Here is a 54,773-nt window from a genome sequence, read left to right on the forward strand (position 1 = left end):
CGGCCCCTCAATGTAAGAAAAGGAGTACTACCTCATGGCGAACATGAATGTGACTTATGGCGAGATGACGGATGCCGCCAACCGTTTGACGACGGGTAAGGATGACATCACCTCGAAGCTGCACGAGCTGCAGTCGTTGGTGAATGGTCTGGTTCAGGGTGGCTTTGTGACGGATGCGGCGTCGGGTGCTTTTCACGGCTCGTACGAGCAGTTCACGAAGGGCACAACGGAGGCCGTGAATGGTCTTGATGGGATGTCGCAGTTCCTGACGAAGGCTGCGGATGCTCTGCAGAACGTGGACAGCGAGCTGGCCAAGGGCATCGGCGGCTAATCACCGCACCACACGCACACCGGAAGGGGGCGTGGTCGGGTTCCGTTTTGGGGCTCGGCCACGCCCCCTCTGGCTCAGGGCACCGATCGATGTGAAAGGAACGAAAGATGTACGGGAACACGGCCGTGCTGCTTGAGAAGGCGCAGTCGGCGCGAGTTTCACGGGCGATCTCGAAGCGATCTTCGACTACACGCTTGCACAGGCGTGGTCGGTCACCACGAAGAAGCCGACCACGAGCGTCTACATCGCCTTCTCCCGTGCCCGAACTGCCCGCCTCTCTCGCTCAGACGACCAAATAGGGCTTGCGGCTAGGTCCGCCTACTCGTCCTGCCGGTACCATTGAAGGGTTGCGGCGGCCCGTTCGACCCCCAGCGGCAGCAGAGGGAGCTTGCGCATGGCGGCACGGATCCGTTCCTCTTGGACGATCGTCGTGCCGATCCTCGCCGCCATAGCCCTCATCGCGACTTGGCAACGCAGCCTGACCCTTGTCATCGTGATTCTGGTCGGCGCCGTTCTCATCGCGGCCGTGCTCGCCGCCGTGCACCACGCCGAGGTTGTGGCACACCGGGTGGGTGAGCCGTTCGGATCCCTGGTGCTGGCTGTCGCGGTCACGATCATCGAGGTCGCTCTCATCGTCACGCTGATGGCATCCGGTAAGCCGGGAACAGACACTCTCGCCCGTGACACCGTCTTCGCCGCCGTGATCATCACGTGCAACGGCATCGTGGGAATCTCCTTGCTGCTCGGCTCGATACGGCACAACCTGCCGCGGTTCAATCCGGAGGGAACGGGGGCGGCCCTCGGTATCGTTGCCACGCTGACCACCATCACCCTGGTGTTGCCGACCTTCACCGTCAGCGAGCCCGGCCCGCAGTTCACGCCGTCCCAGCTCGGTTTCGTCGCCGTTGCCGCGCTCGCCCTCTACGCCGCGTTCGTGCTCACGCAGACCAGACGGCACCGGGAATTCTTCCTCCCTGTCTCCACGTCGGGGGAGGCGATCGACGGCAACGAGCATGCGCCGACGCCGACGCTGAAGGCCACCATGCTCAGCCTCGGCCTGCTGCTGGTATCGCTCATCGCGGTCGTGGGGCTCGCGAAGGCCGTGTCGCCGGCACTGGAGGCGGGCGTCGAGGCTGCGGGCATCCCGAACTCGTTCGTCGGCGTCGTGATTGCACTGCTCGTGCTGCTGCCTGAAGGCATCGCGGCATCCAGGGCGGCGCTGCAGAATCGCATCCAGACCAGCCTGAATCTTGCTTTTGGATCTGCCATGGCCAGCATCGGGCTGACCATCCCCGTGCTCGCCGTGCTCAGCATTTGGCTACCCGGGCCCCTCACCCTCGGGCTCGGCCCGCTGCAGATCGTTCTGCTCGTGCTCACCGTCGCCGTCGCGACGCTCACGGTCATTCCGGGGCGGGCAACCAGGCTGCAGGGGCTCGTGCATCTCATCATCTTCGCGTCGTTCGTTTTTCTGGCGATCAGTCCCTGAGAGCGGATGCCGCGGCGGATGCCGGGCGCAGCATCCGTCATTTGACCGGCGGCCCGCAGAAGACTAGTATTCTTCGGGTGTGCGCTTTGCCGTGCGCTCGTGTTGTGCCTGAAAGTACAACGGAGTTCACGTCCACGCCACTGATCCATGTAGGGCCGTTCAATACGACCCCCACGGCATATCTGCCAGCGAATCAGAATCCATTTCCTGTGTGTTCTGTGCCGCCGTCAGGTCCAGTAAAAGCTACACAGCAACATCTGTCACCGTGCAGTACATATAAGGAGTAACTCAGTGCCAACCATTCAGCAGTTGGTTCGGAAGGGCCGCAGCCCCAAGGTCACCAAGACCAAGGCGCCCGCCCTGAAGTCCAACCCCCAGCAGCGCGGCGTGTGCACCCGCGTTTACACGACCACCCCCAAGAAGCCGAACTCGGCTCTGCGCAAGGTGGCCCGTGTCAAGCTCTCCAACGGCACAGAGGTCACCGCCTACATTCCTGGCGAGGGTCACAACCTGCAGGAGCACTCGATGGTGCTCGTCCGCGGCGGTCGCGTGAAGGACCTCCCCGGTGTTCGTTACAAGATCGTTCGCGGCGCACTGGACACCCAGGCCGTGAAGAACCGCAAGCAGGCTCGCAGCCGTTACGGCGCGAAGATGGAGAAGAAGTAATGCCTCGCAAGGGTCCAGCCCCCAAGCGCCCCGTTGTCGCCGATCCCGTATACGGCGCCCCCATCGTCAGCCAGCTCGTCAACAAGATTCTGCTTGACGGCAAGAAGGGCCTCGCCGAGCGCATCGTCTACGACGCACTCGAGGGCGTTGCCGCCAAGAATGGACAGGATGCCGTTGTCACGCTGAAGAAGGCGCTCGACAATGTGCGCCCCACCATCGAGGTCAAGAGCCGCCGCGTCGGTGGCTCCACCTACCAGGTTCCGATCGAGGTCAAGCCGCACCGTGCCAACACGCTCGCGCTGCGCTGGCTCACCAGCTACGCCAAGGGTCGTCGCGAGAAGACCATGACGGAGCGCCTCACGAACGAGATTCTGGATGCATCCAACGGTCTCGGCGCCGCCGTCAAGCGTCGCGAAGACACGCACAAGATGGCCGAGTCGAACAAGGCCTTCGCGCACTACCGCTGGTAACAGTTCTTTTTTATCCGTTGGTTGAGGAGGTCGCGAAGCGACCGTCTCGAAACCGCGCCCTGTGGTTTCGAGACCCTCGTTCCTCGCTCCTCAACCGGCGGAGATACCCAATACAACCCCTTTCGGAGGAACCCCGTGGCACTTGACGTGCTCACCGACCTGAACAAGGTCCGCAATATCGGCATCATGGCTCACATCGATGCCGGCAAGACAACGACGACCGAGCGCATCCTGTTTTACACGGGCATCACGCACAAGATCGGTGAGACGCACGACGGCGCCTCGCAGATGGACTGGATGGCGCAGGAGCAGGAGCGTGGCATCACCATCACGTCCGCCGCGACGACGTGTTTCTGGGACAAGAACCAGATCAACATCATCGACACCCCGGGCCACGTCGACTTCACCGTGGAGGTGGAGCGCTCGCTTCGCGTGCTCGATGGCGCCGTTGCCGTCTTCGATGGCAAGGAGGGCGTTGAGCCCCAGAGTGAGACCGTGTGGCGCCAGGCCGACAAGTACGACGTTCCGCGCATCTGCTTTGTCAACAAGATGGACAAGCTCGGCGCAGACTTCTACTACACGGTCGACACCATCGTGAGCCGTCTCGGCGCCAAGCCGCTGGTTCTGCAGCTTCCGATCGGCAGCGAGTCCAACTTCGAGGGTGTCGTCGATCTGGTCGAGATGCGTGCGCTCACGTGGCGTGGTGACTCCAAGGGTGACGTCGAGATGGGCGCGCACTACGCGATCGAAGAGATTCCGGCCGACCTCGTCGACAAGGCCAAGGAGTACCGCACCGCGCTGCTCGAGACCGTCGCCGAGACCGACGACGCGCTGCTCGAGAAGTTCTTCGGTGGCGAGGAGCTCACGGTCAAGGAGATCAAGGGCGCCATCCGCAAGCTCACCGTCAACAGCGAGATCTACCCCGTGCTGTGCGGTTCGGCGTTCAAGAACCGCGGCGTTCAGCCCATGCTCGACGCCGTTGTGGATTACCTGCCGTCGCCGCTCGACGTTCCCGCCATCGAGGCGCACGACGTTCGCGATGAAGAGAAGATCATCCTTCGCCACGCGGATGCCACGGAGCCGTTCGCCGCTCTCGCGTTCAAGGTTGCTGTGCACCCGTTCTTCGGTCGCCTCACCTACGTTCGCGTGTATTCGGGCCGTCTCGACAGCGGTGCCCAGGTCATCAACTCGACCAAGGGCAAGAAGGAGCGCATCGGCAAGATCTTCCAGATGCACGCCAACAAGGAGAACCCGGTGGACTTCGTGACCGCCGGTCACATCTACGCGGTCATCGGCCTCAAGGACACGACCACAGGTGACACGCTGTGTGACCCGAACAGCCAGGTCGTGCTCGAGTCGATGACGTTCCCGGCGCCGGTGATCGAGGTCGCCATCGAGCCGAAGACGAAGGCCGACCAGGAGAAGCTGGGTGTCGCCATCCAGAAGCTCGCCGAGGAAGACCCCACGTTCCGCACGGAGCAGAACCAGGAGACCGGTCAGACGGTCATCAAGGGAATGGGTGAGCTTCACCTCGACATCCTCGTCGACCGCATGAAGCGGGAATTCAACGTCGAGGCGAACGTCGGCAAGCCGCAGGTCGCGTACCGCGAGACCATCAAGCGCGCCGTCGAGAAGCACGACTACACGCACAAGAAGCAGACCGGTGGATCCGGCCAGTTCGCGAAGATTCAGATCGCGATCGAGCCGATGGAGATCACGCCGGACAAGAGCTACGAATTCCAGAACAAGGTCACCGGAGGTCGCGTGCCCAGGGAGTACATTCCCTCGGTCGACGCGGGCATCCAGGATGCCCTGCAGGTCGGTGTACTTGCGGGCTACCCAATGGTCGGCGTCAGGGCAAGCTTGCTTGATGGCGCCGCACACGACGTCGACTCCTCGGAGATGGCGTTCAAGATCGCCGGCTCGATGGGCTTCAAGGAAGCCGCTCGGAAGGCGAATCCGGTTCTGCTCGAGCCGTTGATGGCCGTGGAGGTGCGCACCCCTGAGGAATACATGGGTGATGTCATCGGCGACCTCAACTCGCGTCGTGGTCAGATCCAGTCCATGGAGGACGCCAGCGGAGTCAAGGTGATTCGCGCGCACGTCCCGCTGTCGGAGATGTTCGGTTACATTGGCGACCTGAGGTCGAAAACCTCGGGACGTGCGGTGTACTCGATGACCTTTGAGAGCTATGCGGAGGTTCCGAAGGCTGTGGCCGACGAGATCATCCAGAAGAACAAGGGCGAATAACGCCCGCAACTATGCGATCCAGCCGGTTCGCGTAACATAGGTACACACTCCAAACCCGCAGTGCACTCGGAAGATGAATCCGCGTGCCTGCACCAGAGTCCCGAGGAGGACCCACAGTGGCCAAGGCCAAGTTCGAGCGGACCAAGCCGCACGTAAACATCGGAACGATCGGTCACGTCGACCACGGCAAGACCACGCTCACGGCAGCGATCTCGAAGGTACTTGCTGACAAGTACCCGTCGGCGGTCAACGTGCAGCGCGACTTCGCATCGATCGACTCCGCTCCCGAGGAGCGCCAGCGCGGCATCACGATCAACATCTCGCACGTCGAGTACGAGACCCCGAAGCGTCACTACGCGCACGTCGACGCTCCCGGTCACGCTGACTACATCAAGAACATGATCACCGGCGCCGCTCAGATGGACGGTGCGATCCTCGTGGTCGCCGCCACCGACGGCCCGATGGCTCAGACCCGTGAGCACGTTCTGCTCGCCAAGCAGGTCGGCGTGCCGTACCTGCTGGTCGCGCTGAACAAGGCCGACATGGTCGATGACGAAGAGATCATGGAGCTCGTCGAGCTTGAGGTCCGTGAGCTGCTTTCGAGCCAGGGCTTCGATGGCGACAACGCCCCCGTCGTTCCCGTATCGGCGCTCAAGGCGCTTGAGGGCGACGAGAAGTGGACCGCGTCCATCGTCACTCTCATGGATGCTGTTGACGAGTCGATCCCCGACCCGATCCGCGACAAGGACAAGCCGTTCCTGATGCCGATCGAGGACGTCTTCACGATCACCGGTCGTGGAACCGTCGTCACGGGTCGCGCCGAGCGTGGAACCCTCGCCATCAACTCCGAGGTCGAGATCGTCGGCATCCGCCCGACGCAGAAGACCACGGTCACCGGTATCGAGATGTTCCACAAGCAGCTCGACGAGGCATGGGCCGGCGAGAACTGTGGTCTTCTTCTTCGTGGCACCAAGCGCGAAGACGTTGAGCGCGGCCAGGTCGTCGTCAAGCCGGGTTCGGTCACGCCGCACACGAACTTCGAGGGCACCGCGTACATCCTGTCCAAGGATGAGGGCGGGCGTCACAACCCGTTCTACGCGAACTACCGCCCGCAGTTCTACTTCCGCACCACCGACGTCACCGGCGTCATCACGCTGCCCGAGGGCACCGAGATGGTCATGCCCGGCGACACCACCGACATGACGGTTGAGCTGATCCAGCCCATCGCCATGGAGGAGGGCCTCGGCTTCGCTATTCGTGAGGGTGGCCGCACGGTCGGCGCCGGAACGGTCACGAAGGTTCTCAAGTAGTACAGTTTTCGGTTCGCTTCGGAAGGGTCGGGTTATCCCGGCCCTTCCGTCGTTTAACCCCAGAGGAGCGGATGTGACTACTCATGTGGCGTGTCCCTCGCGGCTCGGAGGCAATGCACATAGAATGAGAAATTCTCATTAGCATGAGACACGGGCGACAAAGTGTGGCTAAACTGAGGAAGCCTCACTAACCCGAAGAGGCATGACGTCGCGCCTGCCAAGGAGTCCCGACCAACATGCGAAGTCTTTACAGCACATTCATGTCCATCATCACCAGGAGTCTCGCCCGCGGGCGAGCACGCATTCCACACAGCACGTACTTCACTCGGCGTCAGGCCTGGGTCGTCAGAATTCTTGCCCCGTCGCTGCTCGTTGGCCTCGCCCTCACCGGTTTCGCCGCACCGGCCAACGCCGCGGATGCGACGGGTGAGGTAACCACGCCGGCTGCAGCGGCTGGGGCCTCAGATCCCGCCACGAGCGATCCACCGGCATCGACCGCATCGGTCGAATCGCCCGCGACTGTGTCAGGCGGCACGCAGGCCGAACCGTCGACGGCTCCAGAGCCCCCGACTTCAACTCCGGCAAAGGCTCCCGTTCCGACGACGGCGCCAGTTGCGCCCGCGGCTCCTCCCGTTGCGTCCAGCGCCGCGCCGTCCATCACGCCGAGCACTCCTCTGCCGACGACCAAGCCAACGGCCTCGCCAGTCACGCCGTCGGCATCGAATGGCTCGAGCAGCACCCCGCCGAAGGCGCCGGGCAAGAGCCTCAAGACTCTTTCGTCGCCCTCGTACGGTGGTGGCGGTTATCAAGGCGGCACCGGTACCGTCACAATCATCAAGAACGTTGTTGACGCCGACGGCGTAAGTCAGCCATCCGATATTGCTGGATGGAACTTCAGCGCTTCGGGGGATTTGTTTCCCTACGGCCCGGCATCCAAGGCGACGGATTCGTCAGGCACTGTGACCTTCTCTGTTCCGGTTCCTGCTGGTCCTGCGCATGTGGTGACCCTGACGGAGACGACGCAGAAGGACGGTTACGTTCTCTTGCCGAGTAACGGCAGCAACGCGGTATGCGGCAATGGGGTTGCGGCCACGAACGTCGGCAGCGCGGGCTTCTCGCTTCTGCTTGCTCCTGGGCAAGACATCACCTGCACGGTCACCAACCAGTACAGCCCTGCAACATGGTCGGTCTCCAAGACCAGCGATCCTGTATCCGGTACCACCGTTCAGCCGGGCGACTTCATTACGTACACGCTCAAGCTCAAGCACACCGGTGGGAGCACTCCTGCCCAGCTCGTCGTGACTGACGACCTGAGCAATGTCTTCTCCAACGCGCACTATACCGGCGGCGTGTTATCACCCACGAGCGGCTTTGCATCGTTCACGGGCAGCCTCCTGAAGTGGACAATTACGGACTTCACAGATCCGATCGAACTCAGCTACACAGTGCAGGTGAATCCGAACGCCTACAACGTGCATATTCGTAACGTGCTCACCGTTCCGCCGGGCGGCACCTGCGTCGGCAGCTGCACGACGGACAACCCGACGCCGCACTGGAATCTGACCAAGTCATCCGACCCCGCCACGGGCTCGCTCGTGCAGCCGGGCCAGGACGTCACGTACACCCTGACGGCAAGCAACGACTCGGCCGGCACGGTCGGTGGGGCGACGGCGACCGACAATCTCGCCGATGTGCTCGACAACGCGACACTGAAGACGCCGCTTCCTCATGGACTGGCGCTCGATGCGACGGGCAAGAAGCTGGTCTGGGCTATAGGAACCCTCAAGCCTGGCGCACCGCCGACATCCATCAGTTACACCGTGACCGTGAATCAGGATGCCTCGGGAGTGAGCTTGAACAACGTGGTCACCCCGAGCCTCGGCGGTTCCTGCCCCAGCTATTCGAACGGGCTGCCCGATGACTCGATGCAACCTCGCTGCGACACCGTGCACCGCGTGCCAAAGGTCAATCTCCGCATCGTGAAGACACACGCCGCGATCTCCGGGGTCGATGCTGGAGACAGCATCGACTACAGTCTGCTCATCACCAACAACGGCGACGGTGCGGCCACAGGCGTCACCGTGTCCGACCCCCTGCCGACCGGCCTCAGCCTCGTAAAAGGTTCGGTCACGGCACCGAGCGGGTGGACGGTGACCGAAGCCAATGGAACCCTGACGGCGTACTTTGCCGGCTCCTTCGCGGCGGCGGCAACCGCCTCAATCCAGTACTCGGCATTGGTCGGAGCCTCCGCGGCGTCGCCCAGCATCGAGAACACGGCGTGCGTGAGCAGTAACGAGCACGACGCCGACGGCAGTGACAACTGCTCGACCGACACCACGCCGCGTACCCCGAAGGTCAACCTGGCCATCGTGAAGACGCATGGCGCGATAGCCGGTGGTGCGGTCGACTCCGATGAGGGCAGCACGCTCGACTACATTCTGGCCGTGACGAACAAGGGGGACGCACCGGCGACGGGCGTCACCGTGTCCGACCCGCTTCCCGCCGGGCTCACCGTCGTTCCCGGAACTGTCGTCTCGGCTACCGGATGGACCGTGACGGTTGCCAGTGGAACTCTCACGGCGAGTTACGCGGGCTCTTTCGCGGCGGGCGCCACGGCCACCATTACCTACACGGCGCTCGTGGGAACACTCAGCAGGTCGGGAACGAATGTTCCCTTCCCCGACATCGTGAACACCGCGTGTGTGAGCAGCGCTGAGCGCGATGCCGACGGCAGCGACAACTGCTCCACCGATTCCACCAAGGTCTCGTCGGTCGCCATCACGGCACAGGCGCTCTGTCTGGCGGATGCTCCGGTGTTCCAGTACAGCATCACTCCGTACAACCTCAAGACGGCGCCGACCGTGGCGGTCGTCTGGTGGACCACCGATGGATACGCGCACCGCGATCCGAGCATCAGGGCGTCGGACAAGGCGGCATTGCTCGCTAATGGGGCCCAGCAGGTCAACTACGTGCCTGTACCAGCCGGTTGGACGAACGGTCAGACGATCTCGGGCACCCAGCTGTGGCCCGGTGCGGCGGTCGACGCCAACGGAAATCCCACGGCATGGCCCGGATGGCGTCAGCTCGCCAGCGGTCAGTGGGTGATCGATCCGTCAGCGCCGTTCTACAACCTGCGGGGAGCGGCAGTCGTCGAAGTGCGCATCAACCCCACGACGGCGTCGATGCTGAGCTACCCTCCGGCGTCACCGGACTGCAACGCGACACCGCCGACGTTCACGCCGGCCGGCCAGGTCAGCTCTGTCAGCAGCCTCGCCAAGACGGGGTCAGATGACAGCGGGCCGATGATTCTCGGTGGGATGCTGCTCGTCGTCGGCATCCTGATGACGTTGTGGATTCGCCGCCGTCGCGACGACGGTCAGGTCGAGTAGCACGAGGCGCGCAAACAGGCCCCCTTTACGGGGGCCTTTTTGCGTTGCAGAATAAGAATCACCGTCTCGTCTGACACGGGGGTTCAGACAAAGGAGAAGCACATGGGATTCGACGACCTCGCGAATCAGGCCAAGGGACTGTTGCACAGCGACAAGGCCGAGGAGATCAGCGATAACCTGCTCGACTCTGCATCGAATGCAGCCGACAAGGTGACCGGCGGTAAGTTCGGCGACCAGATCGATGGCGCCCGCGACGCTGCAGACGAGCACATCGGCAACGAATAGAACTCTGACGCGAATCCTTCGATTCGCACTGCGCGGGGGTTGAGCCGCCGCGTGGGGAGCTTCCGCCTCCCGCGCACCGGCTCAGCCCCCGCGTACCTATGCGCCCGCCCGCTGTCTCTCGGGGCACCGGCCGGGACATCCGGAGCCGGTCGCCCGATGCGTGCCGGGGTCACGATCTCGCACGCGAGGGGGCGCGACACGCCCGGGTTGCACGTGCCGTGGAATTGTGGCAAACTCGTCTAGTTCAACATTTCGGATCGGCGTGCTCGCGCGCCAGCTTCGAATCACTGCCAGGCAGTGCATAGCCACTCGCACAGCGAGTCCGGGTTAGGCCGCAGGCAGCAGAACAGGTGAATTCCCCGCAGCCTCAGGTCGCGGTGGGATAAAAGCTTAATCGACACTTACGGACATGGGTTTTCTATGTCCTGCGCAGGGCGACACGCCCGAGCGCGGGGGTCGGTCCGGCGGAACGGTACTCAGATCGCAAGATCGGGGGGCCTGAACGGCGGGAATTGATAGAAGAACAGTGGTGCGTCACCAGGAGTACCCAGCGTTTTCGTACGCAACCGCGTCCAATGCGACCATCAGGTCGTAAGACGCCAGAAACAGAGAGTGAGTTCGACATGGCGGGACAGAAGATCCGCATTCGGCTTAAGTCGTATGACCACGAGGTCATCGACACCTCGGCCCGCAAGATCGTCGACACGGTCACCCGCGCGGGTGCGACCGTTGTCGGCCCGGTGCCGCTTCCGACCGAGAAGAACGTGGTGTGTGTCATCCGTTCGCCTCACAAGTACAAGGACAGCCGGGAGCACTTCGAAATGCGCACCCACAAGCGGCTGATCGACATCATTGACCCGACGCCCAAGGCCGTCGACTCGCTCATGCGTCTCGACCTGCCGGCGGACGTCAACATCGAGATCAAGCTCTGAGCCGGATAGGGACACTGAGTAACCATGTCTACTACTGAGACCAAGACCGTCAAGGGTCTGCTCGGCACGAAGCTCGGAATGACGCAGGTCTGGGACGAGAACCACAAGCTCATCCCCGTCACCGTCATCGAGGTTTCGACCAACGTCGTCACGCAGATTCGCACGCCCGAGGTCGACGGCTACAACGCCGTGCAGATCGCTTACGGGCAGATCGACCCGCGCAAGGCCAACAAGCCTTCGACCGGTCACTTCGACAAGGCCGGCGTCACGCCTCGCCGCCACCTCACCGAGCTGCGTACCGCGGATGCCGCGGATTACACCCCGGGCCAGGAACTTTCCGCGGAGAGCACCTTCGAGGCCGGCCAGCGTGTCGACGTCGTCGGCACCTCCAAGGGCAAGGGCTTTGCCGGTGTCATGAAGCGCCACAACTTCAAGGGTGTTTCCTCGTCGCACGGTTCGCACCGTAACCACCGCAAGCCGGGTTCCATCGGCGCATCGTCAACCCCCAGCCGTGTCTTCAAGGGCATGCGCATGGCGGGTCGCATGGGTGGAGAGCGCGTGACAGTGCTCAACCTCACCGTGCAGGCGATCGACGCTGAAAAGGGCCTGCTGCTGGTCAAGGGTGCCGTTCCCGGCGCTCGCGGCCGCATCGTATTCGTTCGCAACGCAGTGAAGGGGGCCTAGCTCATGGCTGCCACTCTCGACGTCGTCGACGCGAAGGGTAAGAAGGCTGGCTCCGTGGAGCTGCCCGCCGACCTGTTCGACGTTCAGACCAACATCCCGCTGATTCACCAGGTGGTTGTCGCCCAGCTCGCCGCGGCGCGCCAGGGCACGCACAAGGTGAAGAGCCGCGGAGAGGTTTCCGGCGCAGGCCGCAAGCCGTTCAAGCAGAAGGGAACCGGTCGCGCTCGTCAGGGCTCGATCCGTGCTCCCCAGATGACCGGTGGTGGCATCGTGCACGGGCCGACCCCGCGCAGCTACGACCAGCGCACCCCCAAGAAGATGATCGCCGCCGCACTGCGCGGTGCGCTCTCCGACCGGGCCCGCGGTGGACGTCTGCACGTTGTCGAGGCGCTCTCGCAGGGCGACACCCCGTCGACCAGCGCGGCGATCGAGCTGCTTGCCGGCATCGCCTCCTCGAAGCACGTTCTGATCGTGCTCGAGCGCAGCGATGAGGTCAGCCTGAAGAGCGTGCGGAACATCCCGACCGTTCACGTGCTGCCCGCGGATCAGCTCAACGCCTACGACGTTCTCGTCTCCGACGACATCGTCTTCACCAAGGGCGCATTCGACGCCTTCGTGGCAGGCCCCGCCAAGGGCAAGTCGGTCAAGGCGACCGCGAGCGACTCAACCACCGAGGAGGTCAGCGCATGAGCTCGATCAACAAGGACCCGCGCGACGTCATCATCGCACCCGTTGTCTCTGAGAAGAGCTACGGCCTGATCGACGAGGGCAAGTACACGTTCATCGTCGACCCGCGGTCGAACAAGACCGAGATCAAGCTCGCCATCGAGAAGATCTTCAAGGTCGAGGTTGCATCGATCAACACCCTGAACCGTCAGGGCAAGACTCGTCGCACCAAGTTCGGTCTGGGCAAGCGCAAGGACACCAAGCGTGCCATCGTCACGCTGAAGTCCGGTTCCATCGACATCTTCACGGCCGTCGGCTAAGCGGCACGGACTAGAGGAATAAGAAATGGCTATTCGTAAGTACAAGCCCACGACCCCGGGTCGTCGCGGTTCATCTGTTGCGGACTTCGCAGAGATCACCCGTTCGACCCCGGAGAAGTCGCTGCTTCGTCCGTTGTCGAAGACCGGTGGTCGCAACAACCAGGGTCGCATCACCACCCGTCACATCGGTGGTGGCCACAAGCGCCAGTACCGCGTCATCGACTTTCGTCGCAATGACAAAGACGGCGTGAACGCCAAGGTTGCTCACATCGAGTACGACCCCAACCGCACGGCGCGCATCGCGCTGCTGCACTTCGTCGACGGCACCAAGCGATACATCATCGCGCCAGACAAGCTGAAGCAGGGCGACATCGTCGAGTCGGGCGCGAGCGCCGACATCAAGCCGGGTAACAACCTTCCCCTGAAGAACATCCCGACCGGTACCGTCATCCACGCGATCGAGCTGAAGCCGGGCGGCGGTGCCAAGATGGCCCGCTCCGCCGGTGCCTCGGTTCGTCTCGTCGCCAAGGACGGCCCGTACGCGCAGCTTCGTCTGCCGTCCGGTGAGATCCGCAACGTGGATGTTCGCTGCCGCGCCACGATCGGCGAGGTCGGCAACGCCGAGCAGTCGAACATCAACTGGGGCAAGGCCGGTCGTAACCGCTGGAAGGGCATCCGCCCGACCGTTCGTGGTGTCGTCATGAACCCTGTCGACCACCCGCACGGTGGTGGTGAGGGCAAGACCTCCGGTGGTCGCCACCCGGTCAGCCCGTGGGGCCAGAAGGAAGGCCGCACCCGCCACATCAACAAGGAAAGCGACAAGCTCATCGTTCGTCGCCGTACCGTCGGCAAGAAGCGTAAGTAGGAGTAGACGATGCCACGCAGTCTCAAGAAGGGCCCCTTCGTTGATGACCACCTGCTTCGCAAGGTTGTCACGGCGAACGAAGCCAAGAGCAAGAACGTAATCAAGACCTGGTCACGCCGCTCGATGATCATCCCCGCCATGCTGGGACACACCATCGCGGTGCACGACGGTCGCAAGCACATTCCGGTGTTCGTCACCGAAACCATGGTTGGGCACAAGCTCGGTGAGTTCGCGCCGACCCGCACCTTCCGTGGACACGTGAAGGACGACAAGAAGGGTCGTCGCCGCTAACGCGGTGGCGTAAGGAGGAGAGAAATGGTGGAGTCGATCGCACGCGTGCGTCACATCCGCGTCACCCCCATGAAGGCCCGCCGCGTCGTCAACATGATCCGCGGCAAGCAGGCACAGGAGGCCCTGGCCATCCTGAAGTTCGCACCGCAGGGTGCGAGCGAGCCGGTCTACAAGCTGGTCGCATCCGCGATCGCCAACGCGCGAGTCAAGGCGGATGCCGACAACAGCTTCCTGGACGAACAGGATCTTTATGTGAGCAGCGCATTCGTTGATGAGGGCACGACCCTCAAGCGCTTCCAGCCCCGCGCTCAGGGCCGTGCATTCCAGATTCTGAAGCGCACGAGCCACATCACCGTTGTGCTGGCAACTCCTGACGAGGGGACGAAGTAATGGGCCAGAAGGTCAATCCGTACGGTTTCCGTCTGGGAATCACCACCGACCACGTGTCGCGCTGGTTCTCCGACTCGACCAAGCCCGGTCAGCGTTACAGCGACTACGTGGCAGAGGATGTTCGCATCCGCCAGCTGCTGCTGACCTCGCTCGATCGCGCCGGCGTCTCGCGCATCGAGATCGAGCGCACCCGCGACCGCGTTCGCGTCGACATTCACACCGCCCGCCCGGGCATCGTGATCGGTCGTCGTGGCGCAGAGGCCGAGCGCATTCGCTCCGATCTCGAAAAGCTCACGAAGAAGCAGATTCAGCTCAACATCCTCGAGGTCAAGAACCCCGAGGCTGATGCCCAGCTCGTTGCTCAGGGGATCGCCGAGCAGCTCAGCGCTCGCGTGGCTTTCCGCCGCGCAATGCGCAAGGGTCTGCAGGGTGCCCAGCGTGCCGGCGCCAAGGGTGTTCGCATCCAGGTCTCCGGTCGCCTCGGCGGCGCCGAGATGAGCCGCAGTGAGTTCTACCGCGAGGGTCGCGTGCCGCTGCACACCCTTCGCGCGAACATCGACTACGGCTTCTACGAAGCCAAGACCACCTTCGGCCGCATCGGCGTGAAGGTCTGGATCTACAAGGGCGACATCACCAACAAGGAACTCGCGCGCGAACAGGCCAACGCCAAGTCGTCGCGCCCCGAGCGTCGCGACAGCCGCGATGGCGACCGTCCTCGCCGCGGAGCCGGTTCCACCGGTTCTGCGCCGAAGACCGAAACCGCCGCCGCGCCCGTTGCAGCAGGAGTTGAGGCATAACCATGTTGATTCCACGCAGAGTCAAGCACCGCAAGCAGCATCACCCCGGCCGCAGTGGCCAGGCCACAGGTGGCACCGTCGTGAGCTTCGGTGAGTACGGCATTCAGGCACTCACCCCGGCCTATGTGACCAACCGTCAGATCGAGTCCGCTCGTATCGCGATGACCCGTCACATCAAGCGTGGTGGAAAGGTGTGGATCAACATCTACCCTGACCGCCCGATCACGAAGAAGCCGGCCGAAACCCGCATGGGTAGCGGCAAGGGCTCGCCCGAGTGGTGGGTCGCCAACGTCAAGCCGGGTCGCGTGCTGTTCGAGCTGAGCGGTGTCTCCGACACCGTCGCTCGTGAAGCGCTCACCCGTGCCATTCACAAGCTGCCCCTCAAGGCACGCATCATCAAGCGCGAGGAGGGCGACGCATAATGGCGATCGGATCCAAGGAGCTCGCACCCGACGAACTCGACACGTTCGACGGCGACCAGCTCGTCGAAAAATTGAAGTCTGCCAAGGAAGAGCTGTTCAACCTGCGCTTCCAGTCGGCAACCGGCCAGCTTGAGAGCCACGGACGCCTGCGCGCTGTCAAGCGCGACATCGCCCGCATCTACACGGTGATCCGTGAGCGCGAGCTGGGCATCCGGGCCACCCCGGCGCCTGTTGCAGCCGCACCGGCGAAGGCCGCGAAGAAGAGCAGCGCGAAGACATCCGCTAAGAAGGCCGACGTTGCCGAGGCACCCCCTGCCGACGCCGCCGAGGCAGAAACGAAGGAGGCCTAGTCATGGCTGAGACCAAGAAGGCCGCGACGGCCGAGGTCGCCGAGACGGCTGAGCTCGCACGCGGTTACCGCAAGACGCAGCGCGGCTACGTCGTCAGCGACAAGATGGACAAGACCATCACCGTCGAGGTCGAAGACCGCGTGAAGCACCCGCTGTATGGCAAAGTCATTCGCCGCACCGAGAAGCGCAAGGTTCACGATGAGGGCAACACCGCCGGTGTCGGCGACCTGGTCGTCATCAGCGAGACCCGTCCGTTGAGTGCAACGAAGCGTTGGCGCCTCGTCGAAATTCTCGAGAAGGCCAAGTAAGCCTCGCGGCTTGCTTCGTAGGAGGAAGAAACAATGCTTCAGCAGGAATCACGAGTCAAGGTTGCCGATAACACCGGCGCCAAGGTACTCCTGACGATCCGCGTGCTCGGTGGCTCCGGCCGTCGTTACGCAGGCCTGGGCGACGTCATTGTCGCCACGGTCAAGGATGCGATCCCCGGCGGCAACGTCAAGAAGGGTGACATCGTCAAGGCGGTCATTGTGCGCACGATCAAGCAGACCCGTCGTTCAGACGGCTCGTACATCAAGTTCGATGAGAACGCCGCAGTGATCTTGAAGAGCGACGGTGACCCTCGCGGCACCCGCATCTTCGGACCGGTCGGTCGCGAACTTCGCGACAAGAAGTTCATGAAGATCATCTCGCTGGCACCGGAGGTTATCTAGTCATGTCGCAGAACATCAAGAAGGGCGACCTGGTTCAGGTCATCACGGGTGCCAGCCAGGCCCGTGGCGGCGACAAGGGCAAGCAGGGTCGAGTCATCGACGTGTTGGTCGCGAAGAACCGGGTCATCGTCGAGGGCGTCAACTTCGTCACGAAGCACGTCAAGGTCGGCCAGACCCAGCGTGGATCGAAGACCGGCGGCATCGAGACCACCGAGGCCCCGATCCACGTCTCCAACGTCGCGCTGATCGACCCCGAGACCAAGAAGCCGACCCGCGTCGGCTTCCGCACCGAGCAGGTAACGAAGGACGGCGTCTCCAAGACGGTCCGCGTTCGCTACGCCAAGAAGTCAGGTAAGGACCTGTAATGACCGACACCACAACTGCTGCGCCGGCTGGCAAGATCCAGCCGCGCCTCAAGCAGAAGTACCGCAGCGAGATTCTTCCGCAGCTGCAGAAGGACTTCTCCTTCACGAACGTGCACCAGGTTCCCGGTCTGGTCAAGGTGGTCGTCAACACCGGTGTCGGCGAGGCTGCCCGCGATGGCAAGGTCATCGATGGTGCCGTTGCCGATCTCACCAAGATCACCGGTCAGAAGCCGCAGGTCACGAAGGCCCGCAAGTCCATCGCGCAGTTCAAACTGCGTGAGGGTCAGCCGATCGGCGCCCACGTGACGCTTCGTGGCGACCGCGCGTGGGAGTTCCTCGACCGCCTGCTCTCGCTTGCGCTTCCGCGCATCCGGGACTTCCGTGGCCTGAGCGACAAGCAGTTCGACGGCAACGGCAACTACACCTTCGGTCTCACGGAGCAGAGCGTGTTCCACGAGATCGACCAGGACAAGATCGACCGCGTTCGCGGCTTCGACATCACGGTCGTCACCACGGCGAAGACGGATGACGAAGGTCGGGCGCTGCTCAAGGCGTTGGGCTTCCCGTTCCGCAGCGCTGAGACAGAAGCCAACTAACAACAGGGCATCTGCCCGCAACCACCACAGGTCGGCCTTCTTGTAAAGGGGCGTCGAAACCTGGTGAACAAAGGAAACACACTTCATGACGATGACAGATCCGGTCGCAGACATGCTGACCAGACTGCGCAACGCGAACTCGGCGTTCCACGACACCGTGTCGATGCCGCATTCCAAGCTCAAGTCACACATCGCCGACATCCTGAAGGCCGAGGGTTACATCTCCGGCTGGGAGATCTCGGATGCCCGCGTCGGCAAGACGCTCACGCTCAGCCTCAAGTTCGGCCCGAACCGTGAGCGCTCCATCGCCGGCATCAAGCGGGTCTCCAAGCCCGGTCTGCGCGTCTACGCGAAGTCGACGGAGATCCCCACGGTTCTCGGTGGCCTCGGCGTTGCAATCCTGTCCACCTCCTCGGGGCTCCTGACCGACCGCCAGGCTGAGAAGAAGGGCGTGGGTGGGGAAGTCCTCGCCTACGTGTGGTAATTCACTCATGTCACGTATTGGAAGACTGCCCATTTCGATCCCCGCGGGTGTCGATGTGAAGATCGACGGCCGTGCCGTCACCGTCAAGGGCCCGAAGGGCGAGCTGTCGCTCACCGTCGCAAGCCCCATCGAGGTCAAGATCGAGGAGGGGCAGGTTCTCGTAACCCGTCCCGACGACGAGCGTGAATCGCGTTCGCTGCACGGTCTGACCCGCACGCTCATCAACAACCAGATCATCGGCGTCACAGAGGGCTACAGCAAGGGCCTCGAGATCGTCGGTACTGGTTACCGCGTCGCACAGAAGGGCAACTCGCTCGAGTTCGCCCTCGGCTTCTCTCACCCGGTCACCGTCCAGCCGCCCGCAGGCATCAGTTTCGTTATCGAGGGCAACAACAAGGTCACGGTCAGCGGAATCGACAAGCAGGCCGTCGGTGAGGCTGCCGCCAACATCCGCAAGATCCGCAAGCCGGAGCCCTATAAGGGCAAGGGTGTGCGATACGCCGGCGAGGTTGTCCGTCGCAAGGCCGGAAAGGCTGGTAAGTAATCATGGCTCTTGGAACCAGAGGAAAGAGCAAGTCCGCTGCACGCGGTCGCCGTCACACGCGCCTTCGCAAGAAGGTCGTCGGCACGGAGCTGCGTCCACGCCTGGTCGTTACCCGCTCCGCGCGTCACGTCTTCGTTCAGGTCGTCGACGACAGCAAGGGTTTCACCCTCGCGTCTGCCTCGACCCTCGAGACGGATCTGCGCAGCTTCGATGGCGACAAGACGGCCAAGGCGCACAAGGTCGGCGAGCTCATCGCCGAGCGTGCGAAGTCGGCCGGCGTCGCGGACGTCGTATTTGACCGTGGTGGGAGCAAGTACGCAGGACGCGTCGCTGCTGTCGCCGAGGGAGCTCGAGAGGGTGGATTGAACCTGTGAGCACCGAAACGAATAAGGAGCAAGACGTGGCCGAAACTCAGGCCCCTGTGGAGACTGCCGCATCGACGGAAGCCCCCCAGACCGAGCCTCGTGAGGCTCGCCGTGGCGGTCGTGAGCGCAACCCCAACCGCGATCGTGGCAGCCGTGACTCCGACAAGAGCCAGTTCCTGGAGCGCGTCGTGACCATCAACCGCGTGTCGAAGGTGGTGAAGGGTGGTCGTCGCTTCAGCTTCACCGCTCTCGTCGTCGTCGGCGACGGCAACGGTCTCGTCGGTGTCGGTTACGGCAAGGCCCGTGAGGTGCCGCTGGCCATCTCGAAGGGTGTCGAGGAGGCGAAGAAGAACTTCTTCCGCGTTCCTCGCGTCGACAAGACCATCCCGCACCCCGTGCAGGGCGAGGCCGCTGCAGGCGTTGTGCTGCTGCGTCCGGCTGCCGCCGGTACCGGTGTTATCGCCGGTGGTCCGGTGCGCGCCGTTCTCGAGTGCGCGGGCATCCACGACGTGCTCAGCAAGTCGCTCGGTTCGTCGAACACGATCAACATCGTTCACGCGACGGTTGCGGCACTGCAGCAGCTCGAAGAGCCGCGCGCCGTTGCGGCACGTCGCGGTCTCGACTACGACCAGGTGGCCCCGGCTCGCCTGCTTCGTTCCGAGGCTCGCGCCGCTGAGGCCGCCGCAGCCCTTCGACAGGGCTCAGACCAAGCAGCAAAGGCAGGTGCATGATGGCCGCGCGCCTGAAGGTAACCCAGATCAAGTCCAAAATTAGCGAGAAGCAGAACCAGCGGGACACGCTGCGTAGCCTGGGTCTCAAGCGCATCGGCGATGTGGTGGTCCGAGAGGACAACTCGCAGAACCGCGGATACGTCAACACCGTCGCGCACCTGGTGAAGGTCGAGGAGATTGACTAATGGCTGACGAAAAGAAGGAAGCGACCACGAAGGCTCCGGCCAAGAAGGTTGCCGACAAGCCCGCCGCCGAGAAGAAGGCGCCTGCGAAGGCCGCTGCCTCGAAGCCTGCTGCCGAGAAGAAGGCGCCTGCGAAGGCTGCCGCTTCGAAGACGGCTGCTGAGAAGCCTGCCGCTGAGAAGAAGGCGCCTGCGAAGGCTGCTGCTTCGAAGACTGCTGATAAGCCTGCCGCCGAGAAGAAGGCGCCTGCGAAGGCTGCCGCTTCGAAGACGGCTGCTGCGGCATCCGCCGACAAGGCGACCACGGCCACGAAGCCTGCTGCCGCCAAGAAGAAGCCTGCAGAGCCGACGGAGCCCCGCGAGCACGTGCTCAAGGTGCACCACCTGCGACCCGCAGCCGGCTCCAAGAAGGACCGCACTCGCGTTGGTCGCGGTGAGGCATCCAAGGGTAAGACGGCCGGTCGCGGTACCAAGGGAACCAAGGCACGCTATTCGGTGCGCCCGGGCTTCCAGGGTGGCCAGCTGCCGCTGCACATGCGTACGCCGAAGCTGCGCGGGTTCAAGAACCCGTTCCGCGTCGAGTACCAGGTTGTCAACCTCGAGAAGCTTGCCGAGTTGTACCCGAAGGGCGGCGACGTCACCATCGGTGACCTCGTCTCCAAGGGTGCCGTGCGCAAGAACGAGAAGGTCAAGGTTCTCGGCAATGGCGACATTGCGGTTAAGCTGAACGTTGCGGTCGACAAGGTCTCCGGCTCCGCCGAGCAGAAGATCGTCGCCGCTGGTGGCTCTGTCAACTGAGCCCCGCGGAGTGAGACCGGATTCAGACATCCGGTTTAACACCGTAAAGTAGTGCAGTCGGGTGACCGCTTCGTTCGGTCACCCGGCTGACTCCTTACAGGAAAGCAGGACGCCCTTTGTTTAGCGCCGTTGTGCGGATCTTCCGCACTCCCGACCTTCGCCGGAAGATCGCCTTCACTCTGGGCGTCATTGCCATCTACCGCCTCGGCTGCGTCATTCCGACGCCGTTCGTGGACTTCGCCAATGTGCAGACCTGTCTGGCGAGCAGCCAGGACACGGCCGGCCTCTACCAGCTGGTCAACCTGTTCAGCGGCGGTGCGCTGCTGAAGCTGTCGATCTTCGCGCTCGGCATCATGCCGTACATCACGGCGTCGATCATCGTGCAGTTGCTGCGCGTGGTCATCCCTCACTTCGAAACCCTCTACAAAGAGGGCCAGGCCGGCCAGTCAACGCTGACGCAGTACACGCGCTACCTCACGATCGCACTCGGCATCCTGCAGTCGACCACGCTGATCACGGTGGCCCGCAGCGGCGCGCTCTTCGGCAACAGCGGCTCCGAAGCCTGCTCCTCGCTGATCACGGACAACTCCTGGTACGCCATCACGCTCATGGTCATGGCCATGACGGCGGGCACCGGCCTCATCATGTGGATGGGTGAGCTCGTCACCGAGCGCGGCATCGGCAACGGCATGTCCATCATCATCTTCACCTCTATCGCGGCCCAGTTCCCCTCCTCGCTCGGCGCCATCGGCCAGTCGCAGGGCCCCGAGGTGCTGATCCTGGTGCTGGCCATCGGGCTTGTCATCACCACGGCCGTGGTGTTCGTCGAGCAGTCGCAGCGGCGCATTCCTGTGCAATATGCCAAACGGATGGTGGGTCGCCGAACGTACGGCGGCAACAACACCTACATTCCGATCAAGGTCAACATGGCGGGCGTGATCCCGATCATCTTCGCCTCCTCCCTGCTGTACCTTCCCGCCCTGATCGCACAGTTCAACCAGCCCCCGGCGGGCAAAGCACCCGCACCCTGGGTGACGTGGATCAACGACACCCTCACCAAGGGCGATCACCCGCTGTACATGCTGCTGTACTTCCTGCTCATCATCGGATTCACCTACTTCTACGTCGCCATCACCTTCAACCCGGAGGAAGTGGCCGACAACATGAAGAAGTACGGCGGCTTCATCCCGGGTATCCGGGCAGGTCGTCCGACGGCCGAATACCTCGATTACGTGCTGACGCGTGTCACGTTGCCCGGCTCCATCTATCTCGGCCTGATCTCGCTGATTCCTTTGATCGCATTCGTGCTGATCGGGGCCAACCAGAACTTCCCGTTCGGTGGCGCCTCGATTCTGATCGTCGTCGGTGTCGGCCTTGAGACGGTGAAACAGATCGACTCTCAGCTGCAGCAACGGCACTACGAAGGGCTGCTCAAGTGAGCCGGGCCGCACGCGGCTGCCGGATGCTCATCGTCGGTCCGCCCGGTGCGGGCAAGGGCACGCAGGCGGCACGGCTGGCAACGCGCTTCGGCATTCCCGAGATTTCCACCGGCGACATCTTCCGTACGAACATTCGGGAAGAGACCGAGCTCGGTGTTCAGGTGAAGGCCATTGTCGATGCCGGGGACTACGTGCCCGACTCGCTGACCAACGCCCTCGTCGTCTCCCGTTTGGAAGAGGATGACGCGGCGGACGGTTTTCTGCTCGACGGCTACCCGCGCACGCCCGAGCAGGTCGAGTACCTCGACGCGCTGCTCGCGGGCAAAGGCCAGCAGATCGATGTCGTGATTCAGCTCGTCGCCGAGCAGGACGAGATCGTCAAACGCCTCACCGGGCGCGCCAAGGAACAGGGGCGTGCCGACGACACCGAGGATGCCATCCGTCATCGTCAGCAGGTCTATATCCGTGAGACAGCACCTCTGATCGATGTGTTCAAAGAGCGGGGCCTGCTTGTGCAGGTCGACGGCCTTGGTGAGATCGATGAGGTTGCGGATCGCATCACGAAGGCGCTCGCTGAGCGCGGCATCGGCGACGTCGCATCCGGCGCGTAAGACTTTCATGAATTTGCGCCGATCCATCTACAAGTCGCCTGCGCAGTTGCGCCTCATGGTGCAGCCCGGGCTGGCCACCGCGGCGTCCCTCGATGCTGTCGCCGCGGGCATCCGGCCGGGTGTGACGACTCTCGAGTTGGATGCGATGGCCGAGGCGGCGATTCTCGGCTACGGTGGCGCGCCGAATTTCAAACTCGAGCACGGCTACCACCACACCGTGTGTGCCTCGGTCAATGATGACGTGGTTCATGGGATTCCCGGTGACCGCATTGTTGCGCCCGGCGACATCGTCTCGATCGACAGCGGTGCGATTCTGGGCGGCTGGAACGGCGACGCGGCGCGCAGCTTCGTGATCGCCGACGAATCGCGCCCCGACGTCGTGGCTGAGCGTCTGCGGCTGTCGGATATCACCGAGCAGTCGCTGTGGCACGGCATCGCCCGACTCTCCCGCGCATCCCACCTCAATGAGGTCGGCGAGGCAGTGGAGGACTACATTCGCTCGCAAGGTGACTACGGCATCCTGACCGACTACATCGGCCACGGCATCGGCCGCAGCATGCACGAGGACCCGCCCGTCTTCAACTACCGGGTGCGCGCCAAGGGCCCCGAGGTGAAGCCGGGCCTCGTCGTGGCGATCGAGCCGATGGTTGTGCTCGGCGACCCCGACACCTATGTGCGCGACGACGGCTGGACGGTCGCGACAACCGACGGCGAATCCGCGGCGCACTGGGAGCACAGCGTTGCCGTGCACAAGGACGGCATCTGGGTGCTGACCGCCGCCGACGGTGGAGCGTCGGGCCTGGCGCAATTCGGCATCACGCCCGTTCCCATCGCGTAGCCGGGCTCAGCTGTCCATGACGTGCACAAGCTCCTCGATGAACGAGGGAAAGTCCACCGCGCGCTTGATCAGTCCACGCACGACATCGCGGTCGGAGAAGACCTCAACGAACTGATCGAACACGGCCTGAAACGCCTCGCGCCCGCTCGCGCTGAACGCGATCAGCGCTATCACGTGCACGCGGCTGTCTCCCCAGGGCACGGCGCTCTCGTTCACGACGATGGCGATGGCTGTGCGGGAGGCGGTCATGGTCATCGAGTGCGGCACGGCCAGATCATCGGTGAATGCGGTTGAGGAGAGCGCCTCCCGGGCGATGGCCTCCTCGATGTACGCCTCGTCGATGATGCCCTGTGCACGCATCCGTTCGCCGAGGGCACGGATCATCGCCGCGTCGTTCTCGGCCGGAAAATCGCGCAGAAAAAGTGACTCGTCGAAATAGTGCAGCAACTGGTCCTTGATGCGCGCCCGATGCCGGATGCGACGCACGCGACCGGCAGCGGCCCGCAGCTTCTCGACATCCGACTCGGTCAGGAAGGGCTGAATGACCACGACGTTGTCGCCGGGCACGGCGGTCGGCAGCGTTGTGACGATGAGATCGGCCGAGAGGCCCGTCCACTCGACATCCGTTCTCGTGATCACGATCTCGACCTGCAGCTCGTCTCCGAGTTTCTCCTCGATGCGGCGGCGCAACTCCAGGTGAATGTCGTAGTAATTCGGGCACACAATCGCGCACGTGACTCGCTGCTCGCGCCGCGCCTGCCGTTCGAGGTAGGAGCCGACGTGCAGCGCGATGTAGGCGATCTCGTCGTCGTTGATGTCGATGGAGGCGTAGCGCTGCAGCTCGCTGGCGATGAACACCGCGAGCTCGTAGATCAGGGGATACGCGGTCTTGATCGAGCGGGTCATCGGGTTGCGCGAGTAGCTCTTGTCCTGGGCGCGCGCCACCAGGTTGGCGACGTGCAGCGAGAGCCGCACCATGAACTCCTCGTCGTCGAGATCGACAAGGTACTCGGTGTTCACCTGTGCGACGATGCGACGCACGGCCGCCAGATGGTCGCTCTGCACGTAGCTGTCTACGACAGCCTCGGTGGGCTGGCCGTGCCCGGGGGTCACCACCCGGGTTGTCAGCAGCATGGCCAGGTAGTCGAGGTCGGTGCGCCGCAGCTGTACCTCGAAGTGTCGGCGAATGAGGGTGTCGAGTTCGGTGGAGATCTCGGCCACGCGGTCGGAGACCGGTGTCGATGCGCGCACCGGAGTGGACGCATCCATGTCGACACGGTCGACGGCGATGGCCACGTGCAGCAGCACATTGTCGACGCCGTATTCATTGACGAAGTACCCGTTGGCGTCGAGCATGGCGATGAGGTCGGTCTTGAATGCTCGCAGGCTGTCGGTGTAGAACTCGCTCTGGATGCCGCCCAGCCGCAGAAAGCGCCCCGCGCTCTCGTCGCGGAAAATGCGGCTCAGAAGTCGGCGCAGGTCGTATTCGCTGCCCACCAGGCGCACGGTGCTTGACTGGCGCACGAGACGGAGACCGGCCCGCTCGGCCAGCGCCTTGATCTTGCGCAGATCGGTCTCGATGGTGGATTCGCTGACGAACAGGTTGTCGGCAAGCGCGTGTACGTCGAGCCCATCCGGGGAATCGGCCAGCCGGCGCACGAGATGGTACATGCGATCCTGCGGCGTCGTCGGCGAGTCATCGCCGGTGCGCGACGACGCCAGAAAGCCGGTGTACCGCTCGCGGTCGAGCCGGTAGCCCTCCGTCGAAGACTCGATCAGTTCGAGCGGCGCGGACATCGCCTTCACCGCCGTGACGTAGCTGCGCACGCTGCGTGTCGTGACGCCCAGGCGGTCCGCCAGCTCGGCGGCCGTCACCCAACCGTCTGCCTGCGAGAGGAACTCGAGCAGGCGTTCATGTCTGTCACTCATCGATATCCCTGGGGAGAGTCAACCACCTTCCGGGCGCTCTGTGCGCCCCCAGCTCGTTTCCGCCCGGTGCGGAAGGTTTCCTGTTGGCCGCCGCATGCGGGTCTCGGCCATCATGAGTGGCAGGACGAACGCGAGGAGGCGCCGATGACATCCGTTGTGATTGTGTGCGGTGCCGGCGCGTCCAGCACCTTTCTCGCGCACAAGATGAATCGCAGCGCGAAGGTACGCAGCCTGGCCATCACGACGCAGGCGGCTACGCACCAGGACTACCAGCTTCGGCTGCGCCCCGGTGACGTGCTGCTGGTCGGCCCGCAGCTCGGTGCCGCGTTCGAGGAGATCCGGATGCGCGCGGAGCAGCTCGAGGCTCATGTCGCGTTGCTTCCCGAGACCATCTTTGGTCCGGGCGGTGCCGAGGAGGCGCTGCGCATGGTTGAAGAACTGGCCGCAAACGACACGAACGGGGGAGAGTAGGGGGTGCACCACCGTGCACCTCACACTCAGGGAGAAAATCATGGCTGAACGAACCGTACAGATCGCATCCGCTCACGGCTTGCACGCGCGCCCCGCCTCGCTGTTCACCCAGGCGGCCGCCAAGTCCGGTCTTGCCGTGCAGCTGACCAAGGGCGAGAAGACCGTGAACGCCGCCAGCATTCTCGGTGTGATCTCGCTGGGCATCGACCATGGCGACGAGGTCACCCTCGCGGCAGACGGTGACAACGCCGAGACCGTGCTCGACGCGCTCGTCGAGCTTCTCGTCACGGACCACGACGCGTAACGGACCGTGGGAGGCACAGACATGGAATTTCACGGATCAGGAATCGGTGGCGGGATAGCCCTCGGCACGGTTCTGCGCATGCCCGACCCCCTGCCCGAGCCGGCCGACGTGCCCGCCACGGCGGCGGTCGAGACGGAGAAGACGCGCGCGGCAACCTCGCTCGCGGCGGCCTCGCATGACATCAGCGCTCGCGGCGAGCGCGCCGGCGGATCGGCCAAAGAGGTGCTCGAGGCGCAGTCGATGATGGCGGCAGACCCGACGCTGAGCGACGATGTCAACGCGCGCATCGACGCGGGCAAGACGGCAGAGCGGGCCGTTTTTGAAGCCTTCGCCGCTTTTCGAGACATGCTTCTCGAGCTGGGCGGATACATGGCAGAGCGGGCCACCGACCTCGATGACGTCTCCCAGCGGGTCATCGCCCATCTGCGGGGCGTTGCCGCGCCGGGCGTTCCGGATTCGGCCACGCCGTTCATTCTCGTCGCGCGCGATCTGGCCCCGGCCGACACCGCCCTGCTCGATCTCGACAAGGTGTTGGCGCTGGTCACCAGCGACGGCGGCCCCACCTCGCACACGGCGATCCTGGCCCGGGAGAAATCCATCGTCGCCGTCGTCGGCGCGGCCGGTGTGCTCGACATCTCCGAGGGCGACACCGTCATAGTGAATGCCGCCGCTGGCTTGATCTCGGTGGCGCCGAGTGCCGAGGAGCGGGCGGGCGCCGAGGCCGCCATCGCCGAGCGCAAGGCACGAACGGATGCTCCGCTGACCCCGGGCGCGCTGGCCGACGGCACAGCCATCCCGTTGCTCGCCAACCTCGGATCGACGGCCGGAGCGGCCGAGGCCGTGGCCAGGGGTGCAGAGGGTGTCGGGCTCTTCCGCACCGAGTTCCTCTTTCTCGACTCGACCGAGGCGCCCAGCGTGCAGGCGCAGCAGGAACAGTACACGAGCCTGCTCGCCGCATTCCCGGGGCGCAAGGTAGTCGTGCGCGCGCTCGATGCGGGCGCGGACAAGCCGCTCGCCTTCCTCAATGACGCCGAAGAGGAGAACCCCGCGCTCGGCTTGCGCGGCCTGCGCTCGCTGCGGGCCAGCGAACAGATTCTGCGCGATCAGCTCACGGCTCTTGCGAATGCGGCGGCCGTCACCGAGGCGGATGTCTGGATCATGGCTCCCATGGTCGCCACCGTTGAAGAGACTCGGTACTTCACCGATCTCGCGCACGAACTCGGGCTGAAGACCGCCGGGGTGATGGTGGAGATCCCCTCCGCGGCACTTCTGGCGGATCAGGTTCTTGCAGTGGCTGACTTTGCCAGTATCGGCACGAACGACCTCACCCAGTACACGATGGCGGCCGACCGCATGCTCGGCTCGGTGGCCTCGTATCAGAGCCCGTGGCATCCGGCTGTGCTGCGCCTGGTAGCCGAAGTCGGCAGGGCAGGAGCCGCGCTGGGTAAGCCGGTAGGCATCTGCGGCGAGGCCGCGGCCGACCCGCTGCTCGCCGTCGTGCTGGTAGGGCTCGGCGCCACCAGCCTGTCCATGTCGCCGGCGGCGCTCGCCGACGTACGGGCCGAACTCGCGCGGTTCACGCTCGAGCAGGCCACGGAATTTTCCCAGATCGCCCTCGGTGCCAGTGGCGCATCCGAGGCTCAGGCCGCTGTTTCGGCAGCGGCATCCCGGTAGCACATACACACAAGAGAAATCGGAGCACACACCATGACAACGACGTCACCAACCCCGAATGCGGGCGGTGGAGCCAGGGTGGGGATTCAGCGTTTCGGCGCGTTCCTGAGTGGCATGATCATGCCGAACATCGCTGCTTTCATCGCGTGGGGCCTCATCACGGCCTTCTTCATCCCCACCGGATGGACACCGAACGAGGCGCTTGGCGGGCTGGTCAACCCGATGATCACCTATCTGCTTCCGCTGCTCATCGCCAACACGGCAGGGCGCATGATCTATGGCACGCGTGGTGGCGTCGTCGCCGCCATCGCGACGATGGGCGTGATCGTCGGCGCGACGATCCCGATGTTCATCGGCGCCATGATCGTGGGGCCCATCGCAGCCTGGCTCATGAAGAAGGTCGACTCGATCTGGGACGGCAAGATCAAGCCCGGATTCGAGATGCTCGTCGACAACTTTTCGGCAGGCATCCTCGGTATGATCCTCGCGATCCTCGCGTGGCTCGGCATCTCGCCGGCCGTCACCTGGCTGAGCAACATCCTCTCGGAAGCGGTGCACTGGCTGATCAACATCGGCCTGCTCCCCCTGGTGAGCATCTTCATCGAGCCCGGCAAGGTACTGTTCCTCAACAACGCCATCAACCACGGGGTACTCGACGCCATCGGTATCCAGGACGTTGCGAAGACGGGCAAGTCCATCGCCTTCCTGCTCGAGGCCAACCCCGGACCAGGCGTCGGTCTCCTGCTTGCGTTCGCGTTCTTCGGCGTCGGCCTCTCCAAGGCGAGCGCACCCGGTGCGATCATCATCCAGTTCTTCGGCGGCATTCACGAGATCTACTTCCCGTACGTTCTCATGAAGCCGATCCTGGTGCTGTCGGTGATCTTCGGTGGCATGACAGGTGTGGCGATCAACGTCGCGTTCGGATCGGGCCTGCGAGCTCCGGCTTCCCCGGGAAGCATCATCGCCGTTCTCATCAACACCGCCTCGGACAGCTACGTCGGCGTGATCCTGTCGGTGATCGGCGCTGCAGCCGTGTCGTTCATCATCGCCGCGGTCATTTTGCGGGCCAGCCGGAAGAAGGATCTGGCGGCCGAGGCCGCTGGCGAGGCTAGCTCATTCGGTGCCGCCGTCGCGCAGACCGAGGCGAACAAGGGCAAGAAGAGCTCGGTTCTCGGCAATCTTCGCGAGGAAGACCGGGAGACCGCGGTCGGTGCCGCCGAAGTACATGGGGCCGCCGGTAGCGCCACGACGACGGCGCAGTTGGTGAAGAGCATCGTGTTCGCCTGCGACGCGGGTATGGGCTCGAGCGCGATGGGCGCATCCGTGCTGCGCAACAAGATCAAGAAGGCGGGGGTCGACGACGTGACGGTGGTCAACAAGTCGATCGCCAACCTCACCGATGAGTACGACCTCGTGGTCACTCACAAGGATCTGACGGCCCGAGCGCAGCCGTACACTCCCAGCGCCCAACACGTATCCGTGGACAACTTCATGAACTCGCCGAAGTACGACGAGATCGTGGAGCTGGTCAAGGGGCAGCACGGGCAGTAAGCACTGTGGCAGGGATAGGTTGAGAGGAAACAGGAGGGGTCTCATGAGCGAGAACGTATTGACACTCGATCGCATCAGCGTCACCGGGTCGGCGACGACACGTGACGACGCGATCAGGGAGGCAGGGCGCGCGCTGGTCGCCGCCGGCGCCGTGACCGCCGAGTACATCGACTACATGCTCGAGCGTGAGACCTCCGTTTCCACCTACATGGGCAACTATCTGGCGATTCCACATGGCACGAACGAGGGCAAGGACACGATTCTCGACTCCGCGCTCTCGTTCGTGCGCTACGACACCCCCATCGACTGGGATGGCAACGAGGTGCGCTTCGTTGTCGGCATCGCGGGCAAAGACAACGGGCACCTGGAGATCCTGTCGAAGATCGCGATCATCTTCAGCGATGACGACGAGGTGCAGAAACTGCTCGACGCCGACTCGGCTGAGGCCGTCTTCGCGCTGCTCGGCGATGTCAACGAATCATGAAGGCCGTTCACTTCGGGGCAGGCAACATCGGCCGGGGTTTCGTCGGGCTCATCCTGCACAACGCCGGCTATGAGGTGGTCTTCGCCGATGTGAACGCTGAGCTCATCGACCAGCTGGCGGCGGCTCCGAGTTACCGCGTGCACGAGGTAGGGGAGTCGGCCAGGGACTGGACGGTCGACAATTTTCGCGCACTCAACAGTTCGACGCATGAGCCGGATGTCCTCGCTGAGGTGGCCACGGCCGATGTCGTCACGACGGCGGTGGGGCCGAACATCCTGAAGTTCATTGCCCCCGTGATCGCCGCAGGAATCGCGGCGCGCTCGCCGCAACTCGCACCGTTGCAGGTGATGGCCTGCGAGAACGCGATCAACGCCACGGATGTGCTCAAGTCGCACGTGCTCACAAACCTTCCGGCGGATGTCGGCGGCCGGCTCGAGCGCGCGGCCGTGTTCGCGAACACCGCCGTCGACCGCATCGTGCCTAACCAGGAGCCGGGCGCAGGCCTCGATGTCACGGTCGAGGACTTCTTCGAGTGGGCGGTGGAGGCCGGCCCGTTCGGTGACGCGGTTCCGAGAATTGCAGATGCCCACTTCGTGGACGATCTCGCACCGTTCATTGAGCGCAAGCTCTTCACCGTCAACACCGGTCACGCCTCACTCGCCTATCACGGCTTCGCGGCGGGGGCGCAGTCCCTCTCCGAGGCCATGGCGATCCCCGCGGTCGCCGCCGAGGTGAGCGCCGTACTGGCAGAGACGAAGGCACTGCTGGTTGCGCGGCACGATTTCTCCGCCGAGACGCAGGAGGAGTACGTACAGAAGAACCTACGGCGCTTTGCCAACCCGTATCTGCCCGACACTCCCGCGCGCGTGGGGCGGCAGCCCCTGCGCAAGCTCTCCCGCACCGAGCGATTCATCGGGCCGGCTGCGGCGCTTGCCGAAGCGGGGACGGTTCCAGAGGCGTTGCTGCGCGCGATCGGCGCCGCGCTGCGCTTCGATGTACCCGAGGATTCCGAGAGCGTCGAGCTCAAGGCCTTGCTGGCGAGCGCGAGCCCGGATGCGTTCACGGCGCAGGTGACGGGACTGGAGCCGGAGCATCCGCTGTACTCGCCCCTCGTCGCAGTGGTGGCCGAAGCGCAGGCGGATTAGAAGGCAGGGTCGCTGATTTCGAGACGCCGGCTCGTTCCTCGACGGCTCCTCAACCAGCGTGACGGTTTGCGGGCGGCGCCCGATGGGCATAAGATAGACCCTTGGTGCTTTGCGCACGTTTTTTGCGTGCCTGCTGTGCCACAATCCAACCGCACGACCAGCATTCCATACATGTGTAACAACACAGACGAGCGACGAAGAGGCTATGGCCAAAAAAGACGGTGTCATCGAGATCGAGGGCGCGGTAGTCGAGGCTCTGCCCAACGCGATGTTTCGCGTTGAGCTGACCAATGGCCACCGGGTTCTTGCCCATATTTCGGGCAAGATGCGCCAGCACTACATCCGCATCCTCCCTGAGGACCGCGTGATCGTGGAGCTGAGCCCCTACGACCTGACCCGTGGTCGCATCGTCTACCGCTACAAGTAAGGACTGCTGTAAGTAACGGCCTGTTTTTCTCGGGTCTCGATACGGTCGCAAAGCGACCTATTCGACCACCGGAATTGGAACAGGTACGAAGACAGCGAACAAAGGTAAAAAAATGAAGGTCAACCCCTCGGTCAAGCGCATCTGCGACAAGTGCAAGGTCATTCGTCGCAACGGGCGCGTCATGGTCATCTGCGAGAACCCGCGTCACAAGCAGCGTCAGGGTTAGGCAGCCTCCGGTCTCGATACGCGCTTCGCGCTACTCGACCGCCGGTATCTACAACTCAATATCGAAATAGCGATTCCGGGAACCCGTGACGGGTGACACCATCGGTTGGAGGCCGATGCACAGGAGCCGCTACAGACCTCCACTCACTCACAGGAGAAGCCACAATGGCACGTCTAGCCGGCGTTGACATCCCGCGCGACAAGCGCGTGGAAGTTGCACTGACGTACATCTACGGTGTTGGCCGCACGAGGGCACTCAAGACCCTCGCCGACACCGCAATCGACGGAAACATCCGCGTCAAGGATCTGACCGACGAGCAGCTCATCGCCCTTCGCGATCACATCGAAGGCAACTTCAAGGTAGAAGGTGACCTTCGTCGTGAGGTTGCCGCCGACATCCGCCGCAAGGTCGAGATCGGCAGCTACGAGGGTATTCGCCACCGCAAGGGCCTTCCGGTTCGCGGTCAGCGCACCAAGACCAACGCTCGCACCCGCAAGGGCCCGAAGCGCACCGTCGCCGGCAAGAAGAAGGCTCGCTAGGCCCCGGCCAGCGAGTCACGCGCCTTTAGGATTCAGGAGAAATCATGGCAGCACCCAAGTCGGCCGTACGGAAGCCGCGCAAGAAGGAAAAGAAGAACATCGCTCTGGGCCAGGCCCACATCAAGAGCACGTTCAACAACACCATCGTCTCGATCACCGACCCTTCGGGCGCGGTTATCAGCTGGGCGTCATCTGGTGCTGTTGGCTTCAAGGGTTCGCGCAAGTCGACCCCGTTCGCCGCTCAGCTCGCAGCCGAGTCGGCAGCGCGCCAGGCGCAGGAGCACGGCATGAAGAAGGTTGACGTCTTCGTCAAGGGGCCGGGTTCCGGCCGCGAGACGGCGATCCGCTCGCTGCAGGCCGCCGGCCTCGAGGTGGGTTCGATCAACGACGTCACCCCGCAGGCGCACAACGGCTGCCGCCCGCCGAAGCGCAGAAGGGTCTAGTCGCCGCAGGCGCTCGACGCTTCTGCGGGTTGAGGAGTGAGCGCCAGCGAGCGTTTCGAAACCCCTCTGTACCTCCGCGAGACGTTGGATGACGATCTCGACGCGAGCCGCAGGTTTCGAGACGCTCGTACCTCGCTCCTCAACCAGCATCACTTCTTAATAACTCAATACCTCGCTAACGCAAGTGTCATATAGCGGACACTTGGCCGAAAGGAATCAATAGTGCTTATTGCACAGCGTCCAACGCTCGCCGAAGAGAACATCTCGGAGTTCCGCTCGCGGTTCGTCATCGAGCCGCTCGAACCCGGTTTCGGGTACACCCTCGGAAACTCCCTGCGCCGCACCCTGCTCTCCTCGATTCCGGGCGCTGCTGTCACCAGCATCCGCATCGACGGTGTTTTGCACGAGTTCAGCACCGTTCCCGGTGTCAAGGAAGATGTCACCGAGATCATCCTGAATATCAAGGGACTCGTCGTCTCGAGCGAGCACGATGAACCGATCACCGCTTACCTGCGCAAGACGGGTGCCGGTCAGGTCACGGCCGCCGACATTTCCGCTCCGGCCGGTGTCGAGATCCACAACCCCGAGCTGGTCATCGCGACGCTCAACGAGAAGGCGAAGTTCGAGGTGGAGCTCACGATCGAGCGTGGCCGCGGCTACGTCTCCGCCACGCAGAACCGCAACGAGTACAGCGAAGCCGGTCAGATTCCGATCGACTCCATCTACTCGCCCGTTCTCAAGGTCACCTACCGTGTCGAGGCAACTCGTGCCGGTGAGCGCACCGACTTCGACCGCCTCGTGGTGGATGTCGAAACCAAGCCCGCGATCAGCCCGCGTGACGCCATCGCATCCGCGGGTCGCACGCTGACCGAACTGTTCGGTCTGGCCCGCGAGCTCAACAACCAGGCTGAGGGCATCGAGATCGGCCCGGCGCCGGTCGACGCCGTTCTCAGCTCAGAGCTGTCGATGCCGATCGAGGATCTGGACCTGTCGGTTCGTTCGTACAACTGCCTCAAGCGCGAGGGGATCAACAACGTCAGCGAACTGGTGTCGCTGTCGGAGACCCAGCTCATGAACATCCGCAACTTCGGTCAGAAGTCGGTGGATGAGGTCAAGGACAAGCTCGTTGAGATGGGCCTGTCGCTGAAGGATTCGGTGCCCGGCTTCGACGGAGCGCACTTCTACAGCGGCTACGAAGAAGAAGAGACGACCAACTAGGCGCTGGTTCCCCCACCTGCCTGATCATTTAGTACTGGAGAAAACCAATGCCTACGCCAACCAAGGGCCCTCGCCTCGGAGGCGGGCCGGCGCACGAGCGCCTGATGCTCGCCAACCTGGCCGCCGCCCTGTTCACCCACAAGTCGATCAAGACGACCGAGACGAAGGCCAAGCGCCTGCGCCCCGTCGCCGAGCGACTGATCACCTTCGCCAAGCGGGGCGACCTGCACGCGCGCCGTCGCGTGCTGGCCACCATTGGCGACAAGAGCGTCGTGCACGAACTGTTCACGCAGATCGCGCCGCTCGTTGCCGAGCGTGAGGGCGGGTACACCCGCATCACCAAGCTCGGATTCCGCAAGGGCGACAACGCATCCATGGTGCAGATCGAGCTCGTTCTCGAGCCCGTTGCTCCGAAGTCCAAGCCGGCCAAGACGAGCCAGAAGGCGGCCAAGCCCGCCCCGGCCGCCGAGGAGCCGGAGGCCGACGAGGTCGTCGAGGCTGAGGCTGCTGCCGACGCTCCTGAAGCGGATGCTGCTGCTGACGCTACGGAGCCGACCGACGCTCCGGAATCGACCGACGCTGGCGAGGCTCCCGAGGACGACGCGAAGTAGTTTCACTCGTTACACGAAGCCCCGGGCATCCGAATGGATGTCCGGGGCTTCGTCGTTGCCGGGCCAGGCCGGGCGGGGCGTATCGCAGTAGCGATCGATCGCATTGCGCATGCAGGCCTAGCGGGGGCGGGGGAGGGCGCGGCTGTCGTCGTAGCGGTGCGGCGGGGGAACGTCCACGAGGCGCTGCAGGGCGTCGCGCACCACGGCTGCGTAGACGCGGCCTCCCGCCGATCCGGGGTGAATCTGGTCGTCGGCGAGCAGATTGAGATGTGGGGCAATCACGTTCTGCCAGTCGGCGAGAGCAACGTGACGCCGGTGGGTGGAGGCGTAGTCGGTGAGCGTCGAGTTCACCTCCGGAGTCCAGTCGCGCGGCGCCTGCACCGTGAGGAAGACGAGCCGCCTGGACGGCCCCGCGATCGTCTGCAACTCGCTCAGTGTGTCGGGGGAGATGTATCCGTTGGTGCCGAGGCCTATCAACACGACGGGGCGCAGCGTGTGCGCCCTCGCCTGGGCCCGCACGATCGCGGGCGCGGCGTGCATCTGCCGTGAGACGACGGCATCGATGGCGATGCCGGGGAATGCACTCTGCAACTCGGGCGCCGACGCGAGCATGACGGAGTCCCCGATGGCGGTGATCTGGTCGCCTGTCGGCAGAGGCGAGTGCGCCGAAGACGGGTCGGTTTCGGCCCCTCCGCGCGGCGGGGCAGGCCGCTCACCCGGAGTGGTCGGCACCGGTGCTGGTGTCGACGTCGCGTGCGTCTGAGGGTCGGCTATCGCCTGCTGCCCGCGCTCGACAAGTTGCTCGGCCGTTGTGGCATGAGGAGCGGATGCCACGGCGGCGACCGTGCCACCGAAGCACAGCACCACACCGAGTCCCGCGGCGAGCCAGACGGGCCGGCGCGGATGCGGGCCCCGCAGCGTACGGGCGAGCAGTCGTGCCGCACCACGCACACCGTGGCGCCGAATCGGCTGTTCGATGAATCGATACGAGACGGATGCTGCCGCGACGGTCACCAGCACGGTGACCCCGCCCGCCACCCACCCCGTCGGGCCGGGCACTGCAGACGATCCCGGCGACCCGGCCGTCGAGGGCAGCGATGCCGTCACCAGCAGCAGCACCGGCCAGTGCCAAAGGTAGAGACCGTACGACCGCTCGCCGATCACGCGCAGTGGGGTGACATCGAGGGCGCGGCCGAGCCGGGAACGGGGCGTCACGGCGGCCCAGATCACGAGCGCGGTGAGCAGGCTGGTGAGCAGCAGCCCGCCGCGGTACGTGGCATCCGCATCGTCATGCAGCCACCAGGCGGCGGTACAGACGCCGATCAGGCTGAGCACGCCGACGGTCGGCAGCCACGCGTTGATGAAACGCTGGCGGATGAAGCGCTGCGTGCGCTTCTCGCCGACGTTCAGATCGACGGGGTGCAGCCCTGCGACCATGAACGCGAGCGCGGCACCGACGGCGAGCCCGAAGCTGTGCGTATCCGAACCGAAGTAGACGCGCGTGGCATCCGAACCCGGGCGGAAGAGTGCGGCCATCGCCGTGGCGGAGGTCAGCGCGAGCGCGCTCACGAGCAGAATCTGCAACCAGCGCCTGCGAGTGAAAAGCAGGGCGATGACCAGAACCGGCCAGAGCAGATAGAACTGTTCCTCGACCGCGAGCGACCAGAGATTACGGAAGAGCTCGGGGGTGTCGCGGGCGAAGTAGCTGCCTCCCGCGGCGATATCCAGCCAGTTGCTGCTGAACGTGGCCGCCCCCAGAACCTGGCGACCGATGCTCACCAGCACATCGCCCCCGATGAGCCACGCCGTGGTGCAACACACCACAACCACGGTGATCAGGGCGGGCAGCAGCCGTCGTGCGCGACGCTGCCAGAACCGACCGAGGTCGATGCGACCGTGGCGCTCGTGTTCGGCCACGAGCAGGCGCGTGATGAGAAAACCACTGATAACGAAGAAGACGTCGACCCCGATGAATCCCCCGGGCAGCAGGCCGGGAAAGCAGTGATAGACGATGACCGCGATGACCGCGAGTGCACGCAGGCCGTCGAGCCCGGCGAAGCGGGCACCCGTGTGCGGCGCGGATTCAGGGAGGGCTGTGCTGTCGGGGCGGAGGCGTGAGGGCGTGGTCATAGGGAGGCAGGAGGCAGGCGGGGCCTTAACGATAACAACCGAAGCTGACTCTTAGAATGGCTGTCGTGAACGAACGAGAGGCCCGCTCGAACGGCGAAGCGATGGATGCCGTGACGGAGTCCTCGAGCACCGACACTCTCACGCGTTTTCGCCTCGACATCGCCTACGACGGCGGCGGCTTCAACGGCTGGGCCGTTCAACCGCAGCAGCGCACGGTGCAGGGGGAGATCGAGAACGCCCTCGGCATGGTCTTTCGTCGCGACCCACCGACGCCGCGGCTCGTCGTGGCCGGTCGCACCGATGCTGGCGTGCACGCGGCGGGACAGGTGGCGCACCTGGACCTGACACCCGCCCAGCTGAAGACGCTGCGCCGTCGACGCTCGGTGCCGGCCGAGGAGCGGGAGGACGGTGCGATGCTCGCGCGGCGCATCAACGGCATCCAGGGCGCCCACCCCGACCTTGTTGTCACGAAGGCCGCGCTCGCGCCTGCAGGCTTCGACGCGCGGTTCTCCGCCCTCTGGCGTCGCTATCAGTACCGGGTCGCCGACTCCGTCTCGCGCAGGGATCCACTGCAGCGGCACCGCACCACGTGGCATCCGGCTCACCTCGATGTTGACGCGATGGATGCCGCAGCAGTAAGCCTCGTGGGTCTGCACGACTTCGCGTCGTACTGCAAGCCGCGCGAGGGCGCCACCACTATTCGCACTCTGCAGGAGTTCCGCTGGAGTCGCGACGAGCACGGCGTGCTCATCGCACGACTGCAGGCGGATGCCTTCTGTCACAGCATGGTGCGCGCGCTTGTCGGCGCCTGTGTGGCCGTCGGCGAGGGCAAACTGGCCGTCGGCGACGTCGTGCTGTTGCGTGATCTCGGCGACAAGACGGCAGATGCGTTCAAGGTCATGCAGGCGCGCGGGCTCACCCTCATGGAGGTCGGGTATCCGGATGCCGCCGAACTCGCGGTGCGGGCGCAGCAGACGCGGGCGCGGCGATCGGCGGATGCGGAGCCTGCCCTGCGTTTGACGCCGTAGCACCGCGTCACGTAACATAGACCCTTGGTGCCTGCGCTTTTGCGGCGCGACACTACGAAGTTGAGCCCTCCACCTGCGGCGTTCCGGTGTTTTTCGACAGACATGGAACTCCCAACGGAGTGGGATTCACGAACCTCCAACTCCGATACGAGAAAGCAGCCACTACTGTGACGCGCACATACACCCCGAAGGCCAACGAGATCCAGCGCGACTGGATCATCATCGACGCGGCAGACGTCGTGCTCGGCCGCCTGGCCAGCCAGACCGCCATTCTGCTTCGCGGAAAGCACAAGGCCACGTTCGCCAACCACATCGACACGGGTGACTTCGTCATCATCGTGAACGCCGACAAGGTCGCTCTGACCGGCTCAAAGGCCGAGCAGAAGAAGGCGTACCGCCACTCCGGTTACCCGGGCGGCCTCAGCTCCATGACCTACAGCGAGCTTCTCGCCAAGAACCCGGTTCGCGCCGTCGAGAAGGCCGTGCGCGGCATGCTGCCGAAGAACTCGATCGGTCGCGCTCAGCTCACCAAGCTCAAGGTCTACGCCGGCCCCGAGCACCCCCACTCGGCGCAGCAGCCGAAGCCGTTCGCCTTCGACCAGGTCGCGCAGTAAGCGTCGGCGCTTCGAAACCCTAGAGACTCTAAGAAAAGGATTCACCATCGTGGCGAAGATCGCAGACAGCATTGACGCGGCCGTGTCGGCCGAAACCCCCGAGAACTTCACGACCGAGACGCCGGCCGAGCCCGCCGTCAAGGCTCCCCGTGCCGTTCTCAACGTTCCCGGTGCAGCCGTGGGCCGTCGCAAGCAGGCTATTGCCCGCGTGCGCCTGGTTCCCGGTGCAGGCACCATCAAGGTGAACGGCCGCGAGTTCGCGGACTACTTTCCGAATAAGCTGCACCAGCAGCTGATCAACGACCCGTTCAAGGTTCTCGAGCTTCTCGGCAGCTACGATGTGATCGCCCGCATCACCGGCGGTGGCCCCTCGGGCCAGGCCGGCGCGCTGCGTCTCGGCATCGCCCGTGCGCTCAACGAGATCGACGAAGAGAACAACCGCGCGACGCTCAAGAAGAACGGCTTCCTGAGCCGTGACGCTCGCGTCAAGGAGCGCAAGAAGGCCGGTCTCAAGAAGGCCCGCAAGGCTCCTCAGTTCTCGAAGCGCTAATTCGGCATCCCGGGGTTTCGCCTCTATGCCTCGTCTTTTTGGTACGGATGGTGTTCGCGGACTCGCGAATGCCGAGTTGACGGCCGACCTCGCACTCGGCCTTGCGCAAGCCGCCGCAACGGTTTTGACGCAGGGTCGCAGTGCCGAGGCGCGCCGTGCCGCAGGACGTCGCCCCGTCGCGGTACTCGCACGCGATCCGCGCATCTCCGGTGAGTTCATCGCTGCCGCGGTGGCAGCGGGGCTGGCCAGCTCGGGCATTGACGTGCTCGACGCCGGTGTCATCCCCACCCCGGCCGCTGCGTACCTGATCGCGGACATCGACGCCGACTTCGGTGTCATGGTGTCGGCCTCGCACAACCCGGCACCCGACAACGGCATCAAGATTTTCGCGCGCGGTGGCACCAAGCTGCCGGATGTCGTCGAGGACCGTATCGAGGAACATCTGCAGCGCGAGAAGCTGGCCCCCACGGGAGCCGGCGTGGGGCGCATCCGCCGTTTCGCCGATGCCGAAGACCGCTACGCCGTGCACCTGATAGCAAGCCTGCCGCATCGACTCGACGGCCTGCACGTCGTGCTCGATTGTGCCAACGGCGCGGCCGCCGGCGTCTCGCCCGAGGTGTTCAGACTTGCCGGCGCGAAGCTCACGGTGATCGGCAACGACCCCGACGGCCTCAACATCAACGACGGGGTCGGCTCGACGCATCTCGACAAGCTGGCCGCCGCCGTCGTTGAAGCGGGGGCCGATGTCGGCATCGCGCACGACGGCGACGCCGACCGGTGCCTCGCTGTCGACCGGGACGGCAACATCGTCGACGGCGACCAGATCATGGCGATCATCGCCATCGGCATGGCCGAGCGCGGCGTGCTGAAAGACAACACCCTCGTCACCACGGTGATGAGCAATCTCGGGCTGAGCATCGCCATGGAGGCCCACGGCATCCGAACGGTGCAGACCAAGGTCGGCGACCGTTACGTGCTCGAGGAGATGAACGAGCACGAGTTTTCCCTCGGTGGTGAGCAGAGCGGTCACGTCATCATGCGCGACTTCGCGACCACGGGCGACGGCATACTCACCGGTATTCACCTCGTCAGCGAGATGGCCCGCACCGGCAAGACCCTGGCGGAACTCGCGTCGGTCATGACGGTCTTCCCGCAGACGCTCGTGAACGTGCGCGGGGTCGACCACCACGCTCTGCACGACGACGCCGTGGTGGCGTCGGCCGTGGCGGATGCCGAGCGTGAGCTCGGCGCATCCGGTCGCGTTCTGCTGCGCCCCTCTGGCACGGAGCCGATGGTGCGCGTGATGGTGGAGGCGGCCGATCAGCTCGCGTGCGATCGCATCGCGCACGCCCTCGCCGACGTCGTGCGCGACCGCCTCAGCCTCTAGCGGCTGCTGCCCTCAGAGCTTGCGGAGGAGCACCGAGCTCACCGTGTGCTCGGCGCCTTTGCGCAGCACGAGCTTGGCGCGGGAGCGTGTAGGGCGGATGTTCTGCAGCAGGTTCGGCTCGTTGATGCTCGACCAGATCTCGCTCGCCCGCGCGCGGGCCTCTTCTTCGGTGAGGCTCGCGTAGCGGTGAAAGTATGACTTCGGGTTGGCGAAGGCGCCGCGCTGCAGCTTGAGGAAGCGCTCCTCGTACCAGCGCGCGATGTCGCGGGTGCGGGCATCCACGTAGATGCTGAAGTCGAAGAGATCACTCACCGCCAGGCGGTTACCGCCCCCGCCGGCCGGCTGCAGCACGTTGAGGCCCTCGACGATGAGCACATCCGGTTGCCGCACCACCACCTGGGCGCCGTCGACGATGTCGTAGCTCAGGTGCGAGTAGAACGGCGCGCGCACCTCGGGAACCCCGGATTTGATGGCGGTGACGAAGCGCAGTAGTGCCCGGCGATCGTATGACTCGGGAAAGCCCTTGCGTTCCATGAGGCCGCGGCGGGTGAGCTCGGCATTCGGCAGCAGGAATCCGTCGGTCGTCACGAGCTCGACGCGGGGAGTGTTCTCCCACCGTGAGAGCAGTTCGCGCAGCAGACGCGCGATAGTCGACTTGCCGACCGCGACCGATCCGGCGACGCCGATGACGAACGGCGTGCCCTTCGCCCTCTCGCCGAGAAAGTCGCTCGTCACCCGGTGCAGGGCCTTGGTTCCACTCACGTGCAGGTTGAGCAAACGGCTCAACGGCAGATAGACCTCGGCAACCTCGGACATCTCCAGCGGATCGCCGAGCCCGCGCAACTGAACGAGCTCGGTCTCCGTCAGCGGCAGGCTGGCATTCTGAGCCAGTTCCGACCACTCGGCACGGTCGATCTCCACAAAAGGAGACGTCTGGCCCGATCCATTGCCGTTGCCGCCGCCCGCGCCCGTGTCAGCCATAGGCTGCTTATTCTATGGGAGTCGACGCGTGCGAGACGCCTGCGGTCGTCGGTACGGCTCCATGCCGTCTAAAATCAAGTCCATGTGTGGAATCGTGGGATACGTCGGTCGTGAGCGCAGTCTCGAAGTTCTGCTCGGGGGGTTGAAGCGGCTCGAGTACCGGGGCTATGACTCCGCGGGCGTCGCCATCATCGCCGACGACGGGCAGCTGCACACGGCCAAGCGCGCCGGAAGGCTGTCGGTGCTCACCGACGAACTGCAGCGGCACCCGATCAGCAACGGACGCACCGGCATCGGGCACACCCGCTGGGCCACCCACGGTGGGCCCACCGACCACAACGCGCACCCGCACCTGGGCGATGACGGCAAGCTTGCCCTGATTCACAACGGCATCATCGAGAACTTCTCCGCTCTCAAAGAGGAACTGCTCGCCGAGGGTTACACCTTCACGAGCGAGACCGACTCCGAGGCCGCGGCCGTTCTGCTCGGCCGGGAGTATGCGGCAACGGGTGACCTCGTCGAGGCGTTCCGCCGGGTGGTCACGCGTCTCGAGGGCGCGTTCACGCTGCTCGCCCTGCACCAGGACCAGCCGGATGTCGTGGTCGGCGCCCGACGCAACTCGCCGCTCGTCATCGGCCTCGGTGACGGCGAGAACTTCCTCGGCTCGGATGTCGCGGCGTTCGTCGAGTACACCAAGCGCGCCGTGGCCATCGGCCAGGACCAGATCGTGACCATCACGCCGGATGCCGTCACCGTCACCGATTTCGACGGCAACGTCGTCGAGGTGGACGAATTCGAGATCGCGTGGGACGCATCCGCTTCGGAAAAGGGCGGCTGGTCCAGCTTCATGGCCAAGGAGATCAGCGAAGAGCCGGATGCCGTGGCCAACACCATTCTCGGCCGCGTCGTCGACGGCAAGGTGGTCATTCCCGAGCTCGACGAGCTCGGCGACGAGGTACTCACCGACATCAACCGCATCGTCATCATCGCCTGTGGCACCGCCGCGTACGCCGGCATGGTGGGCAGCTACGCGATAGAGCAGTGGGCGCGCGTGCCCGTGCAGGTGGAGCTGAGCCACGAGTTCCGTTACCGCGACCCGGTGCTCACGCCGCAGACGCTCGTGATCTCGATCAGCCAGTCGGGCGAGACCATGGACACGCTCATGGCCGTCAAATATGCGCGCGAGGCCGGCGCCCGCGCGATCTCCGTGTGCAACACCCAGGGCGCGACGATTCCGCGCGAATCGGATGCCGCCGTCTACACACACGCCGGCCCCGAGGTCGCCGTCGCCTCCACGAAGGCGTTCGTGGCGCAGATCACCGCGCTCTACCTGTTCGGCCTGCACCTGGCCCGTGTGCGCGGTGCACTCGACGAGGCGCAGCTTGCGGCGAACGTGGCCGAGCTCACGGCGATTCCCGAGAAGCTCGCGCGCGTGCTGGAGTCGTCGGAGAGCATCGCTCAGTTGGCCCGGTGGATGTCTGACACCCGTGCCGTGCTGTTCCTCGGCCGCCATGTGGGCTACCCCATAGCGCTCGAGGGCGCGCTCAAGCTCAAGGAGCTCGCATACATCCACGCGGAGGGCTTCGCCGCCGGTGAGCTCAAGCACGGGCCGATCGCACTGATCGAGGCCGGTCAGCCGGTCTTCGTGGTGGTGCCGAGCCCGATCGGATCGCCCGAACTGCACAAGAAGGTCGTCTCCAACATTCAGGAGATCCGTGCGCGCGGTGCCCGGGTGATAGCCATCGCCGAGCAGGGTGACGCCGCAGTGCTGCCTTTTGCCGACGAGGTCGTTCCGATTCCGCTGGCCGGGCCGTTGTTCGAGCCGCTGCTCGGCGTGATCCCGCTGCAGATCTTCGCCATGGAGCTGGCCGCGGCCAAGGGCCTCGACGTCGACCAGCCGCGCAACCTTGCCAAGTCGGTCACGGTCGAATAGGCAGGTCGAATAGGCGCGGTCGAGTAGGCACGCTTGAGTAAGCACAGTCGAGTAGGCGGGGAATGACGTGATCAAGGGCATCGGCGTCGACATCGTCGATCTGGCACGCTTCAACCGCGCCATCACCCGCACTCCGGCCCTACTGGCTCGCCTGTTCACTGAGAGCGAACGCGGTCTGCCAATGCACTCGCTGGCGGCGCGATTCGCGGCCAAAGAGGCCTTCATCAAAGCGCTCGGTGGCTCAGATGGCGTCAGCTGGCAGAACGTCGAGGTCGTCGCATCCGCCGCCGGCGACCCGGGCTTCGCCCTGCACGGGGTGCTCGCCGAGAGCGTTGCCGCGCGCGGCATCGCCTCGCTGCACCTCTCGATGACCCACGACGCCGGTGTGGCCTGCGCCTTCGTGGTGGCCGAGGGCGGCGCGTCGTGAGCGAGCAGGCGAACGGGGCGCGCGCAGGCGAAGCGCGCGCTGACGGGGCGCCGCAGCGGCCCGCCGTCGGGTTCCGCGAGGCCGTCATCGACCTCGGGGCGCTCGCCCGCAACGTCGCACGGCTGCGCGCGACCGTCGGAACACCCCATGTGATGGCCGTGGTCAAGGCGAACGGATACGGTCACGGTGCCGTTGAGAGCGCCCGAGCGGCGCTTGCCGGCGGCGCGGACTGGCTCGGGGTGGCCGACGTTGCTGAGGGGCTCGCGTTGCGTGATGCAGGCATTCGCGCTCCCGTGCTTGCCTGGCTGCACGAGCCCGAGACCGACTTCGCGCCGGCCGTCGCGGCCGGCATCGACATCGGCATCTCTTCCGTCGAACAACTCGACGCGGTGGCGGATGCCGTGGTGCGCGTGAGCGAGGCGACTCCGGATGCCGGTGGGCCGGCATCCGTGCAGCTCAAGCTCGAGACGGGGCTGAGTCGCAATGGCTTGTCGCAGCCCGAGTGGCCGGCAGTCTTCGCCCGGGCACGCGAGTTGGAGCAGGCGGGCACGATTGCGGTGCGCGGCCTCTTCAGCCACCTCTCCAACGCCTCGCCCGATGACGACGCGCAGGCGATCGAGTTGTTCGACGGCGGCGTCGAGGCGGCCCGTGCAGCAGGCCTCGCACCTGAACTGCTGCACATCGCGGCATCGGCGGCGGCACTGCGCATTCCGCGGGCGCGATACAACCTGGTGCGTCTCGGCATCACGATCTACGGCCTCTCGCCCTTCGGCGACCAGTCTTCGGCCGAACTCGGGCTCACGCCCGTGATGACGCTGCGTGGGCGGGTCGCCGCGGTACGCCGCGCCGCAGCCGGGGCGGGGGTCTCCTACGACTACACATACCGCACCACGCGCGCAACGACGCTCGTGCTCGTGCCGCTCGGTTACGCCGAGGGGGTGCCGCGCGCGGCCTCGAACGGCGCCGCCGTGTCGATCGGCGGGCGCCGTTTCGCCATCTGCGGCCGGGTCGCGATGGACCAGTTCGTCGTCGACGTGGGCGATCTGCCGGTCGCCGTGGGCGACGAGGTGGTGCTCTTCGGCGACCCCGAGACCGGCGTGCCGAGCGCCGACGACTGGGCACGCGAGGTCGGCTCCATCAACTACGAGATAGTGACGCGCATCGGTTCCCGCGTGCGGCGCACCTTTCTGCAGCCGTGAGTGCGCAGCCAGCCGAGGTACGGCGCATCGACACCCCGGAGCAGATGGAGCAGTTCGGCCACGAGTTGGCCGCGAGGCTATGCCCCGGTGACCTCGTCGTGCTCACCGGCGCGCTCGGCGCGGGAAAGACCACGCTGACGCGCGGACTCGGCGACGGGCTGGGCGTGCGGGGGCCGGTGACGAGCCCGACCTTCGTGCTGGCGCGCACGCATCCGAGTCTCACGGGCGGCGCACCGCTCGTGCATGTCGATGCCTACCGGCTCGGCAGTGCCATGGAACTCGACGATCTCGACATCGACTTCGCCCGCTCGATCACGGTGGTCGAATGGGGTGCGGGCATGCTCGACGGCGTCGCCGAATCCTGGCTGGAGGTCGTGATCGAGAGGCCGACGGGCGCATCCGGTGGCGCGGGCGGCCTCACACGCGGCAGCGGCGCGACTGGCAGCACGACGGATGCCGATGCCGATGCCGATGCCGATGCCGTGCTCGCCCTCGACGCCCCCGAGCCACGCACCGTCACCATCACGGGCCACGGAGGGCGCTGGCGCGCCTGAGCGTCGAGCGTCGAGCTCTGAGCGCTCTGCGCATAACTCATGCAGTTTGCCGCAGCCTGCCAGCGCTTCCGCGTGATTCCGGGAGTGGACCGCGCGCATCCGGCGTTCTGCATGAGTTATGCGCAGGTGGGCGCCGGGAGTCGGCCGCCCCCTTGAGACTGGCCGCAGCCGTGACGCCGCGCGGCGCTTAGGCTGGAGGGGTGCTGCTCGCCATCGATACCTCCGCCGGATCGAGCGTCGCCGTCGTCGATCGGGACGGGGGCGTACTGGCTGAGCGCTCGGTTGAAGACACGATGCGCCACGCCGAGGTCGTCGGGCGCTTGATTCACGAGTGCCTGGAGGAATCCGGTGTGGCCGTCCGCGAGCTCTCCGGTGTGGCCGTCGGCATGGGGCCGGGCCCGTTCACCGGACTGCGGGTCGGCATCGCGGCGGCCCGCACCTTCGCGTTCGGCGCGGCAAAGCCCGTGGTGCCGGTGGTCAGCCACGACGCGATTGCCTTCGAGCGCTACCGCGCCGGCGCGAGTGGAGGGATGCTCGTGGTCACCGACGCGCGCCGCCGCGAGCTGTACTGGTCGGCCTATGTGGGCGTCGACGAGTTCGGACTGCCGCTGCGGGAGGACGGGCCCGGGCTGTGCAAGCCCGACGCGGTGCCGCATCCGCAGTTGAACCGCGTGGATGCCGCCGTCGTCTCCGCCGGCGCGCTGGGCATGCTCGCTGAATTCCTGTTCCTGCACAAGCGCGCCTTCGCCGGCGACGAGCCGCTCTATCTGCGCTCCCCGGATGTGACGCTCTCCGCAGGCCGCAAGCGGGTCAGCCGATGAGCGGCCACAGCTGGCAGATGCGCCGGGCGACCGAGGCCGATCTCGAGGCGATCATGCTGCTCGAATCCTCGATCTTCGCGAGCGACGCCTGGTCGAGCGAGACGATGCGCGGCGAGCTGGGGAACCCGCACGCGTACTACCTGGTCGCGTTTGAGCCCGAGAACCCGGATGCCATCGCCGGCTACGCGGGACTGCTCGCGCCCCGGGGCGCCCCCGAGAGCGACATCCAGACGATCGCCGTCGACGAGAACGCCCGGCGCCACGGTCTCGGGCGTGCGCTCATCGGCAGCCTTGTGGGGGAAGCCCGCAGGCGCGGGGCGAAGGAGATCTTCCTGGAGGTGCGTGCCGACAATCCCGGTGCGCAGCGGCTGTATGCGGAGTTCGGATTCGAGGAGCTGGGTGTGCGCCGTGGCTATTACCAGCCCGACAATGTGGATGCGATTGTGATGCGCCTGCTCGTCACAGATCCTGCCACTGCGCTCGCCGTCGGGAGCGAGGTCAGCCCATGAACCGCGACAACCCTCTCGTTCTCGGCATCGAGACCTCCTGCGACGAGACCGGCATCGGCGTCGTGCGCGGCACCCGACTGCTCTCCAACACGATCTCCTCGTCCATGGAGCAGCACGCCCGCTACGGCGGTGTCGTGCCCGAGGTGGCGGCCCGCGCCCACCTCGAGGAGATGGTGCCCGCGTTGCGGGCCGCCGTCGCCGACGCGGGCATCGAACTCGCCGACCTTGACGCGATAGCCGTGACGAGCGGACCCGGTCTCGCGGGCGCGCTCATGGTGGGCGTCGGTGCCGCCAAGGCCCTCGCCCTCGCCCTCGGCAAGCCCATCTACGCCGTCAACCATCTGGTCGGTCACGTCGGTGCCGACCTGCTCGACGCCGACGGAGGGCCCGGCCGCGCGGTCGATCTGCCCACCATCGCGCTGCTTGTCTCGGGCGGGCACACCTCGCTGCTGCACGTGCGCGATCTTGTCGGCGACGTTGATCTGCTCGGCGAGACCATCGACGACGCCGCCGGGGAGGCCTTCGACAAGGTGGCCCGAGTACTCGGGCTGCCGTATCCGGGAGGTCCGCAGATCGACGCGCTCGCGGCATCCGGAGACCCGAAGGCGATTCGTTTTCCGCGCGGGCTCAGCCTGCCCAAGGACATGGCGAAGCACCGCTACGACTTCTCCTTCTCGGGGCTGAAGACCTCGGTGGCGCGCTGGGTGGAGCAGCGACAGGATGCCGGCGAGGCCGTGCCCGTCGAAGACGTCGCGGCGAGCTTTCGCGAGGCCGTCGCCGACGTGCTGCTCACCAAGGCCATCGCCGCCTGCACCGAGCGAGAGGTTCCGCGGCTGCTGCTCGGTGGCGGCGTGGTGGCCAACGCACGCATCCGCGAGCTTGCGGCCGAACGCGCGCAGGCCGCCGGCATCGCCCTGCGCATTCCCGCCCTGTCGCTTTGCACCGACAACGGGGCCATGATCGCGGCCCTCGCCGCGCAGCTGATCATGGCAGGCCACGAGCCGTCCTCGCTCGATTTCGGGGCGGATTCGACGCTGCCCGTCACCGAGATTCAGGTGCCGTAGCGCCAAGCATCCGCTAGTGTCATGGGCATGACGAGCGTGCCCCCCGACCAGCCGACCGAGCCACAGCAACCGCCGCAGCCGCCCGAGCCGCCGCAGCCGCAGGACCCGCCCCAGCCGCAGTATAGCGCGCCCCAGTACGTCGAAACACAGCCGCAGTATGCCGCCCAGGCCCCTGCGCCCGTCGGATACTCCCAGCCCGCGGCGCAGTACCCACAGGCATACCCGCCACAGTATGGCTACGCTGCGGCAGCGCCGCGCACCAATGTACTCGCCATCATCGCCCTCGTGCTCTCACTCATCAGCGTGAGCATCGGGGGAGTCATCACGGGGCACATCGCGCTTTCGCAGATCAAGAAGACGGGCGAGCAGGGTCGCGGGCTCGCCCTCGCCGGCCTGATCATCGGCTACATCGGCAGCGCCGGATGGGTGCTTTTCTGGGTGTTCCTGATCGTTGCCCCGCTCATCTTCGCGGCAACCATGGCCACCACGATGGGGAGCCTCGACTACAGCGGAACCTAGGGCGATGCCTTCAGCCATGGGGAGTTCTCTCCATTGACACCCCTTGTTCAGGGCTGACACTATGGTCTGCGCGTAAGCACTTCAAACATCGAGAGGAGATTGGTCCCCATGACCGATCCGAATATTCCCAACGAGCCGGCTAACCCCGAGCAGCCCGTGGGTGGCCAGGCGCCCGGTGCCCCGGTTCCCCCGGCACCGCCCGCGGCACCCGCCGCACCCGCAGCGGGAACCCCGTATGGCGCACCGCCTGCGGCTCCTCAGGGTGCTCCGTACGCGACCGGTGGCCCCGTGAAGAAGTCGCCGATCCTCAGCATCATCTCGCTCATCGCGGGAATCGTGGGTGTCGTCGGATTCTTCGTCGTGTTCATCCCGATCATCGGCTCGATCCTGGAGCTCTTCATTCCGGCCGCCGCCGTCGTTCTCGGCTTTCTCGGTAAGAAGAAGGAGCCGGCCTCCAAGGGCCTCTGGCTCACCGGTATCGTTCTGGGCTTCGTCGGCCTGGCCATCGCGATCATCTCGCTCATCCTGTGGATCGTGGCACTCGCCTCGCTCTGCAGCGGTGGAGCGTGCAGCACCAGCGGCTACTAAGGATTTCTTCGGGACGAGGCCGGGCGACGCGTGTGTCGCCCGGCCTTTCTCGTCTCGGCTTCGGCTGGGGTCGAGCGACCTCAGCCGAGGCGTTCGACCAGCAGTGCGCTGTGTCGTCCGGCCACGCGGGTCAGAACGACCGTGGCGCTCTTGGGGCCCTTGAGGCCGAGGCGCTTGCGCAGCGTGGCCGGGTCGACATCCACACCACGCTTCTTGATCTCGAGAGTGCCGATGCCGCGGGCCTTCAGCGAGCGAGCGAGTTCCTTCTCGGCAAACGGCAGTTGCTCGAGCACCCGAAAACCGGTGGCGAACGGGGTGCTCACCGGGGCATCCGCGGTGAGCCAGGCGATGCCGTCGCTGAGCATGCGCGCGTCGAGGCTGCGCGCGAGATCGCCGATGAGGCGGGCGCGGATCACGGCGCCGTTCGGCTCATACAGGTACTCGCCGAGCGTGCCGGTTTCGGCGTCGGCGCTGTCGGCGTCGGCCGACATCTCGGCTGCACCGTCGGCATCCAGCACGAGGGCAGAACGACGGATGCCGTCGCGGGCGAGCGCGCCGAACCACAGCCCCAGCTCCACGAGTTGGCCATCGATCGAGACCCATTGCGCCTCGGCGTCGGCGGGGATCAGCTCGCGGTCGATGCCGGGGCCGAGCTTGATGCCGATCGGCAGACGCTCGGCGAGGCCGAATGCGAAGTCGAGCGACGGCGAATAGTCGTCGGGGTCGGTGAGTCGCCTGGTGTCGCTGTGGCCGGAGGTGCGCCGTGCCGGGTCAAGGTAGGCGGCGTCGACATCGCCCAGCTCGGTGGTCTCGGCGGTGCCGTTCTCCACGCTGGCACGAGGAAACGGCGCGAGGTTGTAGCTGGCGATGGCCGCGGTGACTTCGTCGGCATCCACGGCCTTCACGTCGATGTCGAGGGCGGCAAAGGCCATAGCATCGCCGCCGATGCCGCAGCCGAGATCGGCAACGCGGGTGAGCCCCGCCTGCTGGAAGCGTCCGGCGTGCAGGGCGGCGACGCGCAGCCGCGTCGCCTGTTCGAGACCGGCCTCGGTAAACAGCATCCGGCGGGCGAAATCGCCGAATTTAGCCGCAGCCTTGGCGCGGAGTCGGTTCTGCGTGAGCACCGTGGCGACGAGGCCGGGCGAGTGCCCCTGCTTGCGCAGATCGGCGACGACCCGCACGACGTCTGTGGCCGACCGATACGGGGGCAGCGAGTCGAGCAGCCGCAATCCCTCGGGTGACAGCAACTCGACGAATTCGCTGCGTTCCATCTCGCCAACTTACCGCGCGCACGCTGACATTTTCTGGCACTCACGTTGCAAGAGTGCCAGTCAAGGTTCTAAACTCTAATTAGCACCCTCGGTATGAGAGTGCTAACTCCAGTCTTCGTCTAAGAAAGAGGTCAAACGTGTCGGTCTCCATCAAGCCGCTCGAGGATCGCATCGTCATCAAGCAGGTCGAGGCCGAGCAGACCACTGCTTCCGGTCTGGTCATTCCCGACACCGCGAAGGAGAAGCCCCAGGAGGGTGAAGTCATCGCGGTCGGCCCCGGTCGCATCGACGACAACGGTAACCGCGTTCCCCTCGACGTCGCCGTCGGCGACAAGGTGCTCTACTCCAAGTACGGCGGAACCGAGGTCAAGTTCGGCGCCGACGAGTACCTCGTGCTCTCCGCTCGCGACGTTCTCGCGGTGGTCGTTCACTAAGCATTTCGTACCATCACAGAAGACCCGGGTGTTCGCATCCGGGTCTTCTGCATTTGCGCCGCAGGAATAGGTACAGCTTTCTACCGTTAACATGGAATATCCCCCTCGATGGCGTCGGGCGGATAACCTCCATACTCGCGACCTCAAAGGGGTGTAATGGATCAGTCGGATCCCTTCGGCTTCATCGGATTGACCTACGACGACGTGATGCTGCTGCCCGGGCACACCGACGTCATACCCAGCGAGGCGGATACCTCCACCCGACTGACGAAGCGGATCACCGTCGCGTCACCGCTGCTCTCCTCCGCCATGGATACCGTGACCGAGGCGCGCATGGCGATTGCCATGGCGCGTAATGGCGGCATCGGCATCCTGCATCGCAATCTCTCCATCGAGGATCAGGCCGCATTCGTCGACAAGGTCAAGCGCAGCGAATCCGGCATGATCACCAATCCGGTGACCACCACCCCGGATGCGACGGTGGCCGAGGTCGACGCCCTCTGCGGCCAGTTCCGCGTGAGCGGCCTGCCCGTTGTCGAAGCTGACGGCACTCTCGTCGGCATCATCACCAATCGCGACATGCGTTTCGTCTCGGTGAGCGAGAAATCCACGACGCTCGTGCGCGACGTCATGACCCATGCCCCGCTCATCACGGCCGCCGTCGGAATCGATCCGGAGACGGCCGTTTCCATTTTCGCCGAGCACAAGATCGAGAAGCTGCCGCTGGTGGATGCCGATGGCAAGCTCACCGGCCTCATCACCGTCAAGGACTTTGACAAGTCTGAGCAGTACCCGAACGCCACGAAAGACGACGAGGGGCGGCTGCGCGTCGGGGCCGCCATCGGCTTCTTCGGCGACGCCTGGGAGCGAGCGATGGCGCTGGTCGACGCGGGCGTTGACGTTCTCGTCGTCGACACGGCCAACGGTGACAGTGCGGGCGTAATAGACATCATCCGTCGACTCAAGGCCGAACCGCGCGCCGCGCACGTAGACATCATCGGGGGCAACGTCGCTACCCGCGCAGGAGCGCAGGCTCTGATCGACGCGGGCGTTGACGCCGTCAAGGTGGGCGTCGGCCCCGGCTCCATCTGCACGACGCGCGTCGTCGCCGGCGTGGGCGTTCCGCAGGTGACAGCCGTCTACGAGGCGTCGCTGGCCGCGCGCGAGGCCGGAGTTCCGGTGATCGCCGACGGCGGGCTGCAGTACTCGGGTGACATCGCGAAGGCGCTCGTCGCCGGTGCCGACTCGGTGATGCTCGGCTCGCTTTTGGCCGGCTGCGACGAGAGCCCGGGTGACCTGGTCTTCGTCAACGGCAAGCAGTTCAAGAACTATCGCGGCATGGGTTCGCTCGGTGCCCTGCAGACGCGCGGCAAGAAGACCTCATATTCACGCGACAGGTATTTTCAGGCGGATGTTCCCAGCGACGAGCAGCTGATCGCCGAGGGCATCGAGGGCCAGGTTCCCTACCGCGGCCCGCTCTCGGCCGTCTCGTACCAGCTCATCGGTGGGCTGCGCCAGTCGATGTTCTACGTCGGTGCGCGCACGATCTCCGAGCTGAAGGAGCGCGGCAAGTTCGTGCGCATCACGGCTGCCGGGCTCAAGGAGTCGCACCCGCACGACATCCAAATGGTTGTAGAGGCGCCGAACTACCGCCGGTAGGTCTTTCGTGGGTGGTCGGGTTCGGGGGCGGCGTGGGCAGTCTCTGCCCATAGATGCCCGCCGAACCCGGAGACTGCCCACGCCGCCCCCGAACCCTTGAAGTTGGCCCTACCGGCTTCGTTCGCTGTGATGGAGAGAAAAGCTACCCCGCGGCGGCTAGGCGGGTGACGGCCTCGGTGAGAGTGTCGGGGGAGCAGGCAAAGTTCAGGCGGGCGAAGCCGCGGCCCTGGGTGCCGAAGGTCTGGCCGGAGTTCAGCGCAACGCGGGCGCGGGACAGCGCACGCACGCTCGGGTCGTTGCCCCAGTCGAGGCCGCGGCAGTCGAGCCAGGCCAGGTAGCTGGCGCGCGGCGCGCGGTAACGGATGCGTGGCATCCGCTCGTCAAGCAGTGACGCCAGCAGGGCGGCGTTGCTCTCGATAGTCTCGAGCGCCGCATCCAGCCAGGGCTCGCCCTCGGTGAAGGCGGCCGTCGCGGCGATGCGGCCGAACAGGCTGGTGCGAAAGTGCACCTCCTCGGGCAGGGCGGAAAGCAGCCGCGACATGCGCTGGCTCGCGGTGACGAACATGGCGCACTTGAGACCGGCGAGATTCCAGGCCTTGCTCGCGCTCGCCGCGGTGATGCCGTGCTCGCGCGCGGCATCCGAAACGCTGAGGAACGCGGTGAAGTTGGTGGTCGAGTGGGTCAGCGGCGCATGGATCTCATCGGAGATGACCGTGACGTCATAGCGGGTGGCAAGTTCGGCCACTGCCGTCAGCTGCTCGGCGCTGTGTACGAGGCCCACCGGGTTGTGCGGGCTGCACAACAGGTACGCGCGTGCGCCGGCGGCGAAGGCGGCCTCCAGCCCGTCAAGATCGAGTGCCCAGCCCTCGGTCGCTGAGCCCTCAGGCGGGAGCAACGGCACCTCAACGACCCGCCCACCCGCCTCGGCGACGAGATCGGAGAATGGTGCATACACGGGCGGGTTGATGACGACGCCGTCGCCGGAGGCGATCGCGAGCCGCAGCGATTCCACGATGACGACGCTGACATCTGTCGTCGTGGAGACCTGGGCGGGATCGACGCGCCAGTTCCAGCGCCTCTCGGCGAATGCGGCGAAGGCGTCGGGCAGCGTGCTGCCGACCCCCGCATACCCGGTGTCGGAGCGACGGATGGCCGCGGTCAGCGCCTCGGCGATCGGTTCGGCAAGCGCAAAGTCCATCTCGGCGACGAACAGCGGCAGCACATCCGCCGAATACTCGCGCCACTTCTCGCTCGTGCGCGTGCGCAGTTCCTTAAGCGTGGGAACGGTCAGCTTGTGCATCGCTCCAGCATGCCGCACAGCGCCGACGCCGTCGAGTGGATCACCCGACCGGCGGGCCGTCGGTGCTGCCGCCTAGACTGGGCAGGTGAGCATGGAAATCGAGATCGGCCGCGCCAAGCGCGCCCGCCGCGTGTACGCCTTTGACGATGTAGCCGTTGTGCCGAGCCGGCGAACGCGCAACCCCGAGGATGTCTCGGTGTCGTGGTCGATCGACGCGTACCAGTTCGAAATCCCGTTTCTGGCGGCGCCCATGGACTCCGTGGTGAGCCCGCAGACGGCCATCATGATGGGGCAGCTCGGCGGCGTGGGCGTACTCGACCTCGAGGGCCTCTGGACCCGCTACGAAGACCCCGAGCCGCTGCTCGCCGAAATTCAGAGCCTGCCCGCCGAGAAGGCGACGACCCGGATGCAGCAGATCTACTCCGAGCCGATCAAGCCCGAGCTGGTGACCGCGCGCCTCTCCGAGATTCGCGAAGGCGGCGTCACGGTTGCCGGTGCTCTTTCACCGCAGCGCACCCAGGAACTTTACGAGACGGTGGTCGCCGCGGGCGTCGACCTGTTCGTCATCCGAGGCACGACGGTCTCAGCCGAGCACGTCTCCAAGGAGCAGGAGCCGCTCAATCTCAAGAAGTTCATCTATGAGCTCGACGTTCCCGTGATCGTCGGCGGCGCCGCCACCTACACGGCCGCGTTGCACCTCATGCGCACGGGAGCCGCGGGCGTTCTGGTCGGTTTCGGCGGGGGAGCCGCGTCGACCACCCGAGCGACCCTCGGCATCCACGCCCCCATGGCCACCGCTGTGGCGGACGTCGCCGGCGCACGCCGCGACTACATGGACGAGTCGGGCGGGCGCTACGTTCACGTCATCGCCGACGGCGGCCTGGGCACCTCGGGCGACATCGTCAAGGCCATCGCCTGCGGTGCGGATGCCGTCATGCTCGGCACCGCGCTGGCTCGCTCGACGGATGCACCCGGCGGCGGTTGGCACTGGGGAACCGAGGCCTATCACGGCCAGCTGCCCCGCGGAAAGCGGGTTCAGGTGGGCCAGGTCGCCTCGCTCGAGGGCGTGCTGTACGGGCCGGCGTCCGTCCCCGATGGCACCGCCAATCTGGTCGGGGCGCTGCGCCGTTCGATGGCCACGACGGGATACTCCGATTTGAAGGAATTCCAGAGGGTTGAGGTAGTGGTCGCTCCCTACCAGGTGAGCTAGGGTCGAA

General features: G+C 65.1%; 64 protein-coding genes. 59 read left to right on the plus strand and 5 right to left on the minus strand.

All coding sequences use genetic code 11. From position 1 onward, the window contains the following. Positions 1–34: 34 nt before the first annotated feature. The 31 genes from ASC63_RS07565 (at position 35) to map (ending at position 23,566) form a co-directional block, all read left to right on the plus strand. Positions 35–331 carry a WXG100 family type VII secretion target gene (locus ASC63_RS07565; RefSeq protein WP_055811468.1) on the plus strand — a complete coding sequence of 99 codons (297 nt, stop codon included), beginning with the start codon at positions 35–37 and terminating at the stop codon, positions 329–331. Between the two features lie 394 nt (positions 332–725). Further along, complete coding sequence (locus ASC63_RS07570; protein ID WP_055811470.1) at positions 726–1,817, plus strand: calcium:proton antiporter; 1,092 nt, start codon at positions 726–728, stop codon at positions 1,815–1,817. Positions 1,818–2,108: 291 nt separating this feature from the next. Next, positions 2,109–2,483 carry a 30S ribosomal protein S12 gene (gene rpsL / locus ASC63_RS07575; RefSeq protein ID WP_055811472.1) on the plus strand — a complete coding sequence of 125 codons (375 nt, stop codon included), beginning with the start codon at positions 2,109–2,111 and terminating at the stop codon, positions 2,481–2,483. Then, on the plus strand, positions 2,483–2,953 hold the full coding sequence (rpsG, locus tag ASC63_RS07580) for a 30S ribosomal protein S7 (RefSeq protein WP_055811475.1): 471 nt from the start codon (positions 2,483–2,485) through the stop codon (positions 2,951–2,953). Before rpsL ends, rpsG begins: the two co-directional genes overlap by 1 nt. Positions 2,954–3,088: 135 nt before the next feature. Beyond that, positions 3,089–5,203 carry an elongation factor G gene (fusA, locus tag ASC63_RS07585; RefSeq protein WP_055811478.1) on the plus strand — a complete coding sequence of 705 codons (2,115 nt, stop codon included), beginning with the start codon at positions 3,089–3,091 and terminating at the stop codon, positions 5,201–5,203. Positions 5,204–5,319: 116 nt separating this feature from the next. After that, on the plus strand, positions 5,320–6,513 hold the full coding sequence (gene tuf, locus ASC63_RS07590; RefSeq protein ID WP_055811480.1) for an elongation factor Tu: 1,194 nt from the start codon (positions 5,320–5,322) through the stop codon (positions 6,511–6,513). A 260-nt stretch (positions 6,514–6,773) separates the two neighbouring features. Beyond that, the gene (locus ASC63_RS07600) at positions 6,774–9,902 is read left to right on the plus strand and encodes a DUF7927 domain-containing protein (RefSeq protein ID WP_162242885.1); all 3,129 of its coding nucleotides are present in this window, start codon (positions 6,774–6,776) and stop codon (positions 9,900–9,902) included. Positions 9,903–10,004: 102 nt separating this feature from the next. Beyond that, positions 10,005–10,187, plus strand: a complete 183-nt coding sequence (locus ASC63_RS07605; RefSeq protein WP_055811488.1) for an antitoxin — start codon at positions 10,005–10,007, stop codon at positions 10,185–10,187. Positions 10,188–10,810: 623 nt separating this feature from the next. Beyond that, the gene (gene rpsJ / locus ASC63_RS07610; protein ID WP_005050520.1) at positions 10,811–11,119 is read left to right on the plus strand and encodes a 30S ribosomal protein S10; all 309 of its coding nucleotides are present in this window, start codon (positions 10,811–10,813) and stop codon (positions 11,117–11,119) included. 24 nt (positions 11,120–11,143) lie between these two features. Then, the gene (gene rplC / locus ASC63_RS07615) at positions 11,144–11,803 is read left to right on the plus strand and encodes a 50S ribosomal protein L3 (RefSeq protein ID WP_055811491.1); all 660 of its coding nucleotides are present in this window, start codon (positions 11,144–11,146) and stop codon (positions 11,801–11,803) included. A 3-nt stretch (positions 11,804–11,806) separates the two neighbouring features. Continuing rightward, on the plus strand, positions 11,807–12,493 hold the full coding sequence (rplD, locus tag ASC63_RS07620) for a 50S ribosomal protein L4 (protein ID WP_055811494.1): 687 nt from the start codon (positions 11,807–11,809) through the stop codon (positions 12,491–12,493). Continuing rightward, positions 12,490–12,789, plus strand: a complete 300-nt coding sequence (gene rplW / locus ASC63_RS07625) for a 50S ribosomal protein L23 (RefSeq protein ID WP_055811497.1) — start codon at positions 12,490–12,492, stop codon at positions 12,787–12,789. Before rplD ends, rplW begins: the two co-directional genes overlap by 4 nt. A 25-nt stretch (positions 12,790–12,814) precedes the next feature. Further along, positions 12,815–13,654 carry a 50S ribosomal protein L2 gene (gene rplB / locus ASC63_RS07630; RefSeq protein ID WP_055811499.1) on the plus strand — a complete coding sequence of 280 codons (840 nt, stop codon included), beginning with the start codon at positions 12,815–12,817 and terminating at the stop codon, positions 13,652–13,654. Positions 13,655–13,663: 9 nt separating this feature from the next. Beyond that, positions 13,664–13,945, plus strand: coding sequence for a 30S ribosomal protein S19 (gene rpsS, locus ASC63_RS07635; RefSeq protein WP_055811502.1), 282 nt, complete (start codon positions 13,664–13,666; stop codon positions 13,943–13,945). A 24-nt stretch (positions 13,946–13,969) separates the two neighbouring features. After that, positions 13,970–14,335 carry a 50S ribosomal protein L22 gene (gene rplV / locus ASC63_RS07640; protein WP_055811505.1) on the plus strand — a complete coding sequence of 122 codons (366 nt, stop codon included), beginning with the start codon at positions 13,970–13,972 and terminating at the stop codon, positions 14,333–14,335. Then, positions 14,335–15,132, plus strand: a complete 798-nt coding sequence (gene rpsC / locus ASC63_RS07645; RefSeq protein ID WP_055811508.1) for a 30S ribosomal protein S3 — start codon at positions 14,335–14,337, stop codon at positions 15,130–15,132. Before rplV ends, rpsC begins: the two co-directional genes overlap by 1 nt. 2 nt (positions 15,133–15,134) lie before the next feature. Further along, positions 15,135–15,554, plus strand: coding sequence for a 50S ribosomal protein L16 (gene rplP / locus ASC63_RS07650; RefSeq protein WP_055811511.1), 420 nt, complete (start codon positions 15,135–15,137; stop codon positions 15,552–15,554). Then, entirely contained in the window at positions 15,554–15,904 is a 351-nt protein-coding gene (gene rpmC, locus ASC63_RS07655; RefSeq protein ID WP_055811514.1) for a 50S ribosomal protein L29, read from the plus strand. Before rplP ends, rpmC begins: the two co-directional genes overlap by 1 nt. Before the next feature lie 2 nt (positions 15,905–15,906). Next, positions 15,907–16,212: a 30S ribosomal protein S17 gene (gene rpsQ / locus ASC63_RS07660; RefSeq protein WP_055811517.1), complete on the plus strand. Its 306-nt coding sequence runs from the start codon at positions 15,907–15,909 to the stop codon at positions 16,210–16,212. Positions 16,213–16,245: 33 nt separating this feature from the next. Beyond that, on the plus strand, positions 16,246–16,614 hold the full coding sequence (rplN, locus tag ASC63_RS07665) for a 50S ribosomal protein L14 (RefSeq protein ID WP_055811521.1): 369 nt from the start codon (positions 16,246–16,248) through the stop codon (positions 16,612–16,614). Between the two features lie 2 nt (positions 16,615–16,616). After that, positions 16,617–16,979 (plus strand): 50S ribosomal protein L24, encoded by a 363-nt coding sequence (gene rplX, locus ASC63_RS07670; RefSeq protein ID WP_055811524.1) that lies wholly within the window; start codon positions 16,617–16,619, stop codon positions 16,977–16,979. Continuing rightward, positions 16,979–17,575 carry a 50S ribosomal protein L5 gene (gene rplE, locus ASC63_RS07675; protein ID WP_055811526.1) on the plus strand — a complete coding sequence of 199 codons (597 nt, stop codon included), beginning with the start codon at positions 16,979–16,981 and terminating at the stop codon, positions 17,573–17,575. The genes rplX and rplE overlap by 1 nt, the downstream gene beginning before the upstream one ends. An 85-nt stretch (positions 17,576–17,660) precedes the next feature. Beyond that, complete coding sequence (rpsH, locus tag ASC63_RS07680) at positions 17,661–18,059, plus strand: 30S ribosomal protein S8 (RefSeq protein ID WP_055811535.1); 399 nt, start codon at positions 17,661–17,663, stop codon at positions 18,057–18,059. Positions 18,060–18,066: 7 nt separating this feature from the next. After that, positions 18,067–18,603, plus strand: coding sequence for a 50S ribosomal protein L6 (gene rplF, locus ASC63_RS07685; protein ID WP_055811538.1), 537 nt, complete (start codon positions 18,067–18,069; stop codon positions 18,601–18,603). 2 nt (positions 18,604–18,605) lie between these two features. Further along, a complete protein-coding gene (gene rplR, locus ASC63_RS07690; protein ID WP_055811540.1) occupies positions 18,606–18,977 on the plus strand; it encodes a 50S ribosomal protein L18 in 372 nt (123 codons plus the stop codon). Further along, positions 18,974–19,699 carry a 30S ribosomal protein S5 gene (rpsE, locus tag ASC63_RS07695; protein ID WP_082487381.1) on the plus strand — a complete coding sequence of 242 codons (726 nt, stop codon included), beginning with the start codon at positions 18,974–18,976 and terminating at the stop codon, positions 19,697–19,699. Before rplR ends, rpsE begins: the two co-directional genes overlap by 4 nt. After that, entirely contained in the window at positions 19,699–19,884 is a 186-nt protein-coding gene (rpmD, locus tag ASC63_RS07700) for a 50S ribosomal protein L30 (RefSeq protein ID WP_022883265.1), read from the plus strand. Before rpsE ends, rpmD begins: the two co-directional genes overlap by 1 nt. Then, positions 19,884–20,678, plus strand: a complete 795-nt coding sequence (gene rplO / locus ASC63_RS16645; protein WP_082487383.1) for a 50S ribosomal protein L15 — start codon at positions 19,884–19,886, stop codon at positions 20,676–20,678. Before rpmD ends, rplO begins: the two co-directional genes overlap by 1 nt. Positions 20,679–20,794: 116 nt before the next feature. Continuing rightward, the gene (secY, locus tag ASC63_RS07710; protein ID WP_055811543.1) at positions 20,795–22,117 is read left to right on the plus strand and encodes a preprotein translocase subunit SecY; all 1,323 of its coding nucleotides are present in this window, start codon (positions 20,795–20,797) and stop codon (positions 22,115–22,117) included. A 23-nt stretch (positions 22,118–22,140) separates the two neighbouring features. Further along, positions 22,141–22,728, plus strand: coding sequence for an adenylate kinase (locus ASC63_RS07715; protein WP_055811547.1), 588 nt, complete (start codon positions 22,141–22,143; stop codon positions 22,726–22,728). Positions 22,729–22,735: 7 nt separating this feature from the next. Further along, positions 22,736–23,566 (plus strand): type I methionyl aminopeptidase, encoded by an 831-nt coding sequence (gene map / locus ASC63_RS07720; RefSeq protein WP_055811550.1) that lies wholly within the window; start codon positions 22,736–22,738, stop codon positions 23,564–23,566. Between the two features lie 6 nt (positions 23,567–23,572). Here map and ASC63_RS07725 read toward each other — a convergent pair whose 3' ends face one another. Continuing rightward, a complete protein-coding gene (locus ASC63_RS07725) occupies positions 23,573–25,495 on the minus strand; it encodes a BglG family transcription antiterminator (RefSeq protein ID WP_200936815.1) in 1,923 nt (640 codons plus the stop codon). Between the two features lie 144 nt (positions 25,496–25,639). Between ASC63_RS07725 and ASC63_RS07730 the strand changes: the two genes are divergently transcribed. The 12 genes from ASC63_RS07730 to rplQ all read left to right on the plus strand — a co-directional run bounded on the left by ASC63_RS07730 (position 25,640) and on the right by rplQ (position 34,588). Further along, entirely contained in the window at positions 25,640–25,966 is a 327-nt protein-coding gene (locus tag ASC63_RS07730) for a PTS sugar transporter subunit IIB (RefSeq protein WP_055811555.1), read from the plus strand. A gap of 40 nt (positions 25,967–26,006) precedes the next feature. After that, complete coding sequence (locus tag ASC63_RS07735) at positions 26,007–26,270, plus strand: HPr family phosphocarrier protein (protein ID WP_055811558.1); 264 nt, start codon at positions 26,007–26,009, stop codon at positions 26,268–26,270. Between the two features lie 21 nt (positions 26,271–26,291). Continuing rightward, positions 26,292–27,944: a phosphoenolpyruvate--protein phosphotransferase gene (gene ptsP / locus ASC63_RS07740; RefSeq protein ID WP_055811561.1), complete on the plus strand. Its 1,653-nt coding sequence runs from the start codon at positions 26,292–26,294 to the stop codon at positions 27,942–27,944. A gap of 33 nt (positions 27,945–27,977) precedes the next feature. After that, positions 27,978–29,495 (plus strand): PTS mannitol transporter subunit IICB, encoded by a 1,518-nt coding sequence (locus ASC63_RS07745; protein WP_055811563.1) that lies wholly within the window; start codon positions 27,978–27,980, stop codon positions 29,493–29,495. Positions 29,496–29,538: 43 nt separating this feature from the next. Continuing rightward, complete coding sequence (locus ASC63_RS07750) at positions 29,539–29,979, plus strand: PTS sugar transporter subunit IIA (RefSeq protein ID WP_055811565.1); 441 nt, start codon at positions 29,539–29,541, stop codon at positions 29,977–29,979. After that, positions 29,976–31,124: a mannitol-1-phosphate 5-dehydrogenase gene (locus ASC63_RS07755; protein WP_055811568.1), complete on the plus strand. Its 1,149-nt coding sequence runs from the start codon at positions 29,976–29,978 to the stop codon at positions 31,122–31,124. Before ASC63_RS07750 ends, ASC63_RS07755 begins: the two co-directional genes overlap by 4 nt. Before the next feature lie 205 nt (positions 31,125–31,329). After that, positions 31,330–31,551 carry a translation initiation factor IF-1 gene (gene infA / locus ASC63_RS07760; RefSeq protein ID WP_055811571.1) on the plus strand — a complete coding sequence of 74 codons (222 nt, stop codon included), beginning with the start codon at positions 31,330–31,332 and terminating at the stop codon, positions 31,549–31,551. Between the two features lie 112 nt (positions 31,552–31,663). Next, a complete protein-coding gene (gene rpmJ, locus ASC63_RS07765; protein WP_018191946.1) occupies positions 31,664–31,777 on the plus strand; it encodes a 50S ribosomal protein L36 in 114 nt (37 codons plus the stop codon). A 164-nt stretch (positions 31,778–31,941) separates the two neighbouring features. Then, entirely contained in the window at positions 31,942–32,316 is a 375-nt protein-coding gene (gene rpsM, locus ASC63_RS07770; RefSeq protein WP_055811573.1) for a 30S ribosomal protein S13, read from the plus strand. A 44-nt stretch (positions 32,317–32,360) separates the two neighbouring features. Then, the gene (rpsK, locus tag ASC63_RS07775; protein WP_055811576.1) at positions 32,361–32,759 is read left to right on the plus strand and encodes a 30S ribosomal protein S11; all 399 of its coding nucleotides are present in this window, start codon (positions 32,361–32,363) and stop codon (positions 32,757–32,759) included. A 222-nt stretch (positions 32,760–32,981) separates the two neighbouring features. After that, the gene (locus ASC63_RS07780; RefSeq protein ID WP_055811579.1) at positions 32,982–33,977 is read left to right on the plus strand and encodes a DNA-directed RNA polymerase subunit alpha; all 996 of its coding nucleotides are present in this window, start codon (positions 32,982–32,984) and stop codon (positions 33,975–33,977) included. 47 nt (positions 33,978–34,024) lie between these two features. Further along, a complete protein-coding gene (rplQ, locus tag ASC63_RS07785; RefSeq protein WP_055811582.1) occupies positions 34,025–34,588 on the plus strand; it encodes a 50S ribosomal protein L17 in 564 nt (187 codons plus the stop codon). 117 nt (positions 34,589–34,705) lie between these two features. On the opposite strand, the gene ASC63_RS07790 is transcribed toward rplQ, so the two are convergent. Then, entirely contained in the window at positions 34,706–36,718 is a 2,013-nt protein-coding gene (locus tag ASC63_RS07790; RefSeq protein WP_055811586.1) for an acyltransferase family protein, read from the minus strand. Positions 36,719–36,819: 101 nt separating this feature from the next. Here ASC63_RS07790 and truA point away from each other — a divergent pair, with 101 nt between their 5' ends. From truA to glmM, 4 genes are all read left to right on the plus strand, one after another. Further along, the gene (gene truA, locus ASC63_RS07795) at positions 36,820–37,746 is read left to right on the plus strand and encodes a tRNA pseudouridine(38-40) synthase TruA (protein ID WP_055815150.1); all 927 of its coding nucleotides are present in this window, start codon (positions 36,820–36,822) and stop codon (positions 37,744–37,746) included. Between the two features lie 167 nt (positions 37,747–37,913). Beyond that, positions 37,914–38,360 carry a 50S ribosomal protein L13 gene (gene rplM, locus ASC63_RS07800; RefSeq protein ID WP_055811589.1) on the plus strand — a complete coding sequence of 149 codons (447 nt, stop codon included), beginning with the start codon at positions 37,914–37,916 and terminating at the stop codon, positions 38,358–38,360. A 49-nt stretch (positions 38,361–38,409) separates the two neighbouring features. Further along, positions 38,410–38,910, plus strand: coding sequence for a 30S ribosomal protein S9 (gene rpsI, locus ASC63_RS07805; protein ID WP_055811592.1), 501 nt, complete (start codon positions 38,410–38,412; stop codon positions 38,908–38,910). 25 nt (positions 38,911–38,935) lie between these two features. Further along, a complete protein-coding gene (gene glmM, locus ASC63_RS07810) occupies positions 38,936–40,297 on the plus strand; it encodes a phosphoglucosamine mutase (RefSeq protein ID WP_055811594.1) in 1,362 nt (453 codons plus the stop codon). A 12-nt stretch (positions 40,298–40,309) separates the two neighbouring features. Here the strand turns inward: glmM and coaA are convergent, their stop codons facing one another. Beyond that, positions 40,310–41,278, minus strand: a complete 969-nt coding sequence (coaA, locus tag ASC63_RS07815) for a type I pantothenate kinase (protein ID WP_055811598.1) — start codon at positions 41,276–41,278, stop codon at positions 40,310–40,312. Positions 41,279–41,360: 82 nt separating this feature from the next. On the opposite strand from coaA, the gene glmS reads away from it, so the two are divergent. From glmS to ASC63_RS07860, 9 genes are all read left to right on the plus strand, one after another. Beyond that, positions 41,361–43,211 (plus strand): glutamine--fructose-6-phosphate transaminase (isomerizing), encoded by a 1,851-nt coding sequence (gene glmS, locus ASC63_RS07820; protein ID WP_055815153.1) that lies wholly within the window; start codon positions 41,361–41,363, stop codon positions 43,209–43,211. 67 nt (positions 43,212–43,278) lie between these two features. After that, positions 43,279–43,638 carry a holo-ACP synthase gene (locus ASC63_RS07825; protein WP_055811600.1) on the plus strand — a complete coding sequence of 120 codons (360 nt, stop codon included), beginning with the start codon at positions 43,279–43,281 and terminating at the stop codon, positions 43,636–43,638. Between the two features lie 86 nt (positions 43,639–43,724). Next, positions 43,725–44,837 (plus strand): alanine racemase, encoded by a 1,113-nt coding sequence (gene alr / locus ASC63_RS07830; protein WP_055815156.1) that lies wholly within the window; start codon positions 43,725–43,727, stop codon positions 44,835–44,837. 44 nt (positions 44,838–44,881) lie between these two features. After that, complete coding sequence (gene tsaE / locus ASC63_RS07835) at positions 44,882–45,391, plus strand: tRNA (adenosine(37)-N6)-threonylcarbamoyltransferase complex ATPase subunit type 1 TsaE (protein WP_055811603.1); 510 nt, start codon at positions 44,882–44,884, stop codon at positions 45,389–45,391. A gap of 200 nt (positions 45,392–45,591) precedes the next feature. Then, entirely contained in the window at positions 45,592–46,212 is a 621-nt protein-coding gene (gene tsaB, locus ASC63_RS07840; RefSeq protein WP_055811607.1) for a tRNA (adenosine(37)-N6)-threonylcarbamoyltransferase complex dimerization subunit type 1 TsaB, read from the plus strand. Then, positions 46,209–46,721: a ribosomal protein S18-alanine N-acetyltransferase gene (gene rimI, locus ASC63_RS07845; RefSeq protein WP_055811610.1), complete on the plus strand. Its 513-nt coding sequence runs from the start codon at positions 46,209–46,211 to the stop codon at positions 46,719–46,721. Before tsaB ends, rimI begins: the two co-directional genes overlap by 4 nt. Next, a complete protein-coding gene (tsaD, locus tag ASC63_RS07850; protein WP_055811614.1) occupies positions 46,718–47,785 on the plus strand; it encodes a tRNA (adenosine(37)-N6)-threonylcarbamoyltransferase complex transferase subunit TsaD in 1,068 nt (355 codons plus the stop codon). Before rimI ends, tsaD begins: the two co-directional genes overlap by 4 nt. A 27-nt stretch (positions 47,786–47,812) precedes the next feature. Next, positions 47,813–48,304, plus strand: a complete 492-nt coding sequence (locus tag ASC63_RS07855; protein ID WP_157487627.1) for a DUF4190 domain-containing protein — start codon at positions 47,813–47,815, stop codon at positions 48,302–48,304. A 108-nt stretch (positions 48,305–48,412) separates the two neighbouring features. Beyond that, positions 48,413–48,892 carry a hypothetical protein gene (locus tag ASC63_RS07860; RefSeq protein WP_055811620.1) on the plus strand — a complete coding sequence of 160 codons (480 nt, stop codon included), beginning with the start codon at positions 48,413–48,415 and terminating at the stop codon, positions 48,890–48,892. Between the two features lie 80 nt (positions 48,893–48,972). On the opposite strand, the gene ASC63_RS07865 is transcribed toward ASC63_RS07860, so the two are convergent. Then, positions 48,973–50,163 carry a class I SAM-dependent methyltransferase gene (locus tag ASC63_RS07865; protein WP_055811623.1) on the minus strand — a complete coding sequence of 397 codons (1,191 nt, stop codon included), beginning with the start codon at positions 50,161–50,163 and terminating at the stop codon, positions 48,973–48,975. A gap of 137 nt (positions 50,164–50,300) precedes the next feature. On the opposite strand from ASC63_RS07865, the gene groES reads away from it, so the two are divergent. Together groES and guaB are read left to right on the plus strand one after the other, a co-directional pair. Continuing rightward, positions 50,301–50,597, plus strand: a complete 297-nt coding sequence (gene groES, locus ASC63_RS07870; protein ID WP_055811625.1) for a co-chaperone GroES — start codon at positions 50,301–50,303, stop codon at positions 50,595–50,597. Positions 50,598–50,753: 156 nt separating this feature from the next. Next, positions 50,754–52,256: an IMP dehydrogenase gene (gene guaB / locus ASC63_RS07875; RefSeq protein ID WP_055811627.1), complete on the plus strand. Its 1,503-nt coding sequence runs from the start codon at positions 50,754–50,756 to the stop codon at positions 52,254–52,256. A 142-nt stretch (positions 52,257–52,398) separates the two neighbouring features. Here the strand turns inward: guaB and ASC63_RS07880 are convergent, their stop codons facing one another. Then, positions 52,399–53,556 (minus strand): MalY/PatB family protein, encoded by a 1,158-nt coding sequence (locus ASC63_RS07880; RefSeq protein WP_157487628.1) that lies wholly within the window; start codon positions 53,554–53,556, stop codon positions 52,399–52,401. 91 nt (positions 53,557–53,647) lie between these two features. Between ASC63_RS07880 and ASC63_RS07885 the strand changes: the two genes are divergently transcribed. After that, positions 53,648–54,766: a GuaB3 family IMP dehydrogenase-related protein gene (locus ASC63_RS07885; protein ID WP_055811629.1), complete on the plus strand. Its 1,119-nt coding sequence runs from the start codon at positions 53,648–53,650 to the stop codon at positions 54,764–54,766. The last annotated feature ends 7 nt before the right edge of the window (positions 54,767–54,773 follow it).

The sequence above is a fragment of the Leifsonia sp. Root112D2 genome (assembly GCF_001424905.1).
Taxonomy (GTDB): Bacteria; Actinomycetota; Actinomycetes; order Actinomycetales; family Microbacteriaceae; genus Root112D2.

Excerpts from the sequence above, each read along its gene's own strand:
- ASC63_RS07565 (WP_055811468.1), top strand. The coding sequence starts at position 35 with ATGGCGAACATGAATGTGACTTATGGCGAGATGACGGATGCCGCCAAC.
- ASC63_RS07570 (WP_055811470.1), top strand. The coding sequence starts at position 726 with ATGGCGGCACGGATCCGTTCCTCTTGGACGATCGTCGTGCCGATCCTC.
- rpsG (WP_055811475.1), top strand. The coding sequence starts at position 2,483 with ATGCCTCGCAAGGGTCCAGCCCCCAAGCGCCCCGTTGTCGCCGATCCC.
- ASC63_RS07600 (WP_162242885.1), top strand. The coding sequence starts at position 6,774 with ATGTCCATCATCACCAGGAGTCTCGCCCGCGGGCGAGCACGCATTCCA.
- ASC63_RS07605 (WP_055811488.1), top strand. The coding sequence starts at position 10,005 with ATGGGATTCGACGACCTCGCGAATCAGGCCAAGGGACTGTTGCACAGC.
- rpsJ (WP_005050520.1), top strand. The coding sequence starts at position 10,811 with ATGGCGGGACAGAAGATCCGCATTCGGCTTAAGTCGTATGACCACGAG.
- rplC (WP_055811491.1), top strand. The coding sequence starts at position 11,144 with ATGTCTACTACTGAGACCAAGACCGTCAAGGGTCTGCTCGGCACGAAG.
- rplD (WP_055811494.1), top strand. The coding sequence starts at position 11,807 with ATGGCTGCCACTCTCGACGTCGTCGACGCGAAGGGTAAGAAGGCTGGC.
- rplW (WP_055811497.1), top strand. The coding sequence starts at position 12,490 with ATGAGCTCGATCAACAAGGACCCGCGCGACGTCATCATCGCACCCGTT.
- rplB (WP_055811499.1), top strand. The coding sequence starts at position 12,815 with ATGGCTATTCGTAAGTACAAGCCCACGACCCCGGGTCGTCGCGGTTCA.
- rpsS (WP_055811502.1), top strand. The coding sequence starts at position 13,664 with ATGCCACGCAGTCTCAAGAAGGGCCCCTTCGTTGATGACCACCTGCTT.
- rplV (WP_055811505.1), top strand. The coding sequence starts at position 13,970 with ATGGTGGAGTCGATCGCACGCGTGCGTCACATCCGCGTCACCCCCATG.
- rpsC (WP_055811508.1), top strand. The coding sequence starts at position 14,335 with ATGGGCCAGAAGGTCAATCCGTACGGTTTCCGTCTGGGAATCACCACC.
- rplP (WP_055811511.1), top strand. The coding sequence starts at position 15,135 with ATGTTGATTCCACGCAGAGTCAAGCACCGCAAGCAGCATCACCCCGGC.
- rpmC (WP_055811514.1), top strand. The coding sequence starts at position 15,554 with ATGGCGATCGGATCCAAGGAGCTCGCACCCGACGAACTCGACACGTTC.
- rpsQ (WP_055811517.1), top strand. The coding sequence starts at position 15,907 with ATGGCTGAGACCAAGAAGGCCGCGACGGCCGAGGTCGCCGAGACGGCT.
- rplN (WP_055811521.1), top strand. The coding sequence starts at position 16,246 with ATGCTTCAGCAGGAATCACGAGTCAAGGTTGCCGATAACACCGGCGCC.
- rplX (WP_055811524.1), top strand. The coding sequence starts at position 16,617 with ATGTCGCAGAACATCAAGAAGGGCGACCTGGTTCAGGTCATCACGGGT.
- rplE (WP_055811526.1), top strand. The coding sequence starts at position 16,979 with ATGACCGACACCACAACTGCTGCGCCGGCTGGCAAGATCCAGCCGCGC.
- rpsH (WP_055811535.1), top strand. The coding sequence starts at position 17,661 with ATGACGATGACAGATCCGGTCGCAGACATGCTGACCAGACTGCGCAAC.
- rplF (WP_055811538.1), top strand. The coding sequence starts at position 18,067 with ATGTCACGTATTGGAAGACTGCCCATTTCGATCCCCGCGGGTGTCGAT.
- rplR (WP_055811540.1), top strand. The coding sequence starts at position 18,606 with ATGGCTCTTGGAACCAGAGGAAAGAGCAAGTCCGCTGCACGCGGTCGC.
- rpmD (WP_022883265.1), top strand. The coding sequence starts at position 19,699 with ATGGCCGCGCGCCTGAAGGTAACCCAGATCAAGTCCAAAATTAGCGAG.
- rplO (WP_082487383.1), top strand. The coding sequence starts at position 19,884 with ATGGCTGACGAAAAGAAGGAAGCGACCACGAAGGCTCCGGCCAAGAAG.
- ASC63_RS07715 (WP_055811547.1), top strand. The coding sequence starts at position 22,141 with ATGCTCATCGTCGGTCCGCCCGGTGCGGGCAAGGGCACGCAGGCGGCA.
- map (WP_055811550.1), top strand. The coding sequence starts at position 22,736 with ATGAATTTGCGCCGATCCATCTACAAGTCGCCTGCGCAGTTGCGCCTC.
- ASC63_RS07725 (WP_200936815.1), bottom strand. The coding sequence starts at position 25,495 with ATGAGTGACAGACATGAACGCCTGCTCGAGTTCCTCTCGCAGGCAGAC.
- ASC63_RS07730 (WP_055811555.1), top strand. The coding sequence starts at position 25,640 with ATGACATCCGTTGTGATTGTGTGCGGTGCCGGCGCGTCCAGCACCTTT.
- ASC63_RS07735 (WP_055811558.1), top strand. The coding sequence starts at position 26,007 with ATGGCTGAACGAACCGTACAGATCGCATCCGCTCACGGCTTGCACGCG.
- ptsP (WP_055811561.1), top strand. The coding sequence starts at position 26,292 with ATGGAATTTCACGGATCAGGAATCGGTGGCGGGATAGCCCTCGGCACG.
- ASC63_RS07745 (WP_055811563.1), top strand. The coding sequence starts at position 27,978 with ATGACAACGACGTCACCAACCCCGAATGCGGGCGGTGGAGCCAGGGTG.
- ASC63_RS07750 (WP_055811565.1), top strand. The coding sequence starts at position 29,539 with ATGAGCGAGAACGTATTGACACTCGATCGCATCAGCGTCACCGGGTCG.
- ASC63_RS07755 (WP_055811568.1), top strand. The coding sequence starts at position 29,976 with ATGAAGGCCGTTCACTTCGGGGCAGGCAACATCGGCCGGGGTTTCGTC.
- infA (WP_055811571.1), top strand. The coding sequence starts at position 31,330 with ATGGCCAAAAAAGACGGTGTCATCGAGATCGAGGGCGCGGTAGTCGAG.
- rpmJ (WP_018191946.1), top strand. The coding sequence starts at position 31,664 with ATGAAGGTCAACCCCTCGGTCAAGCGCATCTGCGACAAGTGCAAGGTC.
- rpsM (WP_055811573.1), top strand. The coding sequence starts at position 31,942 with ATGGCACGTCTAGCCGGCGTTGACATCCCGCGCGACAAGCGCGTGGAA.
- rpsK (WP_055811576.1), top strand. The coding sequence starts at position 32,361 with ATGGCAGCACCCAAGTCGGCCGTACGGAAGCCGCGCAAGAAGGAAAAG.
- rplQ (WP_055811582.1), top strand. The coding sequence starts at position 34,025 with ATGCCTACGCCAACCAAGGGCCCTCGCCTCGGAGGCGGGCCGGCGCAC.
- ASC63_RS07790 (WP_055811586.1), bottom strand. The coding sequence starts at position 36,718 with ATGACCACGCCCTCACGCCTCCGCCCCGACAGCACAGCCCTCCCTGAA.
- truA (WP_055815150.1), top strand. The coding sequence starts at position 36,820 with ATGGATGCCGTGACGGAGTCCTCGAGCACCGACACTCTCACGCGTTTT.
- glmM (WP_055811594.1), top strand. The coding sequence starts at position 38,936 with ATGCCTCGTCTTTTTGGTACGGATGGTGTTCGCGGACTCGCGAATGCC.
- coaA (WP_055811598.1), bottom strand. The coding sequence starts at position 41,278 with ATGGCTGACACGGGCGCGGGCGGCGGCAACGGCAATGGATCGGGCCAG.
- glmS (WP_055815153.1), top strand. The coding sequence starts at position 41,361 with ATGTGTGGAATCGTGGGATACGTCGGTCGTGAGCGCAGTCTCGAAGTT.
- tsaE (WP_055811603.1), top strand. The coding sequence starts at position 44,882 with ATGGAGCAGTTCGGCCACGAGTTGGCCGCGAGGCTATGCCCCGGTGAC.
- rimI (WP_055811610.1), top strand. The coding sequence starts at position 46,209 with ATGAGCGGCCACAGCTGGCAGATGCGCCGGGCGACCGAGGCCGATCTC.
- tsaD (WP_055811614.1), top strand. The coding sequence starts at position 46,718 with ATGAACCGCGACAACCCTCTCGTTCTCGGCATCGAGACCTCCTGCGAC.
- ASC63_RS07855 (WP_157487627.1), top strand. The coding sequence starts at position 47,813 with ATGACGAGCGTGCCCCCCGACCAGCCGACCGAGCCACAGCAACCGCCG.
- ASC63_RS07860 (WP_055811620.1), top strand. The coding sequence starts at position 48,413 with ATGACCGATCCGAATATTCCCAACGAGCCGGCTAACCCCGAGCAGCCC.
- ASC63_RS07865 (WP_055811623.1), bottom strand. The coding sequence starts at position 50,163 with ATGGAACGCAGCGAATTCGTCGAGTTGCTGTCACCCGAGGGATTGCGG.
- guaB (WP_055811627.1), top strand. The coding sequence starts at position 50,754 with ATGGATCAGTCGGATCCCTTCGGCTTCATCGGATTGACCTACGACGAC.
- ASC63_RS07880 (WP_157487628.1), bottom strand. The coding sequence starts at position 53,556 with ATGCACAAGCTGACCGTTCCCACGCTTAAGGAACTGCGCACGCGCACG.
- ASC63_RS07885 (WP_055811629.1), top strand. The coding sequence starts at position 53,648 with ATGGAAATCGAGATCGGCCGCGCCAAGCGCGCCCGCCGCGTGTACGCC.